The 57,671-nt window shown below is 71.6% G+C and carries 28 protein-coding genes and 1 pseudogene (1 of these 29 running past the window's edge); 19 read left to right on the forward strand and 10 right to left on the reverse strand.

Annotation, left to right across the window (positions count from 1 at the left end):
* The first annotated feature begins 202 nt into the window (after positions 1-202).
* Positions 203-1,111, forward strand: coding sequence for a phosphatase PAP2 family protein (locus ABGB05_RS23685; protein ID WP_347655665.1), 909 nt, complete (start codon positions 203-205; stop codon positions 1,109-1,111).
* Between the two features lie 113 nt (positions 1,112-1,224).
* Here the strand turns inward: ABGB05_RS23685 and ABGB05_RS23690 are convergent, their stop codons facing one another.
* On the reverse strand, positions 1,225-2,259 hold the full coding sequence (locus ABGB05_RS23690) for a DUF808 domain-containing protein (protein WP_347655666.1): 1,035 nt from the start codon (positions 2,257-2,259) through the stop codon (positions 1,225-1,227).
* Between the two features lie 152 nt (positions 2,260-2,411).
* Positions 2,412-3,257 carry an SAM-dependent methyltransferase gene (locus tag ABGB05_RS23695; RefSeq protein ID WP_347655667.1) on the reverse strand — a complete coding sequence of 282 codons (846 nt, stop codon included), beginning with the start codon at positions 3,255-3,257 and terminating at the stop codon, positions 2,412-2,414.
* 313 nt (positions 3,258-3,570) lie between these two features.
* Between ABGB05_RS23695 and ABGB05_RS23700 the strand changes: the two genes are divergently transcribed.
* A complete protein-coding gene (locus tag ABGB05_RS23700; protein WP_347655668.1) occupies positions 3,571-7,293 on the forward strand; it encodes a carbohydrate-binding protein in 3,723 nt (1,240 codons plus the stop codon).
* 123 nt (positions 7,294-7,416) lie between these two features.
* On the opposite strand, the gene ABGB05_RS23705 is transcribed toward ABGB05_RS23700, so the two are convergent.
* Together ABGB05_RS23705 and ABGB05_RS23710 are read right to left on the reverse strand one after the other, a co-directional pair.
* Positions 7,417-9,042 carry a long-chain fatty acid--CoA ligase gene (locus tag ABGB05_RS23705; protein ID WP_347655669.1) on the reverse strand — a complete coding sequence of 542 codons (1,626 nt, stop codon included), beginning with the start codon at positions 9,040-9,042 and terminating at the stop codon, positions 7,417-7,419.
* 151 nt (positions 9,043-9,193) lie between these two features.
* Positions 9,194-10,897, reverse strand: coding sequence for a carboxylesterase family protein (locus tag ABGB05_RS23710; protein WP_347655670.1), 1,704 nt, complete (start codon positions 10,895-10,897; stop codon positions 9,194-9,196).
* A 405-nt stretch (positions 10,898-11,302) separates the two neighbouring features.
* Here ABGB05_RS23710 and ABGB05_RS23715 point away from each other — a divergent pair, with 405 nt between their 5' ends.
* The 12 genes from ABGB05_RS23715 (at position 11,303) to ABGB05_RS23770 (ending at position 26,158) form a co-directional block, all read left to right on the forward strand.
* Positions 11,303-12,979, forward strand: a complete 1,677-nt coding sequence (locus ABGB05_RS23715) for a tannase/feruloyl esterase family alpha/beta hydrolase (RefSeq protein WP_347655671.1) — start codon at positions 11,303-11,305, stop codon at positions 12,977-12,979.
* A 113-nt stretch (positions 12,980-13,092) separates the two neighbouring features.
* On the forward strand, positions 13,093-13,857 hold the full coding sequence (locus ABGB05_RS23720; protein WP_347655672.1) for an ABC transporter ATP-binding protein: 765 nt from the start codon (positions 13,093-13,095) through the stop codon (positions 13,855-13,857).
* Positions 13,850-14,542: an ABC transporter ATP-binding protein gene (locus tag ABGB05_RS23725; RefSeq protein WP_347655673.1), complete on the forward strand. Its 693-nt coding sequence runs from the start codon at positions 13,850-13,852 to the stop codon at positions 14,540-14,542. The genes ABGB05_RS23720 and ABGB05_RS23725 overlap by 8 nt, the downstream gene beginning before the upstream one ends.
* A 54-nt stretch (positions 14,543-14,596) precedes the next feature.
* Complete coding sequence (locus ABGB05_RS23730) at positions 14,597-15,841, forward strand: ABC transporter substrate-binding protein (RefSeq protein ID WP_347655674.1); 1,245 nt, start codon at positions 14,597-14,599, stop codon at positions 15,839-15,841.
* Positions 15,842-15,911: 70 nt separating this feature from the next.
* Positions 15,912-16,784 (forward strand): branched-chain amino acid ABC transporter permease, encoded by an 873-nt coding sequence (locus ABGB05_RS23735; protein WP_347655675.1) that lies wholly within the window; start codon positions 15,912-15,914, stop codon positions 16,782-16,784.
* Positions 16,781-17,833: a branched-chain amino acid ABC transporter permease gene (locus ABGB05_RS23740; protein WP_347655676.1), complete on the forward strand. Its 1,053-nt coding sequence runs from the start codon at positions 16,781-16,783 to the stop codon at positions 17,831-17,833. The genes ABGB05_RS23735 and ABGB05_RS23740 overlap by 4 nt, the downstream gene beginning before the upstream one ends.
* A 142-nt stretch (positions 17,834-17,975) precedes the next feature.
* Positions 17,976-18,605 carry a helix-turn-helix domain-containing protein gene (locus ABGB05_RS23745; RefSeq protein WP_347655677.1) on the forward strand — a complete coding sequence of 210 codons (630 nt, stop codon included), beginning with the start codon at positions 17,976-17,978 and terminating at the stop codon, positions 18,603-18,605.
* A gap of 94 nt (positions 18,606-18,699) precedes the next feature.
* Positions 18,700-19,437 carry an SDR family oxidoreductase gene (locus ABGB05_RS23750; protein WP_347655678.1) on the forward strand — a complete coding sequence of 246 codons (738 nt, stop codon included), beginning with the start codon at positions 18,700-18,702 and terminating at the stop codon, positions 19,435-19,437.
* A 194-nt stretch (positions 19,438-19,631) separates the two neighbouring features.
* A complete protein-coding gene (locus ABGB05_RS23755; protein WP_347655679.1) occupies positions 19,632-21,314 on the forward strand; it encodes an RICIN domain-containing protein in 1,683 nt (560 codons plus the stop codon).
* A complete protein-coding gene (locus ABGB05_RS23760) occupies positions 21,311-22,918 on the forward strand; it encodes a S8 family serine peptidase (RefSeq protein ID WP_347655680.1) in 1,608 nt (535 codons plus the stop codon). Before ABGB05_RS23755 ends, ABGB05_RS23760 begins: the two co-directional genes overlap by 4 nt.
* A 34-nt stretch (positions 22,919-22,952) precedes the next feature.
* The gene (locus ABGB05_RS23765; protein WP_347655681.1) at positions 22,953-25,565 is read left to right on the forward strand and encodes a right-handed parallel beta-helix repeat-containing protein; all 2,613 of its coding nucleotides are present in this window, start codon (positions 22,953-22,955) and stop codon (positions 25,563-25,565) included.
* Positions 25,566-25,597: 32 nt separating this feature from the next.
* Positions 25,598-26,158 (forward strand): sigma-70 family RNA polymerase sigma factor, encoded by a 561-nt coding sequence (locus ABGB05_RS23770; RefSeq protein WP_347655682.1) that lies wholly within the window; start codon positions 25,598-25,600, stop codon positions 26,156-26,158.
* Between the two features lie 32 nt (positions 26,159-26,190).
* Here the strand turns inward: ABGB05_RS23770 and ABGB05_RS23775 are convergent, their stop codons facing one another.
* A complete protein-coding gene (locus ABGB05_RS23775; RefSeq protein ID WP_347655683.1) occupies positions 26,191-41,523 on the reverse strand; it encodes a hypothetical protein in 15,333 nt (5,110 codons plus the stop codon).
* 142 nt (positions 41,524-41,665) lie between these two features.
* Here ABGB05_RS23775 and ABGB05_RS23780 point away from each other — a divergent pair, with 142 nt between their 5' ends.
* From ABGB05_RS23780 to ABGB05_RS23790, 3 genes are read left to right on the forward strand one after another with little or no spacing between them, the layout of a single operon-like run.
* Positions 41,666-42,679: a hypothetical protein gene (locus ABGB05_RS23780; RefSeq protein WP_347655684.1), complete on the forward strand. Its 1,014-nt coding sequence runs from the start codon at positions 41,666-41,668 to the stop codon at positions 42,677-42,679.
* A gap of 23 nt (positions 42,680-42,702) precedes the next feature.
* Complete coding sequence (locus ABGB05_RS23785; protein WP_347655685.1) at positions 42,703-43,008, forward strand: hypothetical protein; 306 nt, start codon at positions 42,703-42,705, stop codon at positions 43,006-43,008.
* A gap of 22 nt (positions 43,009-43,030) precedes the next feature.
* The gene (locus ABGB05_RS23790) at positions 43,031-43,336 is read left to right on the forward strand and encodes a hypothetical protein (RefSeq protein WP_347655686.1); all 306 of its coding nucleotides are present in this window, start codon (positions 43,031-43,033) and stop codon (positions 43,334-43,336) included.
* Positions 43,337-43,493: 157 nt separating this feature from the next.
* Here the strand turns inward: ABGB05_RS23790 and ABGB05_RS23795 are convergent, their stop codons facing one another.
* The 3 genes from ABGB05_RS23795 to ABGB05_RS23805 all read right to left on the reverse strand — a co-directional run bounded on the left by ABGB05_RS23795 (position 43,494) and on the right by ABGB05_RS23805 (position 50,100).
* Positions 43,494-48,011, reverse strand: a complete 4,518-nt coding sequence (locus ABGB05_RS23795; RefSeq protein WP_347655687.1) for an FtsK/SpoIIIE domain-containing protein — start codon at positions 48,009-48,011, stop codon at positions 43,494-43,496.
* Entirely contained in the window at positions 48,011-49,297 is a 1,287-nt protein-coding gene (locus ABGB05_RS23800) for a hypothetical protein (RefSeq protein ID WP_347655688.1), read from the reverse strand. The genes ABGB05_RS23795 and ABGB05_RS23800 overlap by 1 nt, the downstream gene beginning before the upstream one ends.
* A 242-nt stretch (positions 49,298-49,539) precedes the next feature.
* On the reverse strand, positions 49,540-50,100 hold the full coding sequence (locus ABGB05_RS23805) for a helix-turn-helix domain-containing protein (RefSeq protein ID WP_347655689.1): 561 nt from the start codon (positions 50,098-50,100) through the stop codon (positions 49,540-49,542).
* Positions 50,101-50,157: 57 nt separating this feature from the next.
* On the opposite strand from ABGB05_RS23805, the gene ABGB05_RS23810 reads away from it, so the two are divergent.
* Positions 50,158-51,342 (forward strand): benzoate/H(+) symporter BenE family transporter, encoded by a 1,185-nt coding sequence (locus ABGB05_RS23810; protein ID WP_347655690.1) that lies wholly within the window; start codon positions 50,158-50,160, stop codon positions 51,340-51,342.
* Positions 51,343-52,087: 745 nt separating this feature from the next.
* Here ABGB05_RS23810 and ABGB05_RS23815 read toward each other — a convergent pair.
* Positions 52,088-54,313: pseudogene (locus tag ABGB05_RS23815) on the reverse strand (S8 family serine peptidase); the annotation flags it as partial.
* A 311-nt stretch (positions 54,314-54,624) separates the two neighbouring features.
* Here ABGB05_RS23815 and ABGB05_RS23820 point away from each other — a divergent pair.
* A complete protein-coding gene (locus tag ABGB05_RS23820; RefSeq protein WP_347655691.1) occupies positions 54,625-57,165 on the forward strand; it encodes a tetratricopeptide repeat protein in 2,541 nt (846 codons plus the stop codon).
* A gap of 411 nt (positions 57,166-57,576) precedes the next feature.
* Here ABGB05_RS23820 and ABGB05_RS23825 read toward each other — a convergent pair whose 3' ends face one another.
* On the reverse strand, positions 57,577-57,671 hold the final stretch of the coding sequence (locus ABGB05_RS23825) for a cellulose binding domain-containing protein (RefSeq protein WP_347655692.1). 1,621 nt of this gene lie beyond the right edge of the window; 95 of the gene's 1,716 nt are visible here — the last part of the coding sequence; its start codon lies off the right edge, out of view; its stop codon occupies positions 57,577-57,579.

Consider the following 57,671-nt stretch of genomic DNA (forward strand, 5'->3'; position numbering starts at 1 on the left):
CTACGGACCACCGTGCCACTGCTCGCCGACGAGTACCGACGCAACCGCACCACCGGCGGTTTCATCATCATCGACGAGACCACGAACCGCACGGTCGGCGCCGGCATGATCGTCGAGGCCGGCTGAGGCCGCCCGCCGAGCCTTCACCGGATCAGAATCCGGTCGGGACAGCTTCTTCATCGATACAACCGATCATCGACGAATGCTGTCACAACTGCACCCGGAGGCGGCCCACCAGCCGAGGGACGGCACGCCGGTCGTCCGGCCGGTGCCGCCGATGGCCGGTCGGGCCCTCGTCGGCCGGCTGCTCGCCGCCGCCCTCGTGGGTCTGCTCGCCTTCGGGCTGACCGGTCTGTTCTTCGTCCGGACCCGGTACGGCCAGCACCTGGACGGTCTGCTCCTGCCCCGCGCCGAGCGGGGCGGCGGATACGAACAGCGTACGGCCCTGACCGTTCCCGCACGGGACCTGCTCGCCGTCTTCGGTCACCCGTTCACCATCGGCGTGCTGCTCGTCGTGCTGCTGACGGTGGCGGTGCTCACCCGCCGGACCTGGATGGGGGTGGCGGGTGTCGCGACCGTATCCGGCGCGGCGGCTCTGGCGGCGGCGACCAAGACCCTGCTACCGCGCCCTGATCTCGCCGTGTCGACCTCCACGACGCACAACAGCTTTCCCAGCGGGCACGTGACCGCGGCGATGGCCCTGCTGCTGGCGTTCCTGTTGGTGCTGCCCGACCGGTTGAGGTGGTGGCTCGCCGTACCCGGCGCTGCCGCCGTCGCGGTTGTCGCCGCGGCCACGATGGTCACCGGCTGGCACTGGTTCAGCGACGTGCTGGGTTCCGTACTTCTGGCGGCAGCGGCCTGCTGTCTCTCCAACGCCGTGCTGGCGGCCTGTCGCCAGGCCTCGGAACCGGACCGCCGGACGGTGCGGCACCGGATCCTGGCTCTCGGCGTCGGACTGGCGGGCCTGGAGGTCGGGCTACTGGTCGCCCCGACCGCGGTTTTCGACATCCGCAAGGGGCCGCTTGTCGCGATCCTGGCGGAGGGCAGCATCGTGCTGCTCGTCACGGTTCTGCTGGTCTGTCTGATGCCCATCGGCCGCCGCGGGCCCTGACCGGTTGACAGACGCCGCGGTGAACCGGTGACGTCCGGCCGGCCAGGGGGGCGGCCGAGATGACAGGCCGGGAGGCCGGGGCTTCCCGGGGAGCTGTCCGGCGACACCTGCGGTCAGGCGTGCGGCACGCCGTCCGAAGCGTCGCGAGGCTGATCCGCACGGCGCTGCGTCGCGGGGGTGACACCGTCAGCGGTGTGGGTCGGGTCCGTCACGGTGGTGGTCTCGGCGGGCTTACGACGGTGCAGCGTGAAGGTCATGACCAGGACGACCAGCGCACCGACGACCAGCCCGAGGATCGCGCTGGCCACCGTGTTGACGAGCCAGCCGACGAGACCGCCGAGCACACCCGTGGCGTCGTGGGCGGCCTCCTCCACGTGGTGCACGGCGTCGTACAGCACGTGCAGGCCCAACTCGTCCGCGCCGACCAGCAGGATGTGTCCGCCCACCCAGAGCATCGCGGCGGTGCCGACCACCGTCAGCACGGTGAGCACCACCGGCATCGCCTTCACCAGACCGCGACCGAACGCGGCGGTGGCGCCGGAGAGTTGCGCCAGGCGCAGCCCGGCGTCGTCCATCCGCACGATCAGGGCCACAACGCCGTACACCAGGACGGTGATGACGACGGCGACGACAGCCAGGATCGTCAGGCGGGACCAGAATGCCTGGTCGATCACCTCGTTGAGGGCGATGACCATGATCTCCGCCGAGAGGATCAGGTCGGTCCGCACCGCCCCGGACACCAGCGTCGTCTCGTCCTGCATCTGCTCCTCGCCCGCGCTGTGCGCGTCGTGGTGGGCGATCTTCGCCCACACCTTCTCCGCGCCCTCGTAACACAGGAAGGCGCCGCCGAGCATGAGGATCGGAGTGAGCAGCCAGGGCACGAACTGACTGAGCAGCAGCACCACCGGCAGGATGATGAGGAACTTGTTGCGCAGCGAACCCAGGGCGATCCGCTTGACGATTGGCAACTCGCGCTCGGACGCCAGGCTCCGCACGTACTGCGGGGTCACGGCGGCATCGTCGACGACGACGCCGGCGGCCTTGGCGCCGGCCTTCGCGGCGGCCGCCCCGATGTCGTCGACCGACGCGGCAGCGGCGCGAGCCAGCGCCGCCACGTCATCCAGCAGGGCTACGAGTCCACTGGCCAAGGGAGGTCCTTCCTGGGTTGAGCAGAGTCCGGGGTAGCCCATTCTCGCTCAGCTCCCTGCCCGGGGCATGCCCGGGCAGGGACCGGTCGCCCAGCGGACAGCCGCTGGGCTGGACGCGTCCTCGCCGGCCGGCCGGCGTCGGCCGGGATCGGTCAGGGTTTGTGGCCGACCACGCCGTAGGCGGTGACGTCGCGGGCGGTGGGCCGGGGTTGCGGCTCCGACTCCGCCCGCCACTCGGCGAGCGGCACGATTCCCGGCGGCACCAACTCCAGGTTGGTGTAGAACCGACCGATCTCCTCGGCGCTGCGGGCCCGGCCCTGTCCGTTCGCCGGATTCTCCCGCCAGGCCGCCTCGATCTTGGCGGCGAGTTCCGGTGGCAGGAAGTCGTTGGTGAAGTGGGTCATCACCAGCGCGCTGCCGGGGGCCAGCGGTGCGAGCAGTTCCTCGACCAGGCCGTACGGGTTGTCCTCGTCGACGATGAAGTGCATGATCGCCACCAGCAGCACCGCGACCGGCTGCGTCAGGTCGAGTGTGGCGCGCAGGTCCGGGTGGTGGAGGATCTCCTGCGGCCGCCGCAGGTCGGCGTCCAGATAGGCGGTACGCCCCTGCGTGGTGCTGGTCAGCAGCGCCCGGGCGTGCACCAGCACGATCGGGTCGTTGTCGACGTAGACGATCCGCGACTCGGGAGCGATCGCCTGTGCCACCTCGTGGGTGTTGTCCACGGAGGGGATACCGGTGCCGATGTCGAGGAACTGCCGGATCCCGGCCTCCCGGACCAGGTAGGTCACCGCCCGGTGGAGGAACCGGCGGTTCTCCTGCACGGCGGTCCGGGCGCTCGGGTAGACCTTCAGCATCGCCTCGGCCGACTCCCGGTCGGCGGCGAAGTTGTCCTTGCCGCCGAGCAGGTAGTCGTAGCGACGGGCCGGGTGCGGCACCGTGGTGTCGATCCGGGTCGCGAGATCCTCGACCGACAGGGACTGAGAACCAGGGTCGGACACCGACACCTCCAGAGCTACCTCGAAGCCGGCACCATCCTATGTGCCGACACCGGCGACGGTGGGCGCAGGGGCGGTCCGTGGCCGAATCCGGCGCCCGGCCGGGTCGCGGCCCTCGGATCTTGCGTGACGGAAGCGGGGGGCGGAGGATGCGGGAAAGCGCTTGCCCAACGGAGGGCGATGCGAGATGGAGAACATTGTGCGAAAGACACTACGTAGATTCGTACCCTTACCCCTGACGCTTGCCGTGGGCGTCTCCCTGTTCGGCTTCAGCCCTCCGGCCGCGAGCGCTGCCCCTGCCCCCGGCCCGCGCCAGATGGAGTACCTGACCCGCGGCCTGGTCGCCGCCCAGACCGCGGACGGCATATTCCTGAGTTGGCGCTTCCTGGGCGACGAGCCGGACGGCATCTCCTGGAACGTCTATCGCAAAGACGGCGACGCGGACTTCGTGAAGATCACCACGATCGCGCCCAGGAACGTGCAGCCCGAGAGCGACTACGACACGAACCCCGGCATCGTGAAGGAGAACGTCACCCCGTCGAACTACACCGACCCGGACGGCGTCCTCACCTCCGTCTACGAGGTCGCTCCGGTCGTCGGCGGCGTCGAGGGCCGGCGGCAGGGCATGAGCGTGCCCATGCTGTCGGCCCTGCCCGGTCAGGCCGGCCAGGCCAACCGGGGTGCGGCCACCTACATTCCGCTCAAGCCGGCGCCGGCTCCGGTGCCGCTCGCGCACTTCACCTACCGAGGGCAGCGGTTCGGTCCCGGCACCAACCTGAACGCGGCCGACATGGTCGTCCCGGGTACGGGTAACCAGAACTGGTACGTCGTCGACATGAACCTGTTGAGAGGGTTCCGGGTGGCGTACCACGACCAGGCGACCGTGACCCAGGAGCAGCTCGACGGTTGGGTCGCCAAGCTCAACGAGTACAACACGACACCCAACGCGCTCGGCGTCGCCACCTACCCCAGCGCCCGGCCGCTGACCAACTCCCTCGTGGACGGCAAAATCACCAGGGCGCTGTACGACGAGCTCGAAGCCGAGTTCGTCACGTACGTGAAGAACCTGGACTCCGGCACGTCGCTGCCCTACGCGAAGACCAGCGCCGGTGCGGTCCACACCTCGCAGAGCAGCGCCTACGCCACGCACGACATCACGGTGGCCGACTTCGACGGCGACGGCGAGTACGAGATCGTCGTCAAGTGGCGCAGCACCCAGCAGGACCCCATGTACTCCGAGCCGATCTTCAACGGCAGTAACACCACCACCGCCCCCGAGTACGTCGACGCCTACAAACTGGACGGGACCCTGCTGTTCCGGGTCGACATGGGCTACAACGTCCGGGCGGGCAACGACCACGAGACGACCCTGTTCGCCGAGGACTTCGACGGTGACGGCAAGGCCGAGCTGATGCTCAAGACCGCGCTCGGCACCCGGATCGGCAACTGGGACGAGGCGTCGCAGTCCGTCGTCTACCCGGACACGCGCAACACCGTGGTGGGCGGCGAGGACGGCCTGCACGCGACCACGGACAGGTTCAAGGAGTACTTCGCCACCGGCGACACCGCTGCGCTCGACACCTACTGGTCGCTGCTCAACAGCTTCGCCATCAGCTACCGCAGCCCGGTGGCCGGAAACGGCAACGACGGGGTCAACGACCCGGCGGTCAAGCGCTGGATCAAGACGTACCACGTCGGCCCGATCGGACCGGCCAAGGACGACCAGGAGTTCTTCTCGGCCTTCGAGTGGGACGCCGGCGCCGGCCGGGGTGTGCTCGTGGACAGCGCCCGGTACCCGTTCACCTACCGGGGTAGCGTCGACGGCGACAACTGGGCCATGACGCCGGCCACCCAGCGCGGCAACTTCTCCTACCTGGCCTTCCCCGGCCCCGGCGCCGGCAGCGGCCCGGCCGACTACAAGTCGCAGATGATGGCTCCCTCGGAGGCCTACTGGCTGGAGAATCCCTGGAAGGCGGCCTCGTGGGGCGACGCCCAGGGCAACCGCGCCAACCGCTACCTCGGCGTCGTGGCGGCCCTGGACGGCAAGCACACCTACGCGGTCTCCCAGCGCGGCTACTACGCGCGGACGACCTTCGCCGCGTTCACCCTGGTGGACGGCAAGGTCAGGCTGAAGGCCAGCTTCGACTCGGCCGACCCGCGGTACTGGTCGCTGGGCGGCACCGCCTACGACTACCAGAACCGGGGCAACCACTTCACCGACTCCGCCGATCTCGACGGCGACGGCCGGGACGAGATCGTCATGAAGGCCATGGTCCTCGGCCTGAACGCGGACGGCACCAAGATCCTGCCCAAGGTGATCAACGGCGACACCATGCCGACGATCGAGGGCCAGAACAGCGTGCCTCCGGTGGCCAACAGCTTCGAGTTCGCCACCGACGCGGTCCGGACCAACCCGCTGAACACGTGGGCGCCGCTGCGGCACGGCGACCGCAGCGCGCTGCTTCCGGTCGACAAGGACAACAACATCCGCGTCTGGTCCGGCAGCGAGGAGAACCTGTACGACGACATCCGTACCGGCCGGCAACACGGTTGGCTGCCCGGTCCGGAGGCCCACGATCCGTTGAAGGGCATGCGGCGCGACGACCGGGGCGAGGTCGTCCGGGAGAACTCGATGGTCTTCGGTGTCTACGCCGGCACCGACGCCGAGGGTGCGGTGGCCGGAAACTTCTCCAACCGCTGGCCCGGCGCGCAGGGGTTCTCCCAGAACGGTGCCCGGAGCATGGTCACCGGCGAGCTCCTGAACGGCAGCAACAACCTGCGCAGCGGCCAGTACGCCATCTGGTTCGGCGGCGGCCTGACGGCCATGGCCGTCAGCGGTGCCACCATCAGCACGGTCGACGACCTGACCTTCGCGCCCACCCCGTACCTGGCGACCGGCCTGACGTCGACCGGCAACAAGAGCACCCCCACGCTCAAGGCCGACCTGCTGGGCGACTGGCGTGAGGAGCTCGTCCTGCGGGCCAGCGACAACCGTCTGGCCATCGTCACCACCCTGTCGCCGACCGAGTACGGCATCCGGACGCTGATGCACGACCCGATGTACCGCAACGGCGTGGCGAACAAGAACACCGGCTACGACCAGTTCGGGTTCGCCAGCTTCTATCTGGGCGACGAGGCGAGGCTGCCGTCGATGCGGACCGACATCGCCGTCCCGGCCGGGCCCGACACGACCGCTCCGACGGTCACGGTGAAGCCGGAGTCGAAGGGCAGGGACGGGGTGTACCGCGATGTCTCCTTCAGGCTCGCCGACGCCGGCAAGGTCGACCGGCTCACCCTGAACGGGGTCGGGAAGGACCTGGCCGACAACACCTGGTCGGATCTCAACGGGGTGAAGCCCGGCGCGTTCGGCGGCAAGGCCGGTAGCAACGAGCTGAAGGTGTACGACGTGGCGGGCAACGTCACGACCCTGACCTTCACGCTGGATGTCACCGGCCCGACGGTGACCGTGAAGGACGGGGCGACCGAGACGGTCGGCACCCCCGCCACCGGGTACGAGCAGGTGTCCTTCAAGCTGTTCGACGAGTACCGGGTCGACCGGCTCAGCCTGAACGGGGTCGGGAAGGACCTGACCGACAACGCCTGGTCGGATCTCAACGGGGTGAGGCTCGGTGTGTCCGGGGCGGTACTCGGGGCGAACGAGCTGACGGTGTACGACGTGGCGGGCAACGTCACGACCCTGGCCTTCACGCTCGTCGCGCCGTCCCCGGCGGCGCCGGCCTGGGACCCGAAGCAGGCGTACCGCACCGGCGACCGGGTCTCCCATGACGGCGCGGTCTACGTCGCGCAGTGGTGGACCCAGAACGAGAAGCCCGGCAGCACCCCGACCGGCTCGTGGATGGAGCAGGGTGCCCCCGTCCCGGCGGCCGGGGCCGACGTGCGGTCCTGGACCCCGTCCTGGGTCTACCCCGGTGGCGAGGTCGTCGAGCACGACGGCCACACCTGGAAGGCCAGGTGGTGGTCCCGGGACCAGCAGCCGGGCGAGCCCAACGGCCCGTGGCAGGACCTCGGGGCGTACTGACGAACCGAGGCCAGGGAGGGTCGGTCCGTCCGGGCCGGCCCTCCCTGGCCTACCAGGCCACGAGCCACCGGCATGCGTCCGGGGGCGGGCCGCCGCCCACCGGCCCGGGGCGGTGCGGGGGTGTCACGCCGGCTGCGACCGGGTCGCGGACCCGGCGAGGTCCCGCAACACCACCTTCGAGAACTTGCCCGTCGCCGTCTTGGGAATCTCGTCGAGGACGACAAAACGATCGGGAACCCACCACGAGGCGACCCGTTCGCGCAGGTACTCGCGCAGACCCGGCTCGTCGATCCCGGCCCCGGCCGCGGGTACGACGTACGCCCACGGTCGCTCTCCCCAGCGGTCGTCGACGACGCCGACCACCGCCGCCTCCCGCACCGCCGGGTGTGCCATCAGCTCGTTCTCGAGCGTGACCGAGGAGATCCACTCCCCGCCGGACTTGATGATGTCCTTGCTGCGGTCGACGATGCGGAGGTAACCGAACTCGTCAACGGTCGCGACGTCACCGGTCCGCAGCCAGCCGTCATCGGTGAAGGACGACGCGCCCGGATCGGCGCCGAAGTAGCGGGCCGCGACCGTCGGCCCGGCCACCTGCAGTTCGCCCGACGTGGTGCCGTCCCGCGCGACGGGTCGACCCTCGCCGTCCACGACCCGTACGTCGACCACCGGCACCGTCGGCCCCGGCTGGCCGAGCACCCGTCGGCGAGCGTCCGCCGGCAGTGCGTCGTGCACCGACGACACCCGCCCGCACGCGACGAGCGGACTCGTCTCCGTCATCCCCCACGAGCTGGTGATGGGTACGCCGGTCGCCCGCTCCCACGACTCGGACAGCGCCTCCGGCAGGGCGCTCCCACCGCTGACCACCGTGCGCAGCGAGGAGAGGTCCACGGTGCCGAGCAGTGGCTCCAGGCCGCGCCAGATCGCCGGCACACCGGCGGAGAACGTCACGCGGTGCCGGGAGAGACGCTGGATGAGGTCCGTCGGGGCCATCGCCGGACCGGGAAGCACCAGTTCGGCTCCGGCGAGGGCGGCCGCGTAGGGCAGCCCCCAGGCGTTGACGTGGAACATCGGCACGATGGGCATCACCACGTCCCGCTCCGAGATGGCGAAGCTGTCGACGCCCAGCAGCAGCATCGCGTGCAGGACGATGGAGCGGTGGCTGTAGAGCACGCCCCTCGGCCGCCCGGTCGTGCCCGAGGTGTAGCACAGGCTCGCCGCGTCGTTCTCGTCGACGTACGTCGCCGCCGCCGGCTCCGGGCAGCGGGCGAGCAGCGCCTCGTAGTCGACGACCCGCGGGTCGGCGGGGATCGCCTGGTCACCGCCGTCGTCCATCACGACGATCCAGCGAACCGTGGCGACGGCGCGGATGACGTCCCAGACCGTGCCGAGCAGCGACCGGTCGACGAAGACGACGTCGTCGGCCGCGTCGGACATGATGTGGATCAGGTCGTGGGCGAAGAGCCGGTGGTTGAGCGTGTGCAGGACTCGGCCGGCCGACGGGACACCCAGGTAGAGCTCGAGGTGGCGCTGGCTGTTCCAGCCGAAGGTGCCGACCCGTGCCGAGTCCGGGACCGTCAGGACGTCGAGCACGGCGGAGAGCCGCCGTGCCCGGTCGACCACGTCACCCCAGGTCGCGACCGTCTCGCCGGAGGCGGTCGCCGTCACCACGCGTTTGTGGCGGAATCCCAGGTCCACCCGTCGCATCAACAGACCGACGTCGAGCGACCTGTCCTGCATCAGCCCGCGCACAGTGCCTCCTCTTCCGTGAGAATGTCCCCGCCGTCGACGTTCCGGGCGTGCGTGGCGGTGCCTGCGGTGGGCCGGTCCCGCCGCGGTCGAGCGGGCCGCCGGGGACCGGACCGCCATCGGCCGGACCGCCATCGTCCGGCGGAGACCCTCCTCACCGGTTGGTTGTCGACGCCAGGTGGACGTGCCGGTCGTCGGCGTCCAGCACCAGGCTTGTCGGCCACTGCTCCCAGCTGCGCCCGAGCCCCCGGTGCTGCGGCGATCCCCTGTAGACGAAACTGCGGACGCTGTCGATCATCAGGTCGGACAACCTCAGCCGGCCGGGCTCGTTGCGCTGACTGAAGGCGTACGAGAAGACGGTGCGCCCGAAGGTGCCGAACACGAACGGCAGGTCGATCGCGTGCACCGCGCCGTACACCTGGTCGAACGGTGCGGGCTCCTGGTTCCAGTCGAACCTGTAGTGGTAGAGCGACCGGTTCCCGCCCCGCGCCATGGCATCAAGCGAGTCCCGGTTGATGCCGGTGAAGACTAGATCGGTCAGGGCCGCGGCGGCGTCGTTCCAGCCCTGGGGCTTGTCCACCGGAAGGTACTCGTCCCGGAGCAGATCGGCGGCGGTCAGGGTGCCGGCTTTGTCGGGGTCGAACAGGTACTGCATGGTGAACCGCTCGTAGTCGCTCGGTTTGTGCGCGTTGATGGCGCTGCCGAACAGCTTCCCTTCCTCCAGGGTGTTCCCGGCCAGGACGGGCACGTCGCGGACGACTCCGGAGGCCAGCACGGCGTACGGGTCGGCGGGGATCACCGTGCCGTCGGCGATGACCGCCGGGGTGGCGTCGAGTTGGTGCCTGACCAGCACCCGTACCAGCTCGTCGGCGGGGAGTGAACGGAGCAGGTCGATGCCGGTCCGTCCCGCGTCGGGGTGGTCGCTCTCCGCGGCCCGCATCACCCGGTCGGCGTACGCCCTCGCGTCGGCCACGCTCCGGGTGCTCAGGCCGCCACTGAGCGGAATGATCTTGTCGACCATCCCACGCGCCAGCGGGGAGACGAGCAGGGACCAGACGTTCACCGCCCCCGCCGACTGGCCCATGACGCTGATGTTGTCGGCGTCGCCACCGAAGCTCCGGGCGTTGCGGTCGACGAAGTGGAGCGCGCTGACCAGGTCGAGAGTGCCGAAGTTGCCGGACGCCGCCAGCGGGTCGCTGCCGTCGGTGCCCTCGGCGTTGAGCCAGCCGAAGACTCCCACCCGGTAGTTGACCGTGACCACGACGGCCTGGGCGCGTCTGGCCAGCTCCCGGCCGTCGTACATCGGATCCGCCGAGTAACCGACGACGTTGCTGCCGCCGTGGATGAAGAACACGACGGGCAGGTCGCGCCTGGGTGTCGACGGGCGGAAGACGTTCAGCGTCAGGCAGTCCTCCTCGCCGACGGGCTGCCGTAGCCCGTCGCGTACCGCCAGGTCGTAGAACGGTCCGTTCGGGGACGGGCTGAAGAAGCGGCCCGGCTGCGTGCACCCCGATCCGTACTGCCGGGTGTGCCGGACCTCCGTCCAGGACCGGTGGGGTTTCGGCGGACGCCAGCGGAGGTCACCCACCGGCGGCTCGGCGTACGGGATCCCCAGCCAGGAGTACGTCCCGGTCGACCTGCCGTCGTCGCGTCCGGCGATCGGCCCGAGTGTCGTCCGGACGAGGGTCGGGTCCTTCCGAGGCGGGGCGGCGTGGGCGGCCGCACCGGTGAACGGCACCGGGATCAGGACCGCGCTCGCGAGGATGATGCCGAGGATCGGCCGGAGTAGCGAGGACGTCGGACGACGAGGCCCGCCCGGTTCGCGGACGATGGCGGCCTCGGACGGCACAGCAGGCATCGGCACTGCCTCCCTGGGGTTGAACGTGGCACGCGGTGTCGCTCTACCGCGCCTTTATTGCCATCGCGTGCCATCACTGTTACATGCGTCACTGACGGGTGGCAAGAGCCGGCTGTCCGCCCGCGTACGCCGTCGGCCCGTGCGGCGGCGCCGCTGCCCGGCCGGCGTCTCGGCGCCTGACGCGATTGCCCCGTACCCGATGCCCGGCCCGCCGTTGCCGCCGCTCGGCGCTGTCGCGGCCTTGATTCGCGGCTCAGACCGGGGGAGTCCGGGTGGTCTATCGGCGCCCGGACGTTTCCGCGGCCGACCCTTGCGGGTCCACTGTGACCCGTGGCACAGTGAGTGGCACTCAGTGCCGTCTATGAGCGGCCTGGCGGCACAGCGTGCTTAGTCAGGAGGTCCGCGATGAGCCAGATGCTGCGAGTTCGTGGCAGATCGAGACAGTTCGCCGCCGGGATGGCGCTCGCCACCACGCTGGTGGGTGCGACGGCGGTCCTCGGGCCCGCGTCTGCCACCGCCGCGTCTGCCACCGCCGCGGCGGGCCCGGTCCGCGGCTGCGCGGAGTTGGCGGGGACGGCGATCCCGGCATCGGCGATCAGTCTGCCGACCAGGGGCGGCCGCGTCGGGACGGCGTCCCCGGTGACGCAGATCGTGAGTGGCCAGACGATCGAGTACTGCAGCGTCGGCGCGGCGCTGTTCCCCGTCGATCCCGCCGCGCCGGAGATCAGGCTGCAGGTCGCCATGCCGGTCGACTGGAACCGCGACGCGATGATGTTCGGTGGCGGCGGATACAACGGGACGATCCCCAACCTCGCGCAGAACGTGCCGTTCGGGCGTCCCGACCAACCGGCACCCCTGGCCCGTCGGTACGTGACGTTCGCGAGCGACTCCGGCCACCAGGCGGGTCCCGCCGGGTCCCTGGACGGCTCCTTCGGCATGAACGACGAGGCGCTGCGCAACTTCGCCGCCGGCGATGCGCTGAAGAAGACCCGTGATGCCGCCCTGTACCTCATCCGTCGCGGCTACGGCACCGGGCCCGTCCGCACGTACTTCGCGGGCGGCTCGACCGGCGGTCGGGAGGCGCTCGTCGTCGCGCAACGGTGGCCGGACGCCTTCGACGGCGTCATCTCCGCCTACCCCGCCTGGAACAACACCGCCGAAGTCCTGCACCTCGGACACCTCGCGCGGGTGATGTCCCGTCCCGGCGCGTTCCCCGGGCCGGAGAAGCAGACCCTCCTCTACGACAGCGTCATCGCGGCGTGTGACGGGCGGGACGGTCTCGAGGACGGGATCATCTCGAACCCCGACGGCTGTGAGTTCGACCCCCGGGCGCTCCGCTGCCCCGAGGGTGCCGACGCCGGTCCGAGCTGTCTCTCCGACCCGCAGATCGACTCGGTCAACGCCGCGTCCGGGCCGTTCCGCTGGCCGTACCGGATCGCCAGCGGCGAGCGCCACTATCCCGGCTTTCCGCTGCTCTCCGGAGCGGACATGCGGACGCCGGTACTCGGCTTCGGTTACTCGGCGCCCGCCAACCCGATGCCGGTGACCAGCGGATACGGGGCCCAGTACTGGGACCAGTGGGTGAAGTACTTCCTGACCAGGGACCCCGGCCACAACTCCCTCGACGTCGACCCGAGCCGACCGGGGAAGTGGCTACCGCGGATCAGTTACCTCTCCACCATCCAGGACCGCAACGACCCGGACCTGCGCCCCTTCGCGCGCTCCGGCGGAAAACTCCTCCTCCTGCACGGCGCCGCGGACGAGTTGGTCTCCCACCGCTCGACGAACGACTACTACCGTCGGGTGCTCGACACGGTGGGGACCCGGCAGACGCCGGAGTTCATGCGGTACTACCTCGTGCCCGGCGCGAACCACGCCAACGTCGGCGCGCCCGCGTTCGCCGCCACCTGGGACTCGCTCTCCGCGCTCGAACGGTGGGTCGAGGACGGACAGCCGCCGGTCAGGCCCGTGGTCACCGACGGCAGGAACGGCAGGACACGCCCGCTCTGCGAGTACCCGCGCTGGCCACGGTACCGCTCGGGCGACCCCGACAACGCCCAGAGCTTCGTGTGCGCGCGGTGACGGGCACCGACGACGGTCCGCCGGTGACCGCAGGTCGCCTGGAGGGAGGCTCGGTGACCGCAGGTCGCCTGGAGGGAGGCTCGGTGACCGCAGGTCGCCTGGAGGGAGGCCCTGTGACGACGAGTGGTCGGGTGGCGCTACGTACCCGGGCCCTGACGAAGGTGTTCCGCGGCTTCCGCGCGGTCGACTCGGTGGACCTCGTGGTCGGCGAGGGCAGTGTGCACGCGCTGGTGGGTCCCAACGGTGCCGGGAAGACCACCCTGTTCAACCTCCTGACCGGATTCGTCTCCCCGACCTCCGGGGCGATCGCGGTCTTCGATGAGGACGTCACCGGGCAACCGCCCGAGCAGGTCGCGCGGCGCGGCGTGGCCAGGTCGTTCCAGATCACCAGCCTCTTCGAGAGCCTGACCAGCCGCGAGCACGTGGAGCTCGCTCTCCAGGGACTCACCAGGCAGGGGTTCCGGTTCTGGCGGTCGGCGAAGCTGCTCGGCAGAAACCGTGCCCGGGTGGACGAACTGCTCGGGCAGGTGGGGCTGACGCCGTTGGCGGAGAAGCCGGTCGGACTGCTCGCCTACGGCCAGAAGCGCGCGCTGGAGCTGGCGCTGGCGCTGGCACTGGATCCCCGGGTGATGCTGCTCGACGAGCCGACGGCCGGGATGGGGATCGAGGACGTCGACCGCACCATCGAACTGGTCCGGCGCATCGCGGCCGGCCGTACCGTGGTGCTCGTCGACCACAACATGCACGTCGTCGGCAGCCTCGCCGACCGGGTGACGGTGCTGCAGCAGGGCAGGATCCTCGCGGAGGGCGCCTACGACGAGGTCCGCAACGACGAACGGGTGATCACCGCCTACCTGGGCGAGGCCGACCATGCTTGAGGTCACCGGCCTGCGGGCGTGGTACGGCGAGGCGCGGGCACTGCACGAGGTGAGCCTTCGGGTGGGCGAGGGCGAGGTCGTCACCCTGGTCGGCCGCAACGGCGCCGGCAAGACCACCCTGGTGCGGTGCCTGATCGGCCTGCACCGGCAGGTCAGCGGCACCGTCTCGTTCCTCGGCCGGGACGTCAGCCGGATGCCGGCCCACCAGCGGGCCCGCGCCGGCATGGGCTGGGTCCAGGACGACCGCGGCATCTACGCGAGCCTCACCGTGGAGGAGAACCTGCTGCTCCCGCCCCGGGTCTCCGAACGGGCCTGGACGCTCGACCGGGTCTACGAGGCGTTCCCGGAGCTCGCTGACCGCCGCAGGGCGGGCGGCACCACGCTGTCGGGCGGGGAACAGCAGATGCTGGCCATCGCCAGGGCGCTCCGGACCGGCGCCCGGCTGCTGCTGATGGACGAGCCCTCCGAGGGCCTGGCCCCGGTGGTCGTCGCCCGGATCCGGGAGATCATCCACCAGATCAAGGCCACCGGTGTCGGCGTGCTGCTCATCGAACAGAACGTCAAGTTCGCCGCCACCGTGGCCGACCGGCACTACCTGCTCAGCCAGGGCCGCATCGTCGAGACCTTCGACAACGCCGAGTTCCGGCGGCGCGAGGGCGAACTGCTCGAGCACCTCGGCATCTGACCGGTCGACCCGACGACGCGACACACCTGACACCACCACACGAGGAGAACCACCATGAAGAGCAAGCGGATCCGCGCCGGTGCCGCGGCCATCACCGGAATACTGCTCCTCGGCGCCTGCGGTCGCGGCGGTCCCGCAGGGTCGGACGGCGATTTCACCGACGGCAAACTGGTGCTCGCGGTGCTCAACGACCAGTCCGGCGTCTACAAGGACGCGTCCGGGCCCAACTCCGTCAAGGCGGTCAGGATGGCGGTGGCCGACTACCAGAAGAAGTACGGCGACCAGGCGGTCGTCGACGACATCGAGGTGACGTCGACCGACCACCAGAACAAGCCGGACATCGCCAACACCAAGGCGAAGGAGCTGTACGAGCGCGGCGGCGCGGACGTCATCCTCGACGTGCCGACCTCGTCCGCGGCGTTGGCCGTCGCCAACCAGGCGAAGAGCCACAAGAAGCTGTTCCTGGACGTCAGCGCGGCGACCACCGAACTGACCGGGGCCCAGTGCAACAAGTACACCTTCCAGTGGGCGTACAACACCTACATGCTGGCCAACGGCACCGGCACCACGGTCACCCGCAACGGTGACAGGAACTGGCACATCATCTACCCCGACTACCAGTTCGGCCAGGACATGACCAAGTCCTTCACCGAAGCGATCACGAAGGCGGGCGGCACGGTGCAGGGCACCATTCCGACGCCGTTCCCGAACGACAACTTCGCCACCTTCCTCACCAAGGCCGGCAGCACCAATCCCGACGTGATCGGGACGATGCAGGCGGGCGGTGACCTGATCAACGTGGTCAAGCAGTTCAACGAGTCGGGGTTGAAGGAGCGGGGCGTCGACCTGGCCGTCGGGTTGATGCTGATCACCGACATCCACTCCCTGGGCGTCGACCAGTTCGCCGGCACGCTGTTCACCGACGCCTGGTACTGGAACATGGACGCGCAGGCGCGGGCGTGGGCGGACCGGTTCCACGACGAGACCGGGACCCGCCCGACGTTCGAACATGCCGGCAACTACTCCGCGGCGCTGCAGTACCTGGAGGCGGTCCAGGAGGCCGGCACCGACAACGCCGACGCGGTCGTCGGCAAGCTCGAGGGCAAGAAGATCAACGACGTGTTCCTCCGCAACGGCGAGGTCCGCGCCAAGGACCACCTCGTCATCCACGACGCGTACCTGGCCCGGGTCAAGGAGCCGTCGGAGGTGAGGGAGCCCTGGGACTACGAGGAGATCGTGACCACCATTCCCGCGGCGGAGGCCTTCGCTCCGGCCGAAACGTCCACCTGCTCGCTGTGACCGGAGTGGTCCGGTTTTCCAGGCCCCGGGCGCCGCTGCGCGCCCCGGGGCGGCACCGGGAGGGGAACCCGTGAACGCAGTGCTGCAGTACGCCGTACAGGGGCTGGCGGCCGGCAGCTTCTACGCGCTGGCCGCCCTGGGCCTGGCGGTCATCTTCGGCGTCCTGGGCGTGGTGAACTTCGCCCACGGCGCGTTCTACATGCTCGGTGCGGTCACCGCGGCCGTCCTGCTCGACACCCTCGATCTCACCCTGTGGTGGTCGCTGCTGGTGGTGCCGGTGCTGATGTTCGTCTTCGGCGTCGCGGTGGAGCGGCTGCTCGTCCGGTGGCTGCTCCGGCTCGACCCGCTCTACAACTTCCTGCTCACCTTCGGCCTCACGCTGGTTCTCGTCGAGCTTGTCAAGCAGAGGTACGGCGTCTCCGGGCTGCCGTACCGGGCTCCGGAGGCGCTACAGGGACGGGTCGACCTGGCCGGCGTCGTGCTGCCGCGCTACCAGCTCTTCGTCTTCCTGTTCTCCGTGGCGATCTGTGTGCTCGTCTGGCTGGTGATGACACGGACCAGGGTGGGCATGATCGTCCGGGCGTCGACGGAGAAGCCCGAACTCGCCCGCGCCCTGGGGATCAACGTCGGCCGCTGGGTGACGCCGGTCTTCGGCTTCGGTGTCGCGCTCGCCGGCCTGGCCGGCGTCCTCGCCGCGCCGTTCCGCGCGATCACCGCCGACATGGGCAACAACTTCGCGATCATCCTCTTCGCCGTCGTGGTCATCGGCGGGCTCGGTTCCATCGTCGGCGCCGTCGTCGCGGGTTTCCTGGTCGGCCTGGTGGAGGCGTTCGGCCAGGCCTACGCCCCGACGTTCGCGCAGATCCTGATCTTCGTCCTGATGGCCCTGATCATCCTGGTCCGCCCCGCGGGGTTGTTCGGACGCAAGGAGGCGACGGCATGACGCAGTCCGTGGTTACCCCGGCCCCGGTCGCCGAGGCACCCCCGGCCGCCGCGACGGGCGCTCCGGGGCTGCGCTGGGTGCTGCTGGCCGCCGGCCTGGTGACTGCCCTGGCGCTGCCCTGGTTCGTCTATCCGCCGGTGGCGATGGACATCGTCGCGATGGCGCTGTTCGCGATCGCGCTGGACATCCTGCTCGGCTACACGGGCCTGCTGTCCTTCGGGCACGCGGCGTTCTGGGGCAGTTCGGCCTACGTGACGGGCCTGATCGCGACGCACTACGGGGTGCCGTTTCCGGTGGCCGTCGTCGGCGGCGCACTGTTCGCGATGGTCCTGGCCCTGCCCGCCGGTTACCTGTCGGTGCGCCGGTCCGGGATCTACTTCGCGATGGTGACCCTCGCCTTCGCGCAGCTGGTCTACTTCGTCGGGTACCAGTGGAGCGACCTGACCGGTGGCGAGAACGGGCTGCAGGGCGTACCTCGGGAGTTCTTCGGCATCGAGCCGGTGGAGACCGACTCGTTCTACTTCTACTACGCGGCCCTGCCGATCCTCCTGCTCGGCATGTGGGCGGCCTGGCGGATCGTGCACTCGCCGTTCGGACGGGTCCTGGTGTCGATCCGCGACAACACCCAGCGCGCCCGGGCGCTCGGCTACGAGGTGGAGAAGTACAAGGTCATCGCCTTCGTGCTCTCCGCTGGACTGACCGGCCTGGCCGGTGGGGTGTTCGCCATCAACCACGGTTTCGTCGCGCTCACCGAGCTGCACTGGAGCACCTCCGGCGAGGTCGTGCTGATGACGGTGCTGGGCGGCATCGGCACACTCTGGGGAGGAGTCCTGGGCGCCTTCCTGGCCGTGATGCTCGCCGACTACCTCGCCTCGTCCGGCTTCGACGGTATCGACCTGGTCACCGGCTCGGTCTTCGTCCTGGTGGTGCTGCTGTTCCGCCGTGGCCTCTGGGGTACCGTCCGTCACCGGTGGCTCACCTGGCAGCGGCGCCGTACGTCGCCGGGTCGGACGTCGGCCGGTGCCGACCCGTCGAGGCGAGGACCGTGAACCATCGCGGGCAGTCCCGAAGTTCGGCAAACCTCACGATGCGCGGTAACCGCACATCGCGCAACACCAGACCAGGAGAGGGCACCTGTCGGTGACGTCGCGGAGAATACTCGAGACCAAGTACCGGATCTCGGAGACGGCGATGGCCCTGTTTCTCGAGGAGGGGTACGCGAACGTCACCGTCGAGGCCGTCGCGGAGGCGTCGAGCGTGTCTCGCCGTACCGTTTTTCGGCACTTCGAGAGCAAGGACGAACTCGCGTTCCCGGACCACACCGAACGCATCGGACTTGTCGAGCGGTGCCTCGTCGAGTCCGCCGCCGGCACGGATCCGGTGGAGGCCGTCATCGCCGCCACGGAGGAGTCCCTGCGTGACTTCCTCAGTCGGCCCGAGCTTGTCCTCCGGCGGTACAAACTGACGCGCGTCGTCCCTGAGCTGCGAAAACGTGAGGTCATCGAGCACGAGCGGTACGTGGCGCTCACCCGTTCGTTCCTGCGCGACCACCTCCCGGCCGACGCTCCGCCCTTCCAGGCGACGGCCCTGGCGGCCCTCATCGACGCTATCCACCGGTCGGCGCTCGGGAACTGGGTACGCAGCGGCGGCACGACCGACGCCGTCGGCGAGTTGACGGCGGGCATGGACTGGGTCCGCGCCCTGATGGCCCACCAGTCGACGTTCTCCACCTCCCCGCTGCTCCTCGCGTTGCTTCCGGACACGCCGCAGACCCGCCGCGTCCTGACGTCGTTGCGGGACGCGGCGGAGGAGTTGCGCTAGCCGTCGCGGGGGTCGTGCGGCCGGTACCGGGCAGCGCGCCCGGGTCGGCACTCCCCGGCGGGATCACCACGAGAAGTGTGAGGAGGAGCGGACGTTGCCGAACCTGACGTTCGACTTCGCGGGCAGGACCGCGATCGTGACCGGAGCGGCGCGCGGACTCGGACTCGAGTTCGCCCGCCTCTTCCACAAGTCCGGGGCGACGGTGTTCCTGGTCGACGCCGACGCCGACGCGGTGTTGCTGGCGGCGGACGAGGTGGGCGCGGTCGGCGTGGCCTGTGACGTCACCAGCACCGAGGCCGTCGAGTCCCTGGTGGACCAGGTGGTCGCGGCGGCCGGCCGCTTGGACATCGTCGTCAACAACGCCGGCATTCTCCGGGACCGCCGACTGTGGAAGCTGTCGGACCAGGACTGGACCGAGGTGTTGGACGTCCACGTTGGCGGAACCTTCCGGCTGACCCGCGCCGCGGTGCCGGTGTTCCGGGCACAGGGGTACGGCCGGGTCATCAACGTGACGTCGTACACGGGACTGCGCGGCAACGTCGGGCAGGCGAACTACGGCGCGGCCAAGGCGGGGATCATCGGCTTCACCAAGACCGCGGCCAAGGAACTCGCGGCGTTCGGCGTCACCGTCAACGCCATCTCACCCAACGCCGAGACGCGGATGATCGGCTCGATTCCCGAGGAGAAGCGCCAGGAGCTCGCCGCGGCCATCCCACTCGGCCGGTTCGCGGCGCCCAGTGAGATCGCCGCGGCCACGGCCTTCCTCGCCTCCGAGGAGGCCGGATACATCACCGGGGTGGTCCTTCCCGTGGACGGCGGGATCTCGATCTGAGTCTGCGGGTCCGGGCGCCAGAATCATTTACCCAATATTCACGGTGATGTCTCTTTCGGTCGCCTGTGCTCCGTGCTGTCGGCATCTAGCTTGCAGTGAGTCCATTACGGACATTCCTGGGGAGGGTGTGGGGGCCGGTGCCGAGCAGAACGACCCGGATCAGCATGTCAGGAAGGACCGGCCACAGGCTGCTCGTGGGAACAGCCCTGGGGCTGGCCGCGATGGTCACACTGACCGCGTCCGTGGCCCCTCGCCCGGCCGACGCCGGGCAGCCGCTGCCCGGCGCCCGGGTCTCCGACGCCGATGTCCGGCTGCTGACCGAGGCGGCCACGGCGTGCCCCACCCTGACTCCGGCGCGGCTGGCCGGCCAGGTGATGGCCGCCTCCCGGTTCTCCGCCACCCCGGTCGAGGCGGTGCAGGCCGTCGGAGCGCAGGGCACCGCCGGGCTCGTGCCGACCGTGTGGCAGAAATGGGCGCCGTGGGACGGCGCGCGCCCAAGCGACCGGGAGGCCAGCGTCACCGCGCTCGCCCACCACATGTGCCAACTGGTCGGCCAGATCCGGGTGCTCAAGCTCGACGGCGACCGGTGGCAGCTGGCGCTGGCGGCGCACCGGGTCGGCGTGGAGCCGGTCGTCGAGGCCGGCGACGTGCCGACCGGCGCCCTCGAGTACGTCGACACCGTGGAACGGTACGCCATCTGGTATGCGTTGCAGCCGGCCTTCGGCGGCAGCGGTGACGCCGCGCCCGAGACCACCCCGCCGCTGGTGGCGGAGCGGGTCGCCGAAGCGGCGACGCCGCTGCCGGTGCCCGACGAGTACCTGCAACTGGTCCGGGCCGCTGGGGCCGTCTGCCCGCAGCTGCCGCCGGCCCGGGTAGCCGCCCAGCTGATGGCCACCTCCGCGTTCGACCCGCAGCGGCTCGGCCCGACCGGCGAGCAGGGCATCGCGCAGTTCCTGCCCCAGGTGTGGGTGTCCTACGTGCGGCCGTCGGCGGAGGCCTCGCCGTGGACGCCCGCTTCGGCGGTGCCGGCCCTCGGCGAGACGATGTGCGCGCTGTTGGAGGCCGTACCCGGCACCGGCGCGGACGACTACCCGCTTGCGCTGGCGGCGTTCCTGCGCGGTGACCCGACGATCCGTTCGCTGGCCGACGTGCCGGGCGGCGAACGGATCAGCGCACTGACGGAGCAGGTGGGCCGCTTCGAGGCCGAGTACGCCAAGGACCCGCGGCTGACCCCGCCCGCCGGCCCGGCGAAGAGCCCGACCGCCGCGCCTGAGCGGACCCCCGGTTCGACGACCGCGCCGGCCAGGCCGCCGTCGTCGAAGCCGACGAAAGCGAGCACCCCGGCGAGTTCCGACCAGCCACCGGTCAAGGCCAGGGACGTCGCCACGGACAACCGTTCGTACGGGCCGTACTTCATCTACAACCTCGCCACCGAGATGTGCCTGGACATTCCGGGGACCGGCCCGGGGCCGCGCGACGGGACGGTCCACCAGAACCTCTGCTATCCGCACACCCCCGACAACCAGGAGTACGCCTTCGTCCCGCGTCGGGTCGACGGCGCCGGCAACCAGTTGTACTGGATCCGCAGCGTCACCTCCCAGTACTGCCTTGACCTGCCCGGCACCGGCTCGGTCTCGCCGGGGACGGGGGTGTACGAGACCGGCTGCTTCGACGACGAGAACCAGTACTGGCGGCTGCAGCCGACGGTCAAGTCCGGCAAGGGCCAGTTCTACCGGGTCATCAACACCGCCGCGAACCTCTGCCTGGACGTCACCGGCGGATACGGGACCGGTGGACTGGAGGCCAGGATCGAGGTGTTCGGCTGCCGGGCCAACGACGACCACGACTGGGCGCTGATCCGAAGGGCCAACTGGTGACCGGGCCACTGGCGCGGGTGGCCCTGACCGGGCTGGCGGCGCTCACCGCGGTGACGGCGGCCAGCACGCTCGCGGTGACCGGGTTCCCGGCCACCCGGGCCGCCCAGGCCGCGCCGGCTGGTCCGGAGGTCGAGCCCTACGTCCTCTACTACACGGTGCCGGCGTCGTACCAGGGTAAGCCGGAGACCCTCTGGACCATCGCCGCCCGGTTCCTCGGCGATGCCGAACGGGCCGGCGAGATCCTGGAACTCAACACCGGGCGGCGGCAGCCGGACGGTGGCCGACTGGCCGATCCCGGGCGGCTGAACGAGGGCTGGCACCTCGTGCTGCCCTGGGACGCGATCGGCGCCGGCCTGCGGCACGGGGTGCTGCCCGGTACGACGGTTGCGCCGTCCAGCCCGTCCACGGTGGCCGACCCGGGTAGCGGACCCGGGCGGGGCGAGGTGCCCCTCGCCCCCGCAGGTCCGCAACCGGGCGCCGGCCGGCCGACGGGTTCCGGATCCCCGGTCTCCGACCGCTCCCGCTGCCGGCCGACCACTGTCGCCGCCCCACCGGCCACCTCGACCTGGGGCCAGCGCCTGGTGGCTCCGGAGCGGGTGTGGCGGACCACCACCGGTGCCGGCGTCCGGGTGGCGGTCATCGACTCAGGTGTGGCGGCGGGTCGGCCGGAACTCGGCGACCGGCTCGGACGGGGCGCGGACATCGTCTCCGGCAACGGCCTGGGCGACACCGACTGCGTCGGCTCGGGTACCGCACTGGCGGGCATCGTCGCCGCCGACGACGGGGCCGGCGGCAAACAGGTCGGGGTGGCGCCGAAGGCCGTGATCATTCCGGTGCGGCTGGTGGACCGGGGCGTCGCGGCGAGCCCACCGGCGGCCGTGACCGCCGTCCAGGTCGCGGTGGCCACCGGGGCGAAGGTGATCCTGCTCGGCGCGTCCGTCGACGTCACCGACCGCACGGTCCGCTCGGCGGTCGACGAGGCGATCGGCCGGGGTGTACTCGTGGTGGCGCCGGTCCCGACCGGGAAGTCCACCGTGGCCCCGGCGGAGGGCCTGCTCCGCGTCGGGGGCCTTCGTCGCGACCAGCGGCCGACCAGCGACTATCCGGACGGATCGGTGGACCTGCTCGCGCCGGCAACCGGTGTCCGCAGCATCGGAGCGGCCGGTACCGGGTCCTACGTCGGCACCGGTACGGAGTACGCCGCCGCCTTCGTCGCGGGCGCGGCAGCCCTGGTCCGCTCCGCCCACCCGGGACTCTCCGCGGGACAGATCGGCCGGCAGCTCGTCAGCACCGCCGCCCGGGGAGCCGACGCCGGTCAGGGGAGCGTCGGGCGGCTCGACCCGTACGCCGCGGTGACCGGCCCGCTGCTCGACGGCGGGCGGCCCGGCACGGTCGTCGATCGGAGCGGGCGGAGCCAGCCGGTCTCCTGGCCGGCGGTGCTGGCGGTGCTCGCCGCGATCGGGGCGCTGCTCGCGGCCGGGTGGCTCTGGGGCCGCTACCGGGCGGCACGCGCGCGGCGTCGGTTGGCCGTGGAACAGGCCGACGACCCGTTCGCCGGCCGCCCCGATGACGCGGACCACCTGGTACGCAGCGGGCAGCCGTGAGCACCGGACCGACGGTGCCCGCGGGGGGCGGCTGATGGTACGGGGCGTACTCGGGGGCCGACGGGCCGGCGCCGGTTCGGACGTCGTCTGGGTGTCACCCGGACAACGAGGTGCCGCGCAGAGCATCGCGGCCGGGCTACGCGCGGCCTCGGACGGGCAGACCGTGCTGGTGGCGCCGGGTCTCTACCACGAGGAACTGCTCGTCGACAGCGCGGTGTGGTTGCGGGCCGAGCGGGGGCCGGGCAGCGTGTCGCTGGTGCCGCGCACCCCGGTGCGGATCACCGCCGCGGCGACCCTGGCCGACCTGACGCTGGCCGGTACCGACCCCGCGGAGCCGCTGCTGCGGATCGAGGACGGCGGCGCCGAACTCGTCGGCTGCGGCCTGCACGGCGGCCGGGTCGAGGTCACCGGACAGGCCCGCCCGGTGCTGCGCGACTGTCGGTTGACCGGTGCCCGGCTCGCCGGCCTGTACGCCACCGGCGACGCCGTCGTCCTGGTCGAGCGCTGTGTCGTCACCGACGTCGACGGCATCGGCGTGGTGGCCGGCGAGTCGGCGCAGGCCACGCTGCGCGACACCTGGATCGGCCCGGTCACCGGCTCCGGCGTACGGGCCCGCGGTAGCGCCCGGTTCGAGCTGGCCGGCGGCACGGTCGTCGGGGCCGGCCGCAACGGGATCCTCGCCGAGGAGTCGGCGTCGGTCACCGGGCGGGACGTCGCGGTCTCCGGCAGCGGCGGCGACTCGGTCTTCGCCTCCGGTACCGCGATCGTGGACCTGACCGGCTGCCGGCTGACCGCGCCGGCCGCCGCGGGCGTCGTCGCCGCCGACCGGGCGCAGCTGGTGCTGACCCGCTGCGACGTGGACCGGGCGGGCGCGACCGGCCTGGTGTGCCGGGACGAGGCCGAGGTCAGCCTCGTCGCCGGATCGGTGCGCGGCTGCGCCGGCAACGGGGTCCTCGTCACCGACCAGGGCACGGTGACGCTCACCGACACCGTACTCGGGGACTCGACCTACAGCGTGCTGCACGTCGGCGGCGCCGGCCGGCTGACCGCCACCGGCGTCTGGCTGGGGCCGTCGGCGGAGCACGGGCTGCACGCCATCGGGGCTGGCCACGCCGAACTGGTCGGGGCCCGGGTGCACGGCTGCGGGCTGGCCGGGGTGAGTACCGCCGACAGCGCCGAGGTGACGGCCACCGGCACGGTGCTGGCAGCGAACCGCAACGGGGTGGTCGTGGGCGCGGACCGACCAGCCCGGCTGACCGGGTGCGTGGTCGACGCCAGCGGCCGGGCCGGGGTGCAGGTCGGCGTCGGCGCCACCGTCGAGCTGACCGACTGCCGGATCGACCGTGCCGGCACCGCCGGGATCGTCTTCGAGCAGGACAGCGGGGGCGTCGTCGACCGGTGTGCGGTGCGCGACGCCGAGGGCTCCGGCATCGTCGTGTGGACCGGGGCGAAACCGCGGGTGACGGCCACGTCGTGCACGGCCGGGGCGAAGAACGCGCTGTTCGTCGCCGAGGGCGGCGGCGGCCGGTACGTCGACTGTGTGTTCACCGCCAGCGCGTACCCGGCGATCCACGTCGGTGCCGGGGCGACGCCGGCCGTCGTCCGCGCCCGGATCCGGGACACCGAACTCGATGTCGACGTGGACCCGCAGGCCAAGCCGGTCTTCGAGGAGATCCGGCTGACCGGGGTGACCAGGTCGTTGCTGCCGCCGACCGCGCTCGCCGCCGGCGGCCACCCCGGTGATCCGACGGCAGCGGGTGCCGCCGCGCTGGCCGGCACCCCGCCGGCCGCGACCGGCGCGACGGCCGAGGTGGCCGTACCCACCGAGGCCGACCTGCCGGAACTGCTGGCCGAGCTGGACTCGCTGGTCGGCCTCGACCGGGTCAAGCAGGACGTGCAGGCCCAGATCAAACTCATGCGGACGGTGCGCCGCCGGCAGGAGGCCGGGCTGGCGTCGCCGCCGCTGAGTCGGCACCTGGTCTTCGCGGGCAACCCCGGCACCGGCAAGACCACCGTCGCCCGGCTCTACGGCCGGCTGCTCGCCGCGTTGGGCATGCTGGAACGTGGCCATCTCGTCGAGGCCGACCGGACCAGCATGGTCGGCGAGTACGTCGGGCACACCGGACCCCGTACCCAGGCCGTCTTCCGGCGGGCGCTCGGCGGCGTGCTCTTCATCGACGAGGCCTACTCGCTGGTCCCGCCCGGGCACACCAACGACTTCGGGCAGGAAGCCATCGCCACCCTGGTCAAGCTGATGGAGGACCACCGGGACGACGTGGTGGTGATCGTGGCCGGGTACCCGCTGGAGATGGGCCGCTTCGTCGCGTCGAACCCGGGTCTGGCCTCGCGATTCTCCCGGACGTTGACCTTCGAGGACTACGGGCCCACCGAGTTGACCGACATCGTCGAGGTTCAGTGCCGGCAGCACGAGTACCAGCTCGCCGACGATGCGCGGGCCGCCGTACACGCCCTCTTCGCCGGGATGGACCACGGCCACGGCTTCGGCAACGGTCGCGCCGCGCGGCAGGTCTTCCAGCGGATGACCGAACACCAGGCGCAGCGGGTGGCCGACCTCGCCGACCCGTCGACGGACGACCTGCTGCGGCTGACCGCGTCCGACGTGCCCGCCGCCGCCTCGGTTGCCTGAGGCGGTCCGTCCGGCCAGAGATGAGGTATCCGATGACGACCCTCGAGTGTGATCCTCAGCCGCCCCAGACCGACCTGGCCACCTGGTACGAGCGGGTGCTGGTGCCGCAGAGCCGCCCCGCGCTGCACCGGTACGTCCGGCGCCTGGTGCCCGGCGACCCGCACCGCGCCGAGGATCTGGTCCAGGAGACACTGCTGCGGGCCTGGCGCAACCTGGCCTCGGTGGCCAGCGCCCGGTCGCCGCAGGCCTGGCTCTCCCGGGTCGCCCACAACCTCTGCGTCGACCAGGCCCGGCGGACGGCGGCCCGCCCCGCCGAGGTCGCCGAGGACGTCACGGCCACGGTCTGGGAGCCGGCGGACAGCCTGTACGACGCCGCCCTGGACCGGGCCGTGTTGGGGCCGGCGCTGCGCAGCCTCTCGGCGGTGCACCGTGAGGCCCTGCTCCTGGTCTACTACCAGGACCGTACGCACCGTGAGGTGGCCGGGCTGCTCGGCGTACCGCCAGGCACGGTCAAGTCACGCACCCACAACGCCACCCGTGAGTTGCAGCGGGCGTTGGGTCGGCGCGGCGTGACCGGCAGCGCTCCGAACTGACCCCGCCGGGTCTGGCAGGCCCGGCCACCGGTTCAGTCGGCCGACGGTTCCGGGGTCGTCTCGGTGAACGGGACCGGGCTTCCGTCGGGGCGTACCGGATCACCCAGGACGACGCGCCAGCCAAGCCGCTCGTTGAGGTCCGCGAGATCATCCAGGAGGAGGTAGAAGGCGTTCCGGGTGATCGGCGTGTCGGTGACCGGCACCAGTCGTACCTGGACACCTCGGCCCCCGTCCGGCGTGAGCCGGGCGCGGGCCTGGTCTCCGAGGAGCGCCAGCAGCGCGGTGGGAACCTGGTCGGCGGTGTCGACCGGAGTGCCGCCGGGCGGCACCGGCTGTAGCTGGGGGCCGGCCGGGTACACCAGCACCAGATCGCCGTCGGCCGATATCGGCGCCACCTGCGGGCCGAGGCCGGCGGTGGCCCAGACACCGGCGTCGAGCCGCGCGAGCCCGTCGAGGGCGAGGCGGATCCGTGCCGCGTCCGCCTGGTTGGCGGCGGTCAGCGCAGTCATCGTGACGCCCGGCTCCCGCAACCGGTCCAACACCTGGATGAGCCGCACCGGAAGGTCGGCGGCCCAGGTGTCCACGTTGACGCCGTCGATCCAGGAGAGCAGGTCGGCCGCTGCCGTCGGTCCTGAGGGCAGGGGCCCGTCGGGCTCCAGCAGCCGCAGCGCGCGGTAGGCCGCGGTGAGTCGGCGGGGACCGAAACCACCGATCCCGTACGCCCGCGCGGCCAGGTAGCCGGCGGCGAGCAGGTTCCGCAGGGCGTCCGGGTCGGTGGAGCCGATCTTGCTGGCCAGCGCGGTCAGCGCGTCGAGGAGCACCGCGACGTCCCGTTCGGTCGGCGTCACGTCGGTCGCGTTGAGCAACGCGTCGATCAGGTGGTGCACGGTGAACGAGAGGTCCTGGCCCGGCACGACCCCGAGCGGTGGGTACGGGGTGGGGAAGGAGTACTCGTAGGCGGCGAGGGGGTCCTGTTCGCCGGTGATCAGTCGGGCCAGCTCGGCGTCCTGCTCGGTGACGGCGTGCACGAGGTTGCCGTCGAGCCGTACCGGCGGTGGCGGCTGTGTTTCGGGTCGGTGCACCCGGGCGATCGGGTCGTCCGGGGTGCCCTCCTGACCGGCCAGCATTCGGGCCAGCCACATGCCGTTCTGCCAGGCCGGCCAGGGGGTGTCCCGGGATGGCACCCCGATGACCACCCGTGGGTCGCCGTCCTCGATCACCGGTGTCGCGTCCTTCGGCCCCACCCAGACCCGGTCGCCCACCGACGTGGCCTGCCAGTCCTCGCCGAAGACCGCCCACCGGCCACGGCCGAGGTTGTGCAGGTCGCTTGCCGGGGTGGCGAGCTGCGGGTACTGCGGCGTGTGGTGCACGGTGACGTACCGGGCGAACGCCGGCAGCGTCGCGGTGTGCAACCGGCTGTACGACACGAACTGGTCGGACAGTTCCACCCCGGGCGGTTCGATCAGGTGTGGCGCCAGCGCGAGCTGCTGCTCCGGACCGAGCAGCCGGGACAGCTCCAGCGCCCTGGCCGCGCTGATCGGGGCGGGGACGACCAGTTCCACCAGCGCGCGATCGGGTAACCGAGTGCTCAACTGGTTGAGCACCTGGTCGGCCCGAGCCGGGTCGGGAAGTTCGATGACGAGCAGCGGCCGGTCCGGGTGCGCGAATCGCCGGGGCGGTTCGGTGGCCGCCCCCGTCGGGCGGAGGACACTTCCGGCCCGACCCAGGGCGACCACCTCGTAGCCGTCCGGCGGCGCCAACCGAGTGACGGGCGTACCGCTCCAGTCGCGTACCGAGCCCAGTGACGTGTACCGCAGCTGGGTCAGGAACGCCTGCATCTCGGCCGGCTGGGTGTTGTAACGCAGGGGCGCGATCTGGTTCTGCACATCCAGCAGTTGCAGGCCGCGTCGGAGCCGGTCGAGAACCCGGGGTGCAAACTCGTAGATCCGCTCGGCGGCCGACAGTCGTTGTTGCGCGTCGCGGGTCAGCAGCTTGAACTGGACGAAGAGATCGTTGAGTTGACGGGCGGCCGGGTCCATGTGGCTGTCCCACACCTGTTGCATCGCCGGATATCTCGGATCGTCGGGCAGCCGCCGATCCCACAGTTCCCGCTGGACGTCCGGTTGACCGGTGACCATGCCTGCCGTCGCCGGATCGCCGGACCGGGTGGCCAGCAGTTGGGCGATCACCGCGAACTGTTCGAGATGTGCCAGTTCATGCACCAGGCACGTGATGACTTCGTCCACCGGACGGTCCGTCGCGAGTTCCATGATCCAGTGCTGGAGGCGGAAGGCGCCCTCGAGGCCGGCGCGGGCTCCGACGATCGCTCGAACCGGTGGGGCTTCAAGGGCCCTGGTGATGAAGCCGGCGATGTCCCACCAGACTTCGGCCGCGAGCTGTCCCTGGCCGTCGGTCTTCGTGGCGATCAGCTGCCGCACCTCGTCGTGCAGCTTCGCCAGGTGCGCCGATCCGGCGGAGCGGAGTATCCGGTAGTCCGGCCCGGGCGGCGGGATGTGCCCGATCAGTGCGGTGGGCGCCGTCGGGTCCGTTGCCGTCGGGTCCGTTGCTGTGGTCGTGGCTGTGGCGGTCGTGGCTGCCGTCGCCGTCGCCGTCGCCGTCGCCGTCGCTGTCGTGGTCGCCGTCTGGACGTTCGGCGCAGGCGCGGCGGTGCTCAGGTCAGCGGTGGCGGTCGTGGCTGGGCCAGCAGGCATGGCCTGCTGCGTCGCCAGGTCGGCGAGCATGGTGTCGCGGTCGGCAGTCAGGCCGTTGGCGAGGATCTCGGCCGCCGTCGGATCGGTGCCCTCGGCCTGCAGACGCTGTGCCTTGAACGCCACCCACCGCGCGCGCAGGTCCTCCGCTGGTGGGGCGGTGGTGGTGGCCTCGGTGGGTTTGGTGGTGTCGGCCGGGGGTTGCTGTTGGGTGGGGGCGGTTCGGGTGGTTGGTGCTGGTGGTGGGGCGGTGGTGTGTTTGTACGGCCGGGCTTCGACGGGTACGCCCATTTGTTCGCTGAGTCTCGTGGCGACACCGTCGAGCCAGCGTTTGACGTCGACGGGGTCGAGTCCGGGGCGGATTTTTTCGCTCATGTAGCGGCCGGACTTGTCGTCGACGACCCATCGGTCGGTTTCCGGGTCGCGGTGCAGCTCGCCGCTGATCCGTCCCTTACCCACGTAGGCGCGGCCGTCGGTGTCGAAGCGTACGCCGATGGTGGGGTGCCCCTGTTGGTTGATGCTGTTCCTGAGTTGGTCGAGGGTGAGGTCGGGGTTTTTGGTGTGCATGGCGACGTGGAGGTCGTCGAGTTGCTTGGCGGAGACGACGGTGAGGATCTCCTCGCTGCCGATCATGATGCCGTCCGACTCGGTGACGACGTAGTGCCAGTGGGCGTCGGGGCGGCCCGCGTAGATCTCGGGGGTGAAGTCGGACAGTGGCATCCAGGCGGGGTTGACGCGCATCTGCTGGGTTCGCAGCGCGTCTCCGCTGATGGTCTTTCCGTCGGCGGGTCCGGGCGGATCGATCTCGAACGGTTTGGCGCCCTTCGGATCGACGGCAGGACCTCTGGTGTGGTCCAACTCGGCCACCGGCTGCTCGCTCGGTGGTGCCGACTCCACCGGCGGGGGTTGTTGGTTGACCATCGCCTGGTAGTGGTCGCTGCGGCGGTACACGTCGAACAGGGGCGCGTCCTCGCGGCCGAGTATCTGGGTGTGAACGGGTGCGTGGATGCGTACCCGGGCGTCCAACGTGGCGGCCAACAGCCCCGCGAAGGCCTCGCCGACCGGGTCCTGCCAGCGGTCCGGCCAGCGTTGGACCGCCTCGGTGAGGGCGGAGAACTCGCTGGCGTCGGCCGGCCGGAGCGGGTTGAGCAGGTGCGTCATGAGCTGGTCCCGCAGCGTCTCGTCGGAGAGTGCCCGCAGGTCGACGGGATGACCGCTGGCGGTGAGGTAGTCGAACATGGCCCGCATCGAGAGTGCCTCGTTTGCCAGGTCGCGGGGCGGCGAACCGTCCGGCGTGGGTTTGAGCGGCACCCGGCTCTCCGCGTGGGCGCGGGCCACCGCCGGATCCCACCCGGCGGCGACCAGGTCGGCGGTTCGCTGGTTGAGGTAGAGCTGGCGCATGTGCAGGGCCGGTAGCAGACCGGGGTCGCGCAGCCTCGTGATGCCCGCCTCCTGTAGCCGGCCCAGCAGGGTGTCGCGGTCCATCGCATCCACCTCGGCACGCAACTGCAGCACCCGGTTGTTCCGGTACCCCTCCAGTGCTGCCGCTGGCACGCCGTCCGGGCCCACCGTGCGCAGGTGTTGCTCGACCAGGCGGCGCAGCAGCTCTGCGGCCTCGCCCAGCTGGGTGGTCGGCGGCACCAGCCCAGGCGCCTGGGCAGCCCAGGCGGTGATCTGGGCGCGGACCGCCTCGGGGTTGCCGAGCCACGCGTGCAGGGCCGGCGTGCCGAGTCCTGCGGCGGCCAGCCTAGCGCTCACCAGCTCAGGTGCGCTGCCGACGGCGGCGTAGAGCTGACAGAGCCCACCACCCGGCGTCGGCAGCACCTGCGACGTCCCGGTCGACAACGTGGGCACTGTGCTGGTGCCTTGTTGGACCGGTGGTGCGGTGGTGGTGTGTGGTGTTGGCTTGGTGGTTTGTTCCTGAATGTGCTTGGCGAGGTTCGCCGCGTCGGTGTCCGTCGCGCCCTCGGCCACGCCGAGGTAGCGGTGCCGAAAGTCGTCGAGCAGTTGGTGATGCCGTTGCAGCAGGGTCCACCAGGCCTGCCCGGCCTGATCCCACTCCTGGTGCAACCCGGGCAGTTCGGCCTCGGCGGCGACGCGTTCGGTGCTGCCCTCCGGGATCGCGTACGCGTCGTAGCGGGCCTGGTCGAGCCGGTCGGCGGCGGAGACGAAACGCTCCGCCGCCGTGGCCAGCTTCGCCTCGTGATCGACGATCTCGTCGAACGCGGCCACCCGGCCGGGCGAGTCCTTGGCTATCGCCGTGGTGTCCTTCGGGATGTGCAGCGCCGTCCGCGCGTCGTGCAGGCCCATCCGCAACGACACGTTCACCAGTTCGTCCGGCTGGCTGGCGTTCGTCACCGTCCTGGCTGGCCGCAGCGAGTACGACAGCGAGACGGTGACCTCGACCCGGCTCAGGTAGTCGACGGCGGCCGAGCGGCTCTCCGGCTTGACGTTGCCCATGTCTCCGGTGGCGTTGCTGCCGCTCTCGGCGGCGGCCTGGGTGTCACCGGCGGCGACGCCGGGCCCACCGGCCTCCAACGCCTGGTACGGGTCGTCGGCGAAGCCCCGCCCGATCAGTGGGATGCGGGGGATCCGCAGGTTCTGGGTCACCACGCTGGTGCCGGTGCTGTAGCCACCGCTCTGCTGCGGCGCGTGTTCGCGGAAGACGCCGGAGCTGACGCCGCCGAGCGACGCACTCTCGGGCCGCAGCCTGATGGTGATCGCGGCCTTCTGCCCGAAGATCTGGGCGCTGACCGCCGGCGGCAGGTCGAAACCCCCAGCGGTGATCAGCTTTGACATACCGGGAAGCAGGATCTCCGGGGTGAGGCTCTGGTGGATCTGGTGCGCCCCCGCGTACCCCGTCGTCCCCAGCCGTTTGGCGGAGTCGCTCAGCAGGCTCGCGACGACGCGTTGCACCTTCGCAACCTGGCTGAGGTCCTCGGCGCTGAAGCGCGGCGGCAGCGGCATTCCGTTGACCGTCCGCCAGCCGGGTGCCAACGTCTCCGGCGGGACGATCCGGTAGGGCGTGGGCCGGTCCGCCGGTGTGGACCGCGGCGGCCGGAGGTCGTCGGCCCACCTGTCCTGGACCACCTTGTCGTGTACGACCAGCAGGTCGCCGTCGACGCGCTCGCCCTTGTCGAAGATGGCCAGGGTGTACTTGACGCGCGTCTCCAGCTTGGCCTTGACGCCCCGACCGGAGCTCAGGTTCGTGTCGACCGTGGTGAACCCGTCGTTCTGCGCGTTCAGTACCTGCGACACCCGCCCGACGGTGTCTCCCATGCCGACCGCGAGGTTCTCACCGTGGTGGTTGGAGACGCCGGTGCCGGCGACCCCGGCGGTCACGGTACCGCCGTGCATCCGCAGCCTGGTGACGCCCTGCTCGCTGGTGTGGGTGGTCTTGATGTCCAGGTCGTTGTGGTCGGCGACGAACCCGAGGACCTTCGGTTCGCCGATGGGCTCGGCGAGCAGACGTACGTCCCGGGAGTGTTGTGTCATCCGGCCGGGCTTCGTGTGCAGCACCGAGACCCCGCCGTCGACCATCGCGGGCCAGTGCTGCGCCTGTCCCTCGCGGGTGAACAGGTAGAGCAGGCGGCGGCGGTTCAGCATCGGGTCGTCGAGCCCGGGGCCGGAGAGCGAGTCGGAGACCTTGCCGATCGACCGGTTCACGATCCGGCCCTGCACCGCGTCGAGGAGGCTCTTGACCATTCCCCGGTCCGGGCCGAGCTTGGCGGCCTCGGCCCGGAGCACGGCGGTCATCGGCTCGGTCAGGGTCGGGGTCTCGTCGAAGGTGTAGAGGCCCAGACCGGGGCTGCGCCCGGGCGGCAGGCCCAGGGCCGGCGGCACCGCCGGCAGCCACGGTGCCCCGATCATGCCGGGGTCCCCGGCCAGCTTCGACAGCAGGCCGAGCTTGACCATGGTTGCGGCGGACAGCCGCAGGAATATCGCGTTGGTGATGGTGCCGTGCCGGGCCACCGACTTGTGGTGGTGCAGCCACTCGCCGGTGCGCAGCGACTGCGGGATGGCCGCGTACCGGTCCGGGTCGGTGGTGATCTCCGCGGCCACCGACACCCGCATGTCGAAGACCACCAGGAAGGACCGCTGCCTGCCCTTGCGGTTGTTGGCGTTGCGTTCGATCGCGCCGCTGACGCTCTCGGTGTTCCGCGTGGCTCCGGCGTAGAGCACCTTCTCGTAGCTGACCGGGAAGACGGCACCACCGCCGTGGGTGGTCTCGTTGCTGGTCCCGGCGCGGCGGACGTTCGCCGAGAAGTTGGCCCGCAGCGCGAGCTGCTTCTCGACGGTCTTCGCGGCATCGATCTCCACCGACCCCACCGAGGCGGACTCGTTGGTGATGGTGGCGTACGCCGGCAGCACCGTCGGATTGGTCAACGCGACCGCGATGGCCAGGTCGGTGGCCGCGCCGTCCTCGGCGGAGGTGAGCCGGTCCACGTGCCACACGCCGTCGAGCATCGAGGCGAGGCCGTGGATCTGGCGCGACTCGCCCAGCCGGTCGATAATGTTGGCCCAGACCGGCATTCCCTCGGCCAACCCGTCGACGCCGCGTAGGCCGCCCAACTTGGTACGGGAGACCGTGTCGGGGTATTCCTGGGCGGCTCGGAGGGCGTCGTCGGCGAGTACGACGATGGCGCTGCTACCCGGGAAGTCCTCTACCGACAGCCACCGGTTGACGGTCGACTTCGGCCCCGCGTCGACCCACTCACGCAGCGCGGTCGGCTCGAGCTGGGTCCGCCGCGCGACCGCCAGCGGATCGGGCCGCGGCGTCATCGTGGTCGGCAGGTTGATCGGTTGGGCCAGCACCGAGGCGTTGTCGAACTGCACGGTGACCGGGCGGGTCTGGACCAGCCGGAATCGGGTGAACTCCTTTCCGTTGACCAGGGCCGCCGGCTCGCGGGTGGCTTTCACCACCCGGGTGGCCGAGTCGGTGACCGGCCGGGGGGAGCGCTGGTGCATCACCCGACCGAACCTGACGCGGGACTTCGGGTCCGGACCGAGGCGCTTCGTGTACGCGTACACCTGCACGGTGATCCGAAGGTCGTTGCCGAAGGCCTGGGAGTCCGGCGTACCGCCGCTGAGCCGGCTCTCCTGGCCGCCGAGCTGCGCGCCGCTCTGCCGGTCGAACCGACCACGCAGTTCCACCGCGCCTCCGGGTACGAACGCGCCAGCCGTGCTCCCGATCAGCCGGAACACGCCGCCGCCCTCGAACGCCACGGCACCTCGCCACTGGCTGCCAGCGCTGATCTTCTCCTGGAAGGTGTCGGCGTGGGTGGTCCGCACCGCGTCGCCCCGGCTGGTGCCGAGGTGCCGGAAGGCATCGGTGTAGCTGGCCGTGACGTGCACGACAACGTGCCGGGTGCCGATCTTCTTGGTACGACTGAGCTTGGCGATCAGGCCGGTCTTGAGCAGACTGCTGCGGCCCTGACGCAACCCGGCCGCGGACAGCACCCGGTCCAGCGCGTCCTGGTTGGCCTGCCGTTCGATCGCCGCGCGGCTGGTGGCCATCCGGCCGACCTTGCCGGACGTGCCGAACCTGGGCAGGAAGCCGCCCTCGATGTTCCGGATCAGCCCGGTCACGTCCAGGTAGAGCTGCTGGAACCCGCTGAGTCCGTAGGTCACGGACCGTCCGCCGCCGAGCGCGTACGGCGGCACGTACCACTGCCTCGGGGAGGGGATGAGCACGCTGCTGTCGCTGAGCAGTTGGGCCACCCGGGCCGCCGGCAGGTGACCAAGTACCACCAGATCGACGGTGATCGGCTCGACCGTGCCCTCGCCGAACAACCGGCTGCCCGGCACCTCGCGTAGCCCGGCGTTGACGGTGACCCGGAAGTGCGCCTCCACCAGGACATTGGCAATGTCCTTGAACTCGGTGCCGATCCGGGACGTGCCGCCCTGGGTGGCGGAGGCGGTCATCGAGCGCAGGAAGCCCCAGAAGAGCCGCGCCTGCACGTATCCGGGGCCGAACGCCCAGCGGGCGGGGATCAGGGAGAGACCGGTGCCGACCCGGCTCGAGTGGGACAGCTTCGTCGTTTCGCTCTGCCCCGGCTGCCAGCGGAAGGAGGTCTTGGCGACGTCGGCCAGGATGGACAGCTTCGGCATGGTCGCGGTGAGTTCCAGCGACAGCGCGTGCGCGCCGTGCGTGCTGGTGATCGTCGGTGGGTGGACCACCGTGTCCAGGGCCGGCATGAGGTTGCCGATCATGGAAGGCTCCTCGAACAGGCTGCGGGCCTGTCCTGCCCCCAGCGTGCCCGGCCCGACGGTCTTGGTGGGCCGGAGCAGGACGAGTGCGTCCTCGACCACGTCGTTCCAGGTACCGACCGGGTCGGTGCCGTGGGCGAGACCGATGCCGGCGCGCAGAATGCGTACCGGCGTGAAGTTCTCCACCAGCATCGACGTGTGCCTGCTCGGGTCGACCGTGAGCCAGTCGGGTTCGCGGGGTCCGGCGTTGGCGATGTCGTCGACAGTCCGGAACGTCACGTCGGCCGGAACGGACTCGCCGGGACTCCGCACGGCCGCCTTCGGGCCGGTGAGCGGAGCGGTCGGGTCTGTCACGACGACCCCGAAACTGACCGGCGCGGACACCAGGTGAGAACCGGACCCGCTGCGTACGTTGTGCGAGTCGGTCAGCTTGACGCCGTCCTCGAGCGACTCCAGCGGCCGGGAGAGGGCGAGGTCGACGGCGCCGCCGGCACCGTAGCCGACCCGCTGGGGGAACATCGTGCCGGCGCCGAGCGAACCGGAGCCGCCGGTGGTGGCGGCATGCTTGACCCCGGCGGACTGGTCACTGCGGGTGTCGAACTTCGCGTTGTCCACGGACTGGTCGATGACCTGGGCCGCGGCCGGCGACCAGGTCGGCGCGACGGTGACCCGGTGCCAACCGAACAGCCCGTCCTGGACGGAGAAACTGCGTCCACCGGTGACGAAGAAGGACTTCGGATCATCGCGTAGCGCCTGCCCGATCTCGCCGGTCTGCACCGAGAGGTTGGACAGCCCCGGCACCAGCGGCAGGTTCTCCGCCACCCGGGTGCGTACCGCGTCGGCGACGCTCTGCTCGACGCCGCGAATCAGGCTGTCGAGGTCGTCGATGGAGTCGGGTGTGTACAGCAGGTCGGGCCGGGTTTTGTAGAGGCCGGGCAACGGGCTGTCGACCGTCGTCGTCGCTTCCAGGACCGTCATCTGGATGGTCTCACCCGGCGCGGTCACCGTGATCGTGGGTGTCGTGCCGCTTCCGATGACGGTCGGTAGCGGGGCCGGCGCGGTGGCCGACGGCGTCGACACCGTCCCGGCCGGGGCGGGCACCGTGGCTTCGCCGGTGGTGACCGGGGGAGCGATGTCCAGGCCGGAGGCCCAGAACTCCTCGGCGACGTTGCCGGCGAGCGCTGCCGGCACCGGACGCGGTGCGGTGGAACCCGAGAAGTACGGCGACAGCACCTCGGCGATCTGGCGGAGCGCCCGAGGAGTCAGCACAAAATCCTCGACGTCGTGCGGGTGGCTGCCCATCAGGTCGCCGTGCTCTGCCTGGTGGGTGCTGCGCAGCAGGGCGTTCGAGGGTGAGCCGGTGTCCGTCACGCCGAGTTGGTGCACGATCTCGTGGGCGTACTTGGCGGGCGACGCGCCGGCCGCCCAGGTCTGCTGGGACATCTGGGCGCCGGCAGGGGCAACCGTGATGACGCCCCGCGCATGGACCGGGTCGTCGAAGTCCACGGTCACCCGGATCGGGACATCCCACCCGGGCAGCTGTTGCCGGGGCGCGTTGACGTAGCGCCGCAACCCTTCGACGGTGCGGGCTTTCACCTCGGCGATTTCCTGCGCCGTGACGCCGGGCGCGGCGTCGAGGCGCAGCTTCAGCTCGAAGTGCATGTCCTGCTCGGTGACGGTGAGTCGATAGCCGACGCCGACCCGCTCGCCGCTGGCCGGCGGTCGGGTGACCTTTGGTGGCTGGCCGCCGGTGGTCGGTGGTTCGATGCGGAACGCGTCCTTCAGCGGCCTCCACCGCTCGGTGTCCACCTCGACCACCCGGGTCGGGCCGCCGGGTCTGCCGTCGCCGAGCAGGTCACGCGGCGGCATTGTCATCTTCTCGGCGGGCGGCGCGGTGGCCGCGTCGTCGGCAGGGCGGCGGGGCGCCGGTAGTTCGAGAACCTCGCCGCCGCCGGTCGGTGTCGGCCGTACCGAGGGGCCGTCCGCCGGTTTCGCCGAGGTCGGCCGCGTCACGGTGGGCCGGTCGACCGGCGTGGTCCCGGTCGGGGAGTCCGCCGGTTTCGTGACCGGCGACGTCGCCGCCGGTTTTGTCGGCGACTGGGTGTCCGCCGGTCCGGTGACAGTCGTCGTGTCCGACCTGGACGCACCGGGGCGGGTCGACGCGGACGGGTCGGTCCGGGCCGGTGCGGTGCCGGCGGAGTCGGTGCGGGTCGTCGGCAGGTCGCGGGGCACGCTCGGCAGCTGATCGAGCTGGTGGCTGATCGTCGGGTCCCCGGCCCGCGGCCCGGACGTCGGTAGGTTGTCGGCGGCCCGCCCGGGTACCGACGCGCCGTCCGGTCCCCGCAGCTGCGCCAACCGGTCCCCGAGGGTGGTGTGCCGCGCCGCGGTCGTGTCCCGCAGGCTCTCAGACAGACCGCCGAGTGCCTCGTCGAGCCGGGAGTCGAGCGGGCGGAGATGGTCGGGGGAGGTGAGCGCCGCGTTGATCTGGGCGGTGCTGTCCAGCCGGTGCTCGTCCAACCGGGTGACGTACCGGGACAGCACATCGTCGACGGCGGCCGGATTGTCGCCGGCCCGGGTGAGCGCGTCCTGCCAACTCCGGTACTCGTCGGCGGAGAGCGGACCGCTGCCGCCCCGCAGCTCCGCGAGGCGGGCCTCCCGCTCCAGGGCCGCGACGCGCGCCTCGTACCGGGCCAACACGTCCGCGTCGGCGGCTGCGTCGCCGGCCCGGGCGAACTCGGCGTTCCACCCGGCACGCTCGGCCGCCGGCATGCCGATCAACTCGTCCCGATGGGTGCGCAGGGCGTCGAGCCGGTCGGTCAGGTCGTCGAGCGCGCCGGGCGGCAGCGTCGGTGCGTCGGGCAGCTGGGGGAGCGGCCCATCGGGGCCGTCGGCGCCGCGCAGGCCGGCGAAGCGTAGCTCCAGCTCCAGACCGGCGAGTCGCGGGTCGGGAACACGGTCGCCACGGAGCACGTCGAGCCGGGCCAGCAATCCGTCCAGGTCGCCCGCGGACCCGGCTCCGTCGGAGGCACGGCCGGGAGTGACATCGGGTACGACCTGGTCGTTCAGCTTCTGCTCGGCCAGCTTGCCGGCGAGGCCGTTCTCGTAGGCGTTGAGCAGCCGGTGCAGTTCGTCGGTGTGCCCGGCCGCGGTCGCGCGCTCGATGTCGATGGCGTGGCGCAACCAGGTCGACTTGTCCATGCCCAGCTGCGCTGCGCGGTGGTGCCCGGCGTCGACATGCGCCCGGTACGAGTCGAGCCGCTGGAACAGTGCCTGTCGGTCGATCCGGTCGTGCAGCGTGTTCAGTCCTCGGGCCGCGTCGCCGTGCCGCCCCTGCTCGATCGCGGTACGGACCTCGGTGCTGAGCACCCTCAGTTCCTGCTCGGGTAGCTTGACACCGCGGGCGTCGGCGGTGAGTTCGGTCAACCGTCGGCTGAGTGCCTCCGGGCCTGGAGTGGCCGCCGGGTCGGTCCGCGGCACGCTGGGCAGGTCGAGCACTCCGTCGCCGCCGATGCCCCCCTCCGTTCGCCCTGGCGTACCCACCTGGTCAGGGGTTTCCGACCGACCCGGGATGTCGGCGCGCGGTGTGGCCGGTGCCCCGGCGTCGTCGAACCGCCCCGGCCCGGCGCCGGAGGAGACCTCCTCGGCGCGGACGTCGGCCAACTGCGTTTCCAGGTCGGTGAGGCGTTCGGCGGCGGTGGCCCGGGCGGTGGCCTCCATCGGGGAGATGGACGGGACGTCCGGGAACATCGCCGGATCGACCGGGCGGTTCTCGGCCGCCCCGCCCGGACGGAGCTGGTTGAGGCGGTGTTCCCACTCCAGTTGGCGGGCTGCGGGGGCGGATACGTCGGTGCCGCGTAGTCCGGCCAGCCGGCTCTCCAGTTCGGCGATGCTGGTGCCGGGCTGGTGGGTGGGCACCGCAGGCAGGTCGGCGAGGTCGGCCGAGGTCGACGGGCGCAGCTGCGCGAACCGGGCCTCCAGCTCCAGCGCGGCCAGGTCGGCGCGGGGGGCGTCGGGTCCGCGCAGGTTGTCCAAGCGGATCTGCAGAGCCCGTATCGCTTCGTCCGCCGCCGCAGCGGGACTGGCCGCCGCAAGGTCGGGGGCCGTCGCTGCCTTGGCCGCCGCGAGGTCTGGCGCGACCACACCGGTCGGGTGGGTCGGTGGGGGGTCGACACTGGGGGAGAGTTCCCGGGCTTCGATTTTGAGCCCACTCTCGGCCCGACGCACCAGCGCCTCGGCGACTCGGACGTCCTTCTCGGCGCGGGCCACCGCCAGCGCGTCCCCGGAGGCGTTGGCCAGCGCGTGATGTGCCTGCTTCAGCTGTGCGAGCGCGTGCAGGTGACTGAGCTGCTGCGGTGACGGGCCGCCGACCGACTCCACGCGGGGCGGTGCGGGCACCGAAAGATCACGGCTCAGACCGGTGGGCGCGGTGGACGACGGCGGATCCAACCGGGTCAGGGCGGTGAGTGCGCTCGGTTTCGGCCCGTCGAGCAGATTCAGTGCCTGGTGGACGGTGGTCGGGTCGGCGATCTTACCGAGCTGCGTGGGTGCCGGTGCGACGACGTCCGGCCCTGCGGCGCTCGTCGGCGCCGGCTGGGAGACGGAGACCGACGGCGCGGACGTAAGGGTGGGGGTGGGGGTGGCCAGGGGGGCGGCGCCGAACGCCTTCTCCGGGGCCCCCAGGTTGAACGCCACCCCGGTCTCCGAGACCCGGACCGCACTGACCTCACCCATGTGCAGGTTGCGCAGCTCGGCATGACCGAAGTTCGCCAGCCCGTCCACGCCGCCGACGGTCCGCTGCAGCGTGGTGCTGAGGTTGCCGATCTGCATGTTCGGCAGGGTCACCGAGCCGGGCATGCCCACTGTGGGCATGGTGACCTGGTTCAGTGCCGCCGTCGGGTTGCCTGTCGGTACGTCGAGCCGAGCGAGCGCGCCGAGGTCGACCGCGTGCGCGGCACCGCGCAGCCCCGCCAGGTCGTGCGCGCCGAGCACACCACGCGTCGCGGACAGGTCGATACCGCGGGCCGAGAAGCTGAGTTCCGGCATCGACGGCGCACCGATCAGTGGTTTCTCGACCAGGTCGGGCAGGTGCAGCCCGCCCGGGCTGAAGTTGATTCCGCCGGCGGGCGGCGGGCTCCCGGGCTTGACGACATTCACCGTGGTGAGGCCGTCGGCGAGCCGGACGCCACCGCCGAGCGCGGCCAGTCCGTCGAATCGGGTCATCCCGAGCCCGCGACCCAGCACGCCGAGTTTGAACGCCCCGGAAACGCCGACGGCGCCGATCTCGTGACCGGCCAGCGGCAGGAAGATCCGCAGCCACTTCCAGCCGCCGAACTCCCGCACCATCAGGTTGCCGAACCTGACGGCGTTGGCGGCGACGAACCGGCCGGCGTCGACCGTCAGACCGGCGAGTCTGGTCAGGCCCTGATTGGCGATGTTGCCCAGCCTGGTGACCGCCGTCGGAACGGTGACCAGGGTGAACTTCTCCAGAGTCACGAACCCCCGGACGGCCAGGCCATCGAGGGAACCGACGATCCGCGGGATCGACAGCACGCCGACCTTCACCGAGTTGGCCACGGTGACGCCGAGGTCCCCGATGCCGCGCATGATGCCGCTGATGCTCAGCGTCGACACGGTCCGCCAGAAGTCGTTGATGCCGGTCCGGGCCAGGGTGAAGCTGTTTCGGCTGATCTGGGTGATGCTGCGCCAGGCGCTGCCGGCCAGCTTGGTCAGGTCGCCGAGGGCGATCAGTGGCCGGGTACTGGGGCCGAGCAGACCGAGCAGGCCGAGCGCCAGACCCAGTGCGTTCGTCTTGCCCGTCGCGAAGTCCAGGGTCGCCTTCACCGCCAGGGCGGCGTTCATCGCGAAGGCGAGCAGGCCGAGCGGCCCGCCGACGAAGATGGCGACCACGGTGATGACGAGGGTCAGCCAGGTGAAGATCTCCCAGAAGATCTCGCAGGCGGACTTGGGCGTCACCGGGGACCTGATGTGTCCGGTGGCGTCGAGAATGGCCTGCCGGGCCGTACCCGCCGCGGTTGTCACGTCCGCCGCGGCGTTCTCCGCCTCCGTCCTGAGGGCTTTGATTCGTTCCTCGTCGTCGCCGGCCCCGGCCGCTTCACTCAGTGCCCGGTCCGCCTTGGCCTGCGCCTCGCGCAACGCCTCGGCGTACGTGCGGATGGCCGGCCCGGCGGCGGAGAAGGCGGTACGGACCCCGGCGATGAAGCCGCTCATCTCCTTGCTGACCTGCTCGCGCAGCCAGTCCGCGGTTTTGCCGACGAACGCACCCTCACCGCTCTGCCGCAACACCGCGGCGAGCCCGTCGTCGGCGGTCTGGGCATGGCCGGCCATGACGTCCAGGTAGCCGGCGACCCGCAGCAGCACGTCCGGATCGCCGGGTGTGGGGTCACCGGACAGCGTGAGTGCCGACCAGTCACCGGGCCGTACCGCCACCGCACCCCTCCCGCCGCCCCGGACACCTCGTCCTGTTCGACGCGACGCACCCGCGCGGAGGTTCACGGTGAACCGCTCACCGCCCCGGCCGCGTCGAACCTCACAGACGGCACATGTCGACGAGCTGGCGGAGGGGTGCACGATGGCCGACCTGGTGCTCGACTACGCGTTGCTGCACAAGCTCGCGGGCAGCCTGCGCGAGCTGAAGGGAAAGATCCAGTTTGACGTGGAGACCGGCTCGCGTCGGGCGATCGTCACCTCCGACGGGGCCGTCGTCGACTCCAGCCAGGTCGGCAACTCGACGTTGTACGCGACGCTGAGTGCCTTCTTCTCCGCCTGCCACACCCCGTTCAAGGACTCCATGGAGTTGCTCGACGAGCTGGCCAACACCTTCGACGGCATCGCCAAGGCCTACTTCGACCTGGACGCCGACATCGCCGGCAAGGTCAACCTGGACCGGCTGCGGGCGAACATCAGCGGCTGGCAGGCCGACACCGCCGCGTACGAGCGATACCTCGACCTGAAGGACCGGGAGATCACCTTCCAGTACTACGACAAGGACGGCAACCTGGTCGACGGTTCGGTGCCGGTGTGGAGCGGAGACCCGGTGCCAGAACCGGGAGACGCACCCACCTCCGTCGACGGCACCTCACCGGTGGGCAGCAACACCACCACGGCGGTCCTGGACGACGACGGCAACGTCATCTCCGAAACCACCACGGTCACCTCAGGTGACGGGCTGACCTACACCGAGAAGACCGAGTTCACGTACCGCGACACCGACGGCGACGGGCGGACCGACGTCATCGACTACACCTCCACCATCACCCATGCCGACGGAACCGAGGAAAAGATCGAGAAGAAGACCAACGACGACGGCTCGTTCGTGGTGACCTCCACCACCAGCGAGGGCACCACCACGAGCACCGTCACCCCGGGGGCCGACGGCGGATCGCATCAGGTCACCGTCGACCACGAGGGTGGGACCACCACGACCGACATCGTGGTGACCGGGCCGGACAGCGGCACCAAGACGGTGGTGGGCCCGGACGGCACCAAGGTCTACCACGGCAACCCGAAGACCGGGGAGTGGAGCCTCGTGTCGGAGGAGGCACCCGAGGACGACTCCATGCCGTACACCACCGTCACCATCTGACCAACCTCGTCTGGAGCAGCGCCATGCCCAACATCACCGTCGACTTCGCCAAGGTGCAGACGGTCAACGAACAGCTCAACCTGGCCGTCACGCAGACCGTGCCCCGGTTGGAGGATCTGCTCGCCGCGGTGTCCCAGTTGCTCACCAGCGACGGTGGCCTGTGGTTGCAGAAGTCCAGCCCCACGCTCAGTGGGCAGTACCAGACCTTCAACACCGAGTTGACCGCGGCGATCGAGAGCATCCGGTCGTTCGCCCAGCAGTTCCACAACATCACCGTTCAGCTGCGCACCATGGACGAGCAGATCACCGCGTCCAGCAGCTCCGCCTGATCCGCCGAACCGGAGGCATCCGATGGCAGAAGTCAACGTCGATTACGACCGGATCCACACCGTCTCCGGGCGGCTGACCACCGAGGGCGCGGAGATCGCCGACGTGCTCAAGGGCTTGAACACCAGCGTCACCGAGCTGCTGACCAGCCAGGGCGGCCTCTGGATGCAGCAGTCCAGCCCGGTTATGAGCAGCCAGTACACCGAGTTCACCGCCTCGCTGACCAAGGCGGTCAGCAACCTGGAGACCTTCGCGGCGAGCTTCGCGGCGATCGTGAAGAACCTCAGCGACATGGACCAGGCGCTGTCCACGCCGCCGCCCGCACAGTGACCACGCGGCCCGGGGGCCGTGACCGGCACCCGGGCCGCGCCCAGCGTCGAGTGCCGGTGAGTCGAGCTTCCTTCCGGCATCGATCAGGAGGTGGGCGGCGGATGTCGATCTCCGAACGGCGGCTACCTCATGATCGACGGACCGGAAAGGTGGGGCGTCAGCGGAGGGCGGTGTGCGGGATGGTGACCGTGGTCAGTGCGGCGGTTGCCGGGTCCGGCAGATAGCCGCGTCCGGGGCGGCTGCCGGCGCGCAGCAGGCCGGGCGGCACCCGGGCACCGACCAGGTCACCCTCGATCGCCGACTGTGGTGCGAGCAGCACACCCTGCCGGGAGCGCCGGGCCTCGGCGATCCACCCGCCCAACGACTGGGTCAGGGTCTCGGCCGTCCCCGCGTACGCCAGACCGAGAGCACGATCCCGGCCGGTGGCCACCACCTGGCGCAGCACCGCCTCCACCGGGTTGGCGAAGCCGAACAGGTCGACGTCGTCGACCAGCACCACCAACGGGCCCCCCAGTTCCTCGACCGCGGCGGTCAGGTGCGTCGGGTCCGGGGCCGCTCCCTCGATCGCGCGTACCCGGCCGTGTACCGCCAGCCGGCGCAACACCGACTCGCGGGGGGTCAGGATCACCAGGGCACTGCCCCCCGCCAGCAGCGACACCGCCAGCGTGGCCAGGGTGTTGCTGCGGCCCGAACCGGGCGGACCGGCGACCAGGAAGGTCGCCTGCTGACCGGCGAAGTCCACGTAAACCGGTGCGGCGGCGTCACCACCGATCCCGAGCAGCGCCCGTAGTGGCCGCCGCTGCTCCTCCGGGACCTGCGCGAACGCCTCGGCGAAGGTGACCGACGCGGGGAGTCCGGCGACCGGGAACGGTCGGCGCTGCGTCGGCACCCCGGTGTCCCGGGCCGTGGCCCGGGCGGCGATCCGGCGGATCGCCTCGACCTGCGCCGCACCGGACGGGTCCGGATCCAGCAGAGCGATCTGGATCTCCGCCTGGTCCGCCGAACGCCAGCCACGTCCGGGCGGCACCACCTCCGGTATCCGGCGGTGGTTGACGCCGATCGCCGAGTAGTCGGTGCGGTCGGTCATCCGCAGCATGATCCGGTGATCGTTGAGGTTCGCCACCCGTCCGGTCAACAGCGACCGCTCGGAGGACATCACCAGGTGCAGCCCGGCGGCCGGCCCCTCCCGCAGCAGGCCGAGGAACTGGTCCAGCAGCCGGCCGCCGTCGTGGTCGGCCAGGACGGCAGCCAGCGAATCCCAGCCGTCCACCAGCAGCATCAGGTGCGCCGGACGCTCCGCCGGCGGCAGCGCCGCCCGTAACTCGTCGAGCCCGGCGCAGGAGTGCCGGGCCAGCAGTTCGTGCCGCCGGGCCAGCTCGCCCTGCAGCCGGCCAACCAGCCGCTCCAGTCGCTCCAGGTCGGCTCGGGGCACCACCGCGCCGCAGTGCGGAAGCTCTGACAACACCACCATCGACCCGCCGGCCGCATCGACCGCGTACAGGTGCACGTCGGCGCAGGACAGCGACCGGGCCAGTGACGCGGCCAGCGTACGCAGCAGCTGTGACCGGCCGGTACGGGAGGCGCCCAGCACGTAGAGATGTCCGAGCGCGGACAGGTCACAGGTCAGCACCGGCTGGCTCTGCTGATCCGGCAGGTCAGCCAGTGCGTACGGCACCGGCGGCAGACCGGGGCCGGCTCCGGGCTTCGGCGGGGTCAGGTCGTCCAGCAGCACGACCGGTGGCAGCGGCGGCAGCCACGGACTCGGCTGTCGCGCGCAGCCCACCTCCCGGGCGGCCGCGTCGATGGCGTCCACCAGTACGTCCAGGTCGGTGGCGGCCAACTCGTCCGGCGCGGCGCTCCCGTGTGTCGGTTCCACCGGCGGCGGCAGCGCCCGGCCCAGCCGGGACCAGGGCAACTCGGTACCGTGCACCGGCGAGGTCGGCCGGGGTTGCGCCGCATCGGCGTCGGCACCCCGGAACACGGCACCGACGTACCCGGTCTGGAAGGGCAGGGTGGACCGGTGGGCGAGCCGGGCGAGTGCGCGTCCGGGGGTGGCCACCGGGATCATCGCGGCATCCGGCACGTCGATCACGTCGGAGCTTTCCATCGGATCGGTGACCCGCAGCGCGATGCGAAGGTTGGTGTTGGCGCGGATGTCGGTGGTCACCACGCCGGCCGGGCGCTGGGTGGCCAGGATCAGATGGATGCCCAGCGACCGGCCCCGCTGGGCGATGCTGACCAGGCCGGGGATGAAGTCCGGGACCTCTCGGGCGAGCGTGGCGAACTCGTCGATGACCAGCACCAGTCGGGGCACCGCCGGCAGCGAGGGGTCGCGGCCCCGCATCGTCCGGTACTGGACGAGGTCCTTGGCGGCGACCTCGGCAAGGATCTCCTCGCGGCGGCGCAGCTCCGCGGCGAGCGACTCCAACGCCCGGACCACCAGCGCGCTGTCCAGGTCGGTGACCATGCCGAGGGTGTGCGGCAACCGTACGCAACTGTGGAACGCGCTGCCGCCCTTGTAGTCGACCAGCACGAAGGTCAACTCGTCCGGGCGGTTGACCGCCGCCAGCGACACCACCATGCTCTGCAGCAGCTCGGACTTGCCGGCGCCGGTGGTGCCCGCGATCAAGGCGTGCGGCCCGTCGCGGACCAGGTCGAGCGCGACCGTCCCGTCGAAGCCACTGCCGATGACAAAGCTCGTGGACGCGGGTTGTCGGGACCAGCGCTCGGCCAGTTCGGTGCCGTCCGGTGGGACGGTGTCCAGCAGTTCCAGCAGCCGGCTGCGGTCGGGCAGCCCGGCCGTCTCGTCCGGGGTGACGTCCCGCAGTGGTGCCATCGCCCGGGCCACCCCGTCACACCACCGTGGGGTGACGGTGTCGGGGCGTACTCCGGTGGCCTCGGGTATGCCGGTCTGCCGTACGGTCAGCCCGTCCGCGTCGGCGCGCAGCACCGCGGTGCACTCCTCCGGCAGCAACCGTTCCTCGGCGTCGATGCAGATCGCGAAGACCCGCACCGCCGGTCCCTCGGTGAGCACCTGCACCATGCCGGGCACGTCGCGCAGCCGGCGCGCCCCGTCGACGACCAGCACCACGTCGGGTTCGCTGAACAGGACCTGACCGAGCTGCGAGCCGCGGGCCCTGGTCCGCGCGGTGACCAGTGACACCAGCTCGCCGACCCGGTTCGCCACGGTCTCCGGGTCGTTGCCGACCAGCGTGTAGGGCCGTCCGGGCGGGACGCCGTCCTCGGGCGGCCGGGTGTGCGGCAGCCACCGGACCCAGCTCCACCGATCCTTCCCGTTCGGCTCGGTCAACACGTGGATGCGCAGGTCGCGGGGGCTGTGCAGGGCGGCGGCCTGGAGGACGAGCCAGCGTGCCGTCGCGTACCTGGTCTCCGCCGCGCCGGCCAGACCGACCACCAGACGGTCGACCAGGTCCACGGTGACCGGCACGTCCGGCACGATCCACCGCAGCTGGCGGTCCACCTCGCTGCGGGCCGGATCCTCCACCTCGATCAGTGACGGCTGGTCCATGGTGCCGACCCGCAACACGAGGTGGTCGGGATCGCGGCGGCGCCGTTCCCAGAGCCGTCGACCCGGACCGACCGCGGTGTGCAGCACGGTCGCCGGATCGGGGGACGCCTCGCACCGAGCCAGCCGTTCCTCGGCTACCGCCGCGGTCAGCTCCCGCATCATCCGGGTGTGTTTGCGGCGGTACTCGGCGAGATCCTTGCGGTACCGCTTGCGGCCGCTGCGCCGGTCGGTGAACCAGTTCGCCAAGGCCAGCACCGGACTGAGCACCATGATCAGCAGAAAGAAGTACGACTTGAAGAGGAAGACGAACGCCAGGCCCAGCACCATCGGCGCGAGGATCATCAACAGCGGGATCGGGCGGCGGGTCGGCCGGGTCGGTGGGGTCGGCAGCCGTCGCCGGGCGAAGAGCAGCGGCGGCACGATCCGCGGCGGCCGGTTGAAGTCCAGCATCGGCACATCCACGGCCGGGGTCACCGCGGCGTCCGGTGCCGGGCGCGACACCAGCCGCAGCAGGCTCCCACCTACCGCCAGATCCACCCCGGGCGGCCAGCGGCGGGAACCGTCCCGCTGTTGCTCCCAGGGCTCCGGCCCGCCGTGCTGTCCGGCGGGAGGATCCGACGCGCGTGGTTGCTCCGGATAATCCGGGTAGCCGGGTGGATCCACCGGATCGGTCTGCGGCGGTAGTTGCGGCAGCGCCAGGCGTACCGCCCCCTCACCGGCGGCGACCCAGGCGCGGCCCTGCTCGTCGACGGTGAGCCGGGCGGCGTGCGCGGGCACCCTGGTGCCGCCCGGGTCGATCGCGGACCCCGCTGCCGAGCCGATGTCGTGACAGCCCAGGCCGACCGGCCAGATCCGTCCGGCGCCGGGACCGCCGACGCCGTGCACCTCCAGCCAGTGGGTCCGCCGGTCGCCCGGCAGGTCCCGTACGCCGCCGGTCGGCACCGACGTACCGGCACCGAGCCGGACCCCGGAGACCAGCCCGGCACGGCTCACCGTCCAGGTCGGATCCAGGCGTGCCCCGTCGAGATACCAGTCACCAGGGGCGCCGTCCTGCTCGGCGAGCGCACCCACCGGCGTGTCCACCCCGACGTCCATCGCGACGTCCCGCTCGGCTCCGGCGGAGACGAGGGTCAGCAGCAGGCGCATCAGCGGTCTCCGGTTCGTTCGGCAGGCTCGACACCGGAGTGGACCATCGCTCGCCGCTCGTCGTGTGCCTGCTCGATCAGGTCGTCGTTGGCGACGGGTGGGACCGGCGGGACGGGCCGTGGCGGGACGGCCGGCAGCGTGGCGGGTGACGGCACACGGGTCGGCCGGGCACGACCGGGCACCGCCGGTTCCGCCGGAACGGAGGAGGCGGCGCCGAGGGCTGTGGACCCGGAGGGGGCCTCCTCGGCCCAGGCCGGTGCCGGTGTGACGACGGGCGCGGACCGGTGGGCGGGTCGCAGGCGGCGGGTCAGCGGCGCGGAATCCGCGTCGAGTCGCAGTTCCGGCGCGATCACCCGACCCGCCAGGTCGACCCGCAGTCGCCAGCGTGAGCCCGGCAGGTAGCCGTCGACCAGCACCAGCAGCCCGGGATCGTCGGCGACCAGCGTGGCGAGTTGCGCCGCCGTCTGCGGATCAGGCCGCCGGCAGACCAGGACGGTACGGCCGGCCGGCTCTTCCGCACGCCGTGCGAGAGTCGTCAGCGCCTCGGCCAGCGGCATCCGGTCGGCGTCGGTCGCCTCGAGACCGTCGCCGGGTTCCGTCGCGACGATCAGACGCTGCACGCCGTGCCCGTCGAGCAGGGCGGCCAGCTGGACGACCAACGCGGACACCAGCCGCTCCGCCGGCGTCGGGGCACCGTGCACCGACACGATGCCGGGGCAGCGGGCGAAATCCAGCAGAACCAGCGTGCTGGCCCGGACGCCCACGGCGAGCGGCAACAGGTCGCCGGTCACCGGTCCGTGGGCCGGGGGCAGCGGCACGTGGGCCCGCCAACTGCGCGGTGTGGTGGCCTGCCAGGGCGATTCCGCTGCCGGTGGTGGCACGTCCGCCTCCGCCCCCGGACCGGCGAGTCGTACGCTGATCTCGCCCGGGCCCAACAGCACCAGGTACGGCCAGAAGTCGTCCCGTTCGGCCAGCGCCGATCGGGCCGACACGATCCCGGCCCGGGCCGCCGGCACCGGCCCCGATCCGGCGAGGTGTCGGCCGACCACCCGCATCCCTCGCCGACGGCGCAGGAAACCGACGACCGGCGCCACCAGATCCCTGGCCGCGCCGACGATGGCTCGCCGGACACGCCGTCCGGTGCCCCACAGGCCATACCGGCGGTCGAACCACCGCAGCAGCACCACCAGCAGGATCAGCAGCTCCAGTACCGTGAGTACGGCCAGCAGCGTCTGCCGGTTGGTGTCCAGGAAGCGGCCGAGGCCGCTGAAGGACGGCGGATTCAACCGTGGTTCTCCTTCGCCCGTAGCGCGCCCAGGTGCGGCACAGCCGTGCCCCGATGGTAACCACGGGCCGATGGCCGTTCTGGCTGCCGACGTCCGGCCGGGGACAGCAGATCCGCAGTTCAAGCCGCCCGACCGGGGCCTGTCCCCGGCAGGTCGTCCAGTCGATGAACTCCTGGTGACATTCGCCCGACCGGCGAGCTCTCGACGGTCCGCCAGGTGCGGATAGCGAGCCCGCAGCCGGCTCAGCGGCGGGGGGTACGGATCAGCAGGGTCGCCCGGACCTCGTCCGGCCCGGCCGCGGCGTAGAGGTGGGGGGTGTCGGCGGCCCAGGAGACGTGCTCACCCGGGCCCACCGGGACGGGCGCGTCGACCGGCCCGACCCGGGCGTGGCCGCTGAAGACGGTGAGGTGCTCGGTCACGCCGGCCGGGTGGGCGGGCGAGACCTGCTCGACGCCGTCGACGATGCGCAGGGCGAACAACTCGTAGGTGGCGGCCGGCTCCTCGAAGACCTCCAGCAACGTCGACACCACCGCCTCGCCCCGTACCGGTGCGGCGGTGGAGACCGGGGCGCCGCGGTCCAACGTCAGCGCGCTCATCGGCACGCCGAGCGCGGCGGCGATCGCGTAGAGGGTTTCGAGCCGGGGATCGCGGCTGCCGTTCTCCAGCCCCGAGAGGGTCGCCTTTCCCACGCCGGCCATCCGGGCCAGTTCGGAGAGGGTGAGGCCACGCGCCTCACGCAACTCGCGCAGCCGCCGACCGACTGCCGACCCGTGGTGGTGAGGGCTTGTCTGGTGCGCGGTCATCTGCGTATCGTGCCACCCGGCGTCCGTTCCGTTTACGGAACGCTGGGAGGAGTGCTGATGGGTTGGGCACGACCGGTCGTCGCCGGCCTGCTGAGCGCGATCGTGGGTTACGCGAGTTCGTTCACGCTGGTGCTCGCCGGGTTGCAGGCCGTGGGCGCCAGCCCGGCCCAGGCCGCCTCGGGCCTGCTCGCCACCTGCCTCGGCATCGGAGTCGCGGGTGCGGTGTTGGCCGTGCGCCACCGGATGCCCATCGCCATCGCGTGGTCCACGCCGGGCGCGGCCCTGCTGGTCGGGGCCGGACCGGTGGCGGGCGGCTTCTCCTCGGCCGTCGGCGCCTTCCTCGTCTGCGCGGCGCTGACCGTGGTCGCGGGCCTGGTGCCGTGGCTGGCCCGGGCGATCGCCGCCATCCCGCGACCGGTGGCCGGCGCGATGCTCGCGGGCATCCTCGTGCCGCTGTGCACGGCTCCGGTCCGGGCCCTGGTGGACGTCCCGGCGCTGGCCCTGCCGGTGGTCGTGACGTGGGCGGTGCTGCTGCGCTTCGCCCGCGGCTGGGCGGTGCCGGGCGCGCTGGTCGCGGCCGTGGCGGCGATCGCCCTGACCGGGCCGGACAGCGCGCTGGCCGATGCCACGCTGCGACCCGCCCTGGCCTGGACCGTGCCGACCGCCGACCTCGGCGCCGTGGTGGGCATCGCGCTCCCGTTGTTCCTGGTCACCATGGCCGGCCAGAACGTCCCGGGTGCCGCCGTCCTGTCCAGCTACGGGTACGAGGCGCCACTGCGGCCCGCACTGGTCACGACCGGGCTGGTCAGTGCGGCGGCGGCCCCGTTCGGCGGCCACCAGGTCAACCTCGCCGCCATCACCGCCGCCCTGACCGCGGGCCCCGAGGCACACCCCGACCCGGGCCGGCGCTGGCTCGCCACCCTGGCCCTGGCGGGTGGCCAGGTGCTGCTCGGGCTCGGGGCGGGCCTCGCCACCGCGCTCGTACTGCTCTCCCCGCCGGTGCTGGTGATCGCCGTCGCCGGCCTGGCGCTGCTGCCGGCACTCGGCACGGCACTGGGTAACGCCGTCTCCGACCCGGCCGGGCTGCTGCCCGCCGTGGTGACGTTTGTCGTCACCGCGTCGGGGATCGCCGTGCTCGGCGTCGGCGCCGCGTTCTGGGGTCTGCTCGCCGGGCTGGCCACCCTACTGGTGACGCCCCGCCGTCCCGCCACGATGAACGCCGCCGCCCTCCCGGGTGACTGACCCCGACCGGCCGACGGGGGGCTGTTCCGGCCTCGGGCGGTGCGGGGGCGGGCGACGAGAAGACCGATTCGATCAGTTCAGCTCGTGGACCCGTGCCACCAGACGCCGTCGGGGCTGACGAACAGCCCGGTGTCACCGTCGTAGCGGCGTACCCGGATCTCCATCTCCCGGTTTTCCGGCAGGTCCTTGTTGCAGACGCCCACCTTCCCGGCGCCGAGGCTGATTCGGCAACGGCCCCGGCGGTAGACGCTGCCGTCGACGTACACCCGCCACTCGGCGACCACCGACGCACCGTCGGCCAGCCCGTCCTGGACGTAGAACTGGTCGCCGTAGGGAAGGAAGCACGCCGTGCCGTAGTCGATCTGTGAGCACAACAGGTCCGGGGCGCCGGGGAAACCGCCGACCTGGACCGCGTCGTTCCATTCCCACTCCAGCGGCGGTGGCGCCGCTGCCGCCGGCGTCGCCACGGGCAGACCGGCGACACCCATGAGTACGGCCGCCGCCAGCACCACGCCCCGCCTACGAGCGAATACCCGCATCCGTGTTCCCCCTGTTCCCCGTTGCCGATGACTGTCGATCCCAAGGATTCGGGTCGGGGTCGGATGCCGGCAAGGCGTACGGCGTTCGGTCGTGTTCCGAACTGTTCGCCGTGCCGACGGCGGTCCCTACGCGAGCGTCCCGACCGGCGCGGCCCGTCGGGACGCTGCCCACCCGGAGCATCAGACGGCCGGCCGAGGGTCAGCTTCCAGCCCTCGATCACACCCTCGTTGCCTCCGTACTGGTCCTGGACCCGCAGCCGCCAGACGCCCTGGGTCCGCTTCGCCGACAGGTCCAGGATGAAGGTCTGGTAGACGTTCGACACCCCCATCCCGTTGGAGTTCTGGAGCACGAACTCCTGTCCGTCCGGTGCGAGCAGGGAGACGCGGAGCTCCCAGGCCCACGGGTGACGGACCTTGACCTCGACGTAGCTGGTGGCCGACGGTGCCCGGCCACAGGCGGCCACGTTCATCGGTGAATCGGCCCTGCCCTCGTCCGGAATCCGCACGTCGGCGGTGGCGAGGCCGCCGCACGCCGGTGCCGGCAGGTCGGCACCGGCCAGGTTGAGCTTCCACGAGTCGAGGAAACCGGAACCCATCGGTCCGGAGTCGTTGACCCACAGCAGCCAGGTGCCGTTCGCCGTCTCGGACGACAGGTCGTAGGTGAACGTGTAGTCGACGTCGTCGGTCGTGCCGCCGGTACGGAAGAACAGGTAGTACCAGGTGCCGTCGGGCGCGATCAGCCGGACGTCGAGGTCCTCGATGGCGTTGTGGTCGATGTGCACCTCCACCGTGCTGTTGCGGGCGGCGGCGCCGGCGCAGCCGCTGATCGTGATCGGGACCTCGGCGGCCCAGTTCCCGGACAGTGTCGTGTCGGTGCCGTTCGCGGCGACACAGCCGGGGACGCCGTCGACGCGCAGCCGGAACAGCGTCGGACGGGTCGCGCCGGTACCCGTTCCGATCACCGTGACGGTGTAGTCGCCGGCCATCGTTTCCGGACCCGTGCTGATCGTGAGTGTGGTCGTCCCGTCCGAGGAGATGGTCGCCGGCCGGAACGTCGCCGTGACGCCGTCGGGCAGGCCGGTGGCGACCAGGGAGACCGGCTGCGTCGACCCCCGCGTGACGGTGCCGGTGATCGTGGTGGAGACGGTGCCACCGGCCGTCACCGTGCCGCTCGCCGGGGTGGCCGCCAGTGCGAAGTCGTCGGCCGGGGTGACGTGGTCGACGTGGAGCAGTCGGTTCGGCGAGCCGGCGCCCGCGTCGGTCACCACGCCCGGCGTGGCGTCGGCCAGGAGTTCCGCGGTCACCTGCGCGGGCGGGTAGGTCGGGTGGTCGGCCAGGATCAACGCGGCCGCCCCGGCCACGTGCGGGGTGGCCATCGACGTCCCGGAGGCCGTGCGGGTGGCCGTGTCGCCGCCGACGTACGCCGACGTGATGCCGACACCCGGCGCGAACAGGTCCACGCAGGTACCGACGTTCGAGAACGGCGCGCGGGCGTCGTCGGGACCGGTGGCGGCCACCGTGATCGCGGCCGGGACGGCGGCCGGGGTGGTCTGGCACGCGTCGGCGCCGTTGTCGTTGCCCGCGGCCACCGCGTACGTGACACCGTCGGCGATGGACCGCGTCACGGCCTCGATGACGGGCGGGTACGACGGGCCGCCGAGGCTGACGTTCGCGACCGCCAGCTCGCCGGGGTCGTGGTCGGCGGTCACCCAGTCGATACCGGCGATCACCTGCCCGATGTGCCCGCGTCCGGCACAGTCGAGCACGCGTACCGCCACCAGCTGCACGTTCTTGGCCACTCCGAAGGAGGAGCCGCCCAGCGTGCCGGCGACGTGGGTACCGTGGCCCTCGCAGTCGGTGGCGTCGGCGTCGTTGTCGACGAAGTCCCAGCCGGACACCGCCCGACCGGCGAAGTCGGTGTGGGTCAGGTTGATCCCGGTGTCGATGACGTACGCCCGGACCGCCGGCGAGACGTCCGGGTAAGTGAACGAGTTGTCGACCGGCAGCGTGCGCTGGTCGACCCGGTCGAGGCCCCAGGACGGCACCGGGCTCTGGGTGTCCGCGGTGGACACGAAGTGGTTCTGCGTCACCGAGGCCACCGCCGGGTTGGCCGCCAGCCGGCGGGCGCCGCGTTCGGAGAGCCGGGCCTCGAAGCCGCGTAGGGCGTGCCGGTAGACCAGACCGACGCCGCCGCCCTGCCGCGACGCGAGGGACCGTGCCGTGCCGTCCACGGCGTCGGCCGTGACGGCGGAGTCCCGCAGGACGACGATGTAGGAGCCGGCCACGGCGGTCGGACCGCCGGCGGCGTGAACCACCCCCTCGGCCGGGGCGGCCATCACGGGCGTGGCGGTCGTGACGAGGGCCAGCAGGGTCGCCGCGGCCAGGATGCCGGACCGGGGTAAGGAGGTCCTGCGATGTCCTGTCGATGCCATGGTCGCCTCCCCGGAACGTGGGTGACGCGTCGGGGGCCCGGACGCGTCCGGCGGTACGGTGGGTTGGATCTCCCGACAGCCGTACCACCGACACCATGGGTCATCGATCTCAATGGATTCTTAGAGTTCCGGACTGACGGATATCCGGCGACGTCGTATTGATAGGGGAGAATGCCGACTACCCTCCGGATGTCAGTGCCCGGAGGTGCCGGGCGGCCAGCAGGCGGAGGCCGTATGACCGAGCGGAGCGAGGTCATCATCCAGCACAGGCGACCAGGTCATGGCCTCGACGAGCGCAGCGAGGAGAGGTCATGACCGACCAACGCGTCCGTCCGGACACCCGACGAACGTTCCATCCGGCACCCGGGACGAACCGTTCCGAGGTCGCGGTCGTGCCCGGGGCCGCCGAGGTGCGGACGACAAAGGAACTGGCCCTGCTGCTGCGTCAGCTACGACGCCGCCATGCCCGCCAGCGGGGCGACACGCCGCTGACGTACCGGCAGTTGGCGGCGAGGACGGGCTGGTCGCACGGGGTCATCGGGGAGTACTTCGCGGGGAACATCCTGCCGTCGACCGAGCGGTTCGACGTCCTGATCCGGCTGCTCGGGGCCACCGGCGCCGAGCAGGGGGCGCTGGCCACCGCGCGGGACCGGGTCGAGGAGCGTCGCCGTCAGCTGGAGCCCGCCGACGAGGCCACCGGGGACGCCGGGTCCGCCGTCGCGCCGGCTCCGGACCGCGCCCCGGGCGCCGATGCGGTCCGGACCTGGATTCCCGTGCCGCACCAGCTACCGCCGGCGCTGACCGGCTTTGTCGGCCGTGCCGCGCAGCTCGCCCAGCTCGACGCCGCCTGCGGCGGCCCGTCCACCGCCGACGGGGCGGACGGCCCGGGTGAGCCGGCCGCGACCCCGGTGGTGCTGTCGGGCACCGCCGGGGTCGGCAAGACGACCCTGGCCGTGTACTGGGCGCACCGGGCCACCGACCGGTACCCGGACGGCCAGCTCTACGTCAACCTGCGGGGATTCGACCCCACCGGTTCGACGGTGACCCCCTCCGAGGCGGTACGGGGCTTCCTGGAGGCCCTCGACGTACCACCCGACCGCATCCCCACCCACCTGCCCGCCCAGGTGGGGCTCTACCGGAGCCTGCTCGCCGGCCGTCGGATGCTGATCGTGCTGGACAACGCCCGTGACGTCGAACAGGTCCGTCCGCTGCTGCCCGGCAGCCCGAGTTGTCTGGTGCTGGTGACCAGTCGCAACCGCCTTGCCGGCCTGGTCGCCACCGAGGGCGCCCGACCGCTCACCGTCGACCTGCTCAGCCCCGACGAGGCGTGGCAGCTGCTGGCCCGGCGCCTCGGCGCGGACCGGTTGACGGGCGAACCACAGGCCGTACACGAGATGATCGAGCGGTGCGCCCGGCTGCCGCTGGCGCTGGCCGTGGTCGCCGCCCGGGGCATGACACATCCCACGTTTCCGCTCGCCACCCTCGCCGCCGAACTGCGGAGGACGCCCCGGCTGCTCGACGCCTTCGACGGCGGTGACGCCGGCACCGACGTACAGGCGGTCTTCTCCTGGTCCTACCAGAGTCTGACCCCGCCGGCCGCACGCCTGTTTCGGCTCCTCGGCTGTCATCCGGGGCCGGAGATCGGCATCCCCGCCGCGGCCAGCCTGGCCGGGCTGCCCCGCGACCAGGTACGCCGGCTGCTCGCCGAGCTGGCGCACGCCCACCTGATCAGCGAACCGGCACCGGGCCGGTTCGGGGCCCACGACCTGCTGCGCGGGTACGCGGCCGAGCTGGCCGAGAGCGTCGAGGCGGCGGAGACCCGACGAGCGGCGATCCGGCGCGGTCTGGACCACTACCTGCACACGGCCAACGCGGCCGCACTGCTGTTGCAGCCCGGCTGGGACCCGATCGCCCTGTCCGACGTGCCACCCGGGGTCGAACCGGAGGAGATCGCCGACCACGGTCACGCGCTGGCCTGGTTCGACGCCGAGCACCGGGTGCTGCTCGCGGCGATCGCCCACGCCGAGCGCTCCGGGTTCGAGGGACACACCTGGCGGCTGGCCCGGACCCTGGTGGATTTCCTCCAACGTCGGGGCCACTGGCCGGACCTGGGCGACGCCCAGCGGACCGCCCTGGCCGCGGCCCGGCGGACGGACGACCGGACCGGGCAGGCGAACGCGCACCGCGATCTCGCCCGGGTGCTGGTCCGGCTGGGACGTCCGGACGAGGCGGAGGGCCACTACCACGCGGCGCTCGCGCTCTTCGGCGAACTCGGTGACCACACCGGGCAGGCGCGGACCCACCGGGCGTTCGGCGCGTTGCTGGACCGACTGGGCCGGCACACCGAGGTGCTGCACCACGCGACGCGGGCCCTCGAGCTGTACCGGACCGCCGGTCACCTGGCCGGGGAGGCCAGCGCGCGTAACGGGGTGGGCTGGGCACACGCCCAGCTCGGCCAGTACGGGCCGGCGCTCGACCACTGCCGGCAGGCGCTGGCGCTGCTGCGCCGGACCGACGACCGGCACGGCGAGGCGAACACCTGGGACAGTCTCGGCTTCATCCACGACCGGCTCGGCCAGCACGGTCGGGCGGCTTTCTGCTACCACCGGGCGCTGGGCCTGTTCGCGCAGATCGGCGACCGGTTCGACGAGGCCGACACCCTGACCCGGCTCGGTGACAGCCGGTCCTCCTCCGGAGACCGGGCGGGCGCCGTGCGTACCTGGCGGCGGGCCCTGCACATCCTCGACGATCTCGGCCATCCCGACGCGGACCGGGCCCGGGACCGGCTGGTCCGTGCCACCGGGCGCGCGGCGGGTACGGAGGGCGCCGGCCACAGGCGGTGGCACCGCTGATCGCGGTTCGTGGTCGCACCGGCGACCGGGCGGTGAAGGAACTGATGCCGGATCGGCCGCGTCCGCCCGGCCGCGTGACAACCGGGTGACCCAGACGGCCTACATCTGGAGCCGCCCGACCGGGGCATCCGGGTGTTCGGCGGTCCAGACCCGGGTCGGGGACGTCCGGACGGCCGACCCGATGACCGACGTGTGCCGGGTCACCGTCGCCGGCGTCGCCACGGCCACCAGGAGCCAACAGTTGCGGGAGTTCTGCTCGGTCGAGACTGAGACGTGCCGAGCCCGACCGGACCGGTTGAACCGGGGAAGGCGCGGTACGGACACCCGGCGGCCGGCGAACGGCCGGGTCCGGCGGGCTGCCGACCCGGCCAGCGCGAAAGTCCTGCCGGGCGCCGGCCGACTCCCGGTGGCTCAGGTGCAGCCGATGCCGTTGAGGGTGAAGTCACGGGGTGCGGCGTTGTTGCCGCTGTGGCTGGCCTGGAAGCCGATGGTGGTGGAGCGCCCCG

The sequence above is a fragment of the Plantactinospora sp. B5E13 genome (assembly GCF_039871775.1).
Taxonomy (GTDB): domain Bacteria; phylum Actinomycetota; class Actinomycetes; order Mycobacteriales; family Micromonosporaceae; genus Plantactinospora.

What these genes read in the sequence shown, in the direction of transcription:
- ABGB05_RS23685 (WP_347655665.1), top strand. Translation starts at nt 203, where the DNA reads ATGCTGTCACAACTGCACCCGGAGGCGGCCCACCAGCCGAGGGACGGC.
- ABGB05_RS23700 (WP_347655668.1), top strand. Translation starts at nt 3,571, where the DNA reads ATGGAGTACCTGACCCGCGGCCTGGTCGCCGCCCAGACCGCGGACGGC.
- ABGB05_RS23710 (WP_347655670.1), bottom strand. Translation starts at nt 10,897, where the DNA reads ATGCCTGCTGTGCCGTCCGAGGCCGCCATCGTCCGCGAACCGGGCGGG.
- ABGB05_RS23715 (WP_347655671.1), top strand. Translation starts at nt 11,303, where the DNA reads ATGAGCCAGATGCTGCGAGTTCGTGGCAGATCGAGACAGTTCGCCGCC.
- ABGB05_RS23725 (WP_347655673.1), top strand. Translation starts at nt 13,850, where the DNA reads ATGCTTGAGGTCACCGGCCTGCGGGCGTGGTACGGCGAGGCGCGGGCA.
- ABGB05_RS23730 (WP_347655674.1), top strand. Translation starts at nt 14,597, where the DNA reads ATGAAGAGCAAGCGGATCCGCGCCGGTGCCGCGGCCATCACCGGAATA.
- ABGB05_RS23740 (WP_347655676.1), top strand. Translation starts at nt 16,781, where the DNA reads ATGACGCAGTCCGTGGTTACCCCGGCCCCGGTCGCCGAGGCACCCCCG.
- ABGB05_RS23745 (WP_347655677.1), top strand. Translation starts at nt 17,976, where the DNA reads ATGGCCCTGTTTCTCGAGGAGGGGTACGCGAACGTCACCGTCGAGGCC.
- ABGB05_RS23765 (WP_347655681.1), top strand. Translation starts at nt 22,953, where the DNA reads ATGGTACGGGGCGTACTCGGGGGCCGACGGGCCGGCGCCGGTTCGGAC.
- ABGB05_RS23770 (WP_347655682.1), top strand. Translation starts at nt 25,598, where the DNA reads ATGACGACCCTCGAGTGTGATCCTCAGCCGCCCCAGACCGACCTGGCC.
- ABGB05_RS23780 (WP_347655684.1), top strand. Translation starts at nt 41,666, where the DNA reads ATGGCCGACCTGGTGCTCGACTACGCGTTGCTGCACAAGCTCGCGGGC.
- ABGB05_RS23785 (WP_347655685.1), top strand. Translation starts at nt 42,703, where the DNA reads ATGCCCAACATCACCGTCGACTTCGCCAAGGTGCAGACGGTCAACGAA.
- ABGB05_RS23790 (WP_347655686.1), top strand. Translation starts at nt 43,031, where the DNA reads ATGGCAGAAGTCAACGTCGATTACGACCGGATCCACACCGTCTCCGGG.
- ABGB05_RS23795 (WP_347655687.1), bottom strand. Translation starts at nt 48,011, where the DNA reads ATGCGCCTGCTGCTGACCCTCGTCTCCGCCGGAGCCGAGCGGGACGTC.
- ABGB05_RS23805 (WP_347655689.1), bottom strand. Translation starts at nt 50,100, where the DNA reads ATGACCGCGCACCAGACAAGCCCTCACCACCACGGGTCGGCAGTCGGT.
- ABGB05_RS23810 (WP_347655690.1), top strand. Translation starts at nt 50,158, where the DNA reads ATGGGTTGGGCACGACCGGTCGTCGCCGGCCTGCTGAGCGCGATCGTG.
- ABGB05_RS23820 (WP_347655691.1), top strand. Translation starts at nt 54,625, where the DNA reads ATGACCGACCAACGCGTCCGTCCGGACACCCGACGAACGTTCCATCCG.